The sequence below is a fragment of the Salinicoccus sp. Marseille-QA3875 genome (assembly GCF_054950095.1).
On record NZ_CM143103.1, the window covers coordinates 173014 to 228808 of the forward strand.

Sequence of the window (55795 nt, forward strand, 5' to 3'; positions counted from 1 at the left end):
TAGTTCTGTGGACGTTAAATTTACAAATCGTACACAGATGGCCGGAGACATGCTTCAGGTTGAGTTACTGGACCATGTTGTTATCACTGACGATGACCACAGCAGTATTCGTTCTATGAACCTGAATTGTTCGAGCATAAAACAAATAAAGAATTCGAAGCATTTGTCGCAGATGAAAGAGGTGGTTACGATGAGTGATCCAATAGAAGAGATTAGAAATATTCTGGTATCTAAAAACTATGAAGTCGATGGTATCAGAGGAGTTGAGCGCGGAATGGTCACGTTTACTGAATGTGACCGTTCTTTTTATTTATTCGATCACTTTTCACATATAAAATTATTGGTTTTTAATCATGTTGACCTGGAATACACAAAGAAGTATATCCCGTTTGAGGTTGCCTTGAATTATATAAACGAGGTTATTAGTTAGATGACATTATTTTACTTATCTGATTATAATGATTGCGAAGTTGTGGTATCTTTATAAAGAATGAATAAAAATATGAAGTATGGAGGTTATATGAAAATGAAGAAGTTAAAACTTTTATTCTTACCCTTTGTTGTCGTTTTATTAATATTATCAGCATGTGGTAATGACGAACCGGAAGTGGAAAGTGGAAATGTAACCGAAGAAGAGTCTTCTGAAAACGAAGATGTTGTTCAAGAAGGAAAAGTAACCGAGGAGTCATCCGGAGATGAATTGTTCAAGGACAATGATTCTGGTCATGCACAAGTTGACGGTTGTGAAATAGGTAACGACGGCATCGAGGACACATTAAACTGCTCTGTCGATTTACCTGAAGAATACCAGGCACATGACAATGATATACGAGACGCAGATGAAAAATCTGCAGAAGTAGCTGGAGAGTTGTTCGATGAACTTAAAATGCTTCCAAACACAAAAGGACCTTCTAAAATGTACGTTGAGGAAGTATCAAACAACACTTTCGAAACATATATCACATTTGAGGTTGGAGAGAGTGGTATAGGTTTACAACATTATGATACATATAAAACAATTCTCGAAAACGCATTGAATAACTACGAGAAAACGATTCGATATGTCGTCAGAGCATACGATGAGAACTTTACTGATAACGCAAACGTTAAAACAGTGAGCTATTTATCAAAAGTCCCAGACGAAGTTGGGTCTGAAGAAATTGGTGTATACACTGCAAACGAAGCACACACTTGGGTTGTACTCCAGTTCAACCTGGAAGAGTGCGCACAGAACAACTGTACAGCAGAATCAACAGAGGAAATATATAAGTACACAAATTTCATGGATACTTCTGATTTTATGTATGAAGAACTTAACATCGAAGAATATGATGTCGACGAGTCATTATTCAAAGGTAACTTTTAAAACTTATATGTATAAGGGGAGCTTTAGCTTCTCTTTTTTTAACTGAATCCACCCCACTCATCTCCGACTGCGCCGATATATGAGTTTCATTCACGGACTGGCAAGATCCACCAGGCGTTGTTCTGGAAGTATTGAATCCAGATATGACCATCTTGTCTCAAGATATAGTCATACTTGATGCCGTGTTCGGGATAGACCCATCCACCTTCGGGTGATGACTGGAATGGTCCACCATTCGAGCCACTCGCTCTCGACATAATCCGGCCGCTTCCGACTGTAAACGTGCCTTCAGCAGATGCCCATTGTGTTCCGAACTCATTGGTCTGGATATCATTTGTAATTCTTGGTGTTCTTCCGAAACTCCCTGTAATCTTCAGAACTTGCCCAATAGAGATGGTATCATCTTTGACAACGGTATGTGTATTACCTGTCGCTGCTGACGGCGGTGTTATTGTTGGCTTGGATGGCGCTTTATTATCAACAGCTGACTCGGTACGACTCTGAGGATATATAGTCATTTGTTAGATAAGAAGAAAAACGAAGAAGATGAAAAAGTTGAAGCTTATCTGCACAGAAATGGCACAAAATAAAAAGAACCCTCCTAAACGTTGATTTAGAAGGTTTCTTAAAAATATGTAACGGACAGCTAGGGAACTTATATAATGTCTGTAAGCACTGATATAACAACGTTTTAAATAATATTTGTGCCATTTTTGTGCCACATAATTTTTATTATGTGGTATAATAAAGGTAGGCTTCCAGAATCAAACTAGGTGTGTTGGTTCACCTCTGCACACCGTGTTTATTCACTTTCATCTTCTTCAAAACTTTTAATTCTTCAACAGTCAGGTCGGGTACAAAACGTATACCCGGCTTTTTTTATGCCATTTTACTGCACACCTCATATAAAGCACAAAAACGCCCATAGTGACGATTTAAGCACTCAATGATTAATACCATTAGTTCATGCTTAATCGCCTTGCTACAGGCAACCTCACAAGCCATTTTCAAGTAACGGCTTTTCCAATCAGTGTAATTGTTCTATTTCGTTCATTATCGTTGGTGATGCTCTCAATATCGTAAATTTCGCCTTTAAACTTAATTTTGTGGTCATGTTTGACACCTTCCCGGTATCGGATGATGAACCTTGACGACAATTCATGACCGGACAGGCCAAGATTCTGTACCTCGCTGCCTTGCATCGTCTTTATATCCGCCCAGGGTTTGAATATGGTGACTTCTTCATCACCACCGTGGGCTTCCGGGCCGCTTGCTGGTATCAGTTTTATAATTTCGATTCGATTGTTGAAATGATATGCCATAGTATTACCTCCTTTTACATCGCTCTTAGAAATTCTTCAAAGTGATCATATAAGCCCACATAAGCATCTAACATGGAAGCTGTACCATCTATACGCTTTTTAGCAGATTGATTTTTAACGGGGACAATATTACCGTTCCTGTCCTCTTGTATGCCGGTATTCGTCAAACACCATTTTAATATCGGGTGATTGTTGTAATTAATCTTTTTGGCTTGTAGATCTGCGCCCATATTCCCCATTGGTAATGATAATGTTTTTGCGCCCTGGATGCACCTTTCCATCTTGAAGCCGTGCTGCTCCATCTCGTCCACCCAATAGCGTGCTGAATAATTATCATAATAGATCCACAATGGAGTAATATCATAATCGTTCATCATCTCGACAAACCAGGCGGTAATGTCGCTGTAGTTGATGGTGTTGCCGTTACATAACCTTAACAGTCCTTGTTCATGCCATTTATCATAGGGTATCTTGTCATGCTCTACACGTTCTTCAAAGCTATCCCGTGGCAGCCAGTACATCTGGTGGCAGTATCGCTTGTGGGTCTCCTTATCGACGAATAACAGCGTGGCACATGATAAGTCTGTCGTGATACTTAAATCCGCCCCACCAATGGCATAATGTCCCCTGAAGTCCTCTATATCAAAGGTTTCTTCATTGTTGATGTCATCGAACGTCAGCCAGGCACTGTGGACGGTATCACGGATGTTGAAATCTTTGGTAAGAAGTCCGGTCAATTCATTCGAGTTATTTTTAGCACGGGCAACCTTCCTTTCAAGGTCATTCACCTTTTTAGAGATGCCCAATGCTGGGTTGGCTTTCTGCCACTTCGTCGGGTCTGTCCATTCCTTCTTTTCATCGAGTTCATAAAGTATCGGCAGAAAATTATCATCAGTGAAGTTACCGTCCACCACATTGGCCGCATACTCATACATATCATCAAAGATTGTACCCCGTTGCGCCCCAGCGGTTGTAATCATAATCAATAACGGCTGCTGCCTGGCAGATTGACTTTGCTTCATCACTTCATATATATTTCTGTCCTGAATAGAATGTACCTCATCGACCACAACTAATTGGCTATTTAGGCCGTCAAGACTGTTCGAGTTCTTAGCCAGGGACATCATCTTACTGAAGTTATGCGAAAAATATAAATCACTCTTACGCTTGCGGATATGTTTAGATAAATAAGGACTTTGCATGATCATTTCGTGCGCTGCATCAAATAAAATATTGGCCTGTTCCTTCTTACTGGCAATGCTGTACACTTCAGAACCTGATTCACCATCAGCAATCAGCATATATAACGATATGGCCGCCAGTAGAGCCGTTTTACCTGATTTACGGGCCACATAAAACATGCTTTCCGTGTACCGCCTGAAGCCTGTGTCCTTGTCCACAAAGCCAAACAGTGCCGATATATACGCTTTCTGAAACAGTGCCAGCTTTAATGGCTTGCCCGCCCACTCACCCTTAGAGTGTTTGCAAAACTTTTCTATAAATTCGATTGGTCGGACAGCCTTTTCTTCATCGAAAATATAACGATCATGACCGTCCATATCTGCAATTAATTTCTCATATTGTTTGTACACTCTTTTAGATACAATGATATTGCCTTCTTTAATCTCATTGAAGTATTCCAATACATAATTCATTTATTCACCCTGGACAAAGTTTAATAATTCGTCGGCAGCATCCTGGCCACTTTCGGGCATAATCTCCATGAGTTGCTTATAAAGAAGGCTGTACTTTTGCACGGTCGTATTATATGCCTTTAGTGCCGGGTGTTCTCTTAGAAATTCTTGCTTGCCTTGTTTGAAGTCACTGACCGGGCCTTCATCCGCCACCCGTTGTTTCAAGACAGATAAGGTCTGCTGCATGAATAACAGTTCATTGTACAGGCTCTTAGCGATTGGCTGCCTATCTTCCGGTACATCCTTCAATAACTTTTTAAGTTCTCGCATATCTGCGTTAGTTTTGATATTAACCAGCTTAGTCATAGTAAATCACTCTTTCTTTTAGTTTATTGGTTACCTTTTGTAACTCTCCCCTATCTGAAAATGTCATGTGGAGGGTAAGTTATCCCCTGTCGCCGGTATCCCGGCTCACTTTCTGAAATTTAAAGTCGGGGGGGATAAAAATATTTTGAAACTAACTTTTGACTAACTCACCTTTCGAGTTGAAGCTTAGTCCTGATTCAGTCGCTTTTGTTTTATGGTGTTCAATATTGTGACAGTCCTGACATAGACTTTCTAACTGTTCCCAATTCAGTGTGATATTCGGGTCATCTATATTGTCCGGTGTCAGGTGTGTTTTATGGTGGCATATCTTAGCAGCATCCCCGCAACGTTCGCATATATAGTTCTGGCTCAGCATGTAACTGATGCGGCAACTTACCCATGCTTTGCTCCTATAGAACGACATTGCCCATTCTTTAGCCATTCTTCGCACGTCCTATGGCCGTCAAGGACACCAGCAGCGTATCAATGGTACGCTTCAGTCTTATGCTGTCCTCTGTCTGTGGATCAAACCACAATTGCAATACAAACTTCGCTGTCGTCTTTGCCAGTGGATGCGTGACTTCCCCTTCATCCCAAGCAACGCCAGTAGATACTTCAAGGTAACCTGGTATCGCTTCAATCAACGGCTCAATAATATCATCGTTGTAGTCGCCATCTATTCTTAGATAGTCCCGTGCTTCCTGTAAGTCTATGATCATTGTGTGACCTCCTTATAAAAAGAGGATGCCAGCAGATACTGACACCCTCGATTGTGGTTTTTAAATTATACTTCAGGTGCTGCATCCAGCTTGATGAACGCTTCTTCTACTAATGGTTTAGTATCAGCAATAGCCATTGCTCTGTAATCGACAAGGCCACTTCTGAATGATGACTCACGTGACACTTCAAGCATCAAGCCTTCCGGTAAGTTGTAGCCCATGTAATTGAAGTTACCCAGGATAACAGTACCGTCTGCGATGTTGTCATCAATGACTACTTCCTTGCCGAGGATGCGCCCCACTGATTCATTCTTAGGGTCTTGTATAAAGATTGGTCTGTTGTTGTTATCGACCAGTGCATACACGTTGTTATAAAGTGTAGCGTTTGACATTGCAAACTTCGCACCAGCTGCATATCCTCTTTTCAGTTTTGCAAGTGCTGAAGTGAAGTCTGTATACTCACCAGACAGCGGCAGCGTGTTCGATTCATTCCAAGTGATGCCACTATCCAGGCCAGTGCCTTGTTCATCTCCTGTACCATTGACCAGGCCATCAGCGATTGTTTCCATGACCGAGTTAGTGAGTTCTTCAATGATATAAGATTCAAACGCCTGGATGCTCATTTTCTTAGCGGCTGCGGACATTGAGAATACTTTCAAAATCTCATAGCCATCAAACTGTACATAAGTCACATCTTTCTTTTCACTCTCGACTTGTGCGCCTTCAGTGTGCCAAGCGGCCTTAGATGTCGGTGTACCAATCGGTACTTTAATCTTAGTCGGTAGGTTGAAGCTTCGAGCATGTGAAATCAGGCCGCCCATCGTGCGTGCTTTGCTGATGACTTCATTAAGTGTCGTTGTCGGTAGGACAGCAGCACTGTTCGTTGTTGTATTGAAGTTATCGGCTCTGCGCTCTACTTCCTGTTTCTGCATCGCTGTATCAAATGTACGTTGCTCAACGTCTGTAAGTTTTTGCCCCAGCATCGACTTGAAGAATGCACTGCGGTATTCAGCAGATTCAAATACATCTTTTTCGGATGGTACTTTCTTATCCTGGTTGAATGATGCGCCAGTGATCGGGTTGAAGCTGCGCTGTTCGTTGCTCTCTTTTTCAGTCACATTCTCTTTCGCTTGATTCAATCCCTCAATCTCTACATTGATAGAAGTAATATCTGCTTCCGGGTCTGTGTCAATGACACCTTTCAGCTGTGCGGCTCTCGATTCGATTTGCTCTAATGGCTGTGTGCGGTAGTGATTAAATGCATCCTGTACTGTGTTAAATTTCATATTATAATTACCCCTTTTAATATTATTATTTGAGTGCAGCGGTCAATTGTGCCGTTGCAGAAACCAATTCTGATAATGCTTTGACTTGTTCCAAGTTGCCATCATACTCAATATCTTTCGCCAGTTCTTTGATTAGGTGCTCCAGTTGCTCCCTTGCTTCATACATCACTGAACACCTCTGCTTAAAATCTGATTGAGTTTAATGCGTGCGTGCTTGCGCTGCTGCTCCAATTGTTCGGCTTCTTGCATCTGGCTGCGTGCTTCGACTGAAGCCATTTCATAAGCCGGGAAGTTCACAATGGAACATTCGAATAGCTTGTTGATGCGTGATATTTTTCTTGTACGTTTCTCTACATCATAGTGACTACCATCACTGTCAGTAGTAAAACTGAATGACATGCCTGTCATATCGCCCCGTTTTACTGCCGTATAAACGGAGCGTGCTTCTTCCGTATCAGGAAGAACGGCTCTCATGTTCAAACCTCGTTCATCTGTCCATAAGTCCATTGTCTTAGGTGCTTTGGCTAAAGGTATCCTATTATAGTCATGGCTCACTAGCAGCCGAGTATCCGTTAAATCGACACCATCCAGGGCATTGCGCTGAATGACTTCAGTATATGCGCCCTTCGGGTCATTGATATTCGTCGGTGTATTGAACACAATCGGCGTACCGGTGATGACCATTTCTTCTTTTTCATTCTGTTGCGCTCTGATCTCTGCGTGTCTGATTTCCTTCACTATATTTCTCCTCCTCTGTATAGGTTTTATTTCTCCCCATCTGATACTGGTCGGCAATTTCACTATTGACCACATTCAACGTCTGTAAGCGTTTGTCACCATCCGCAACGGGCGGCATGTTCAATATTTCCAGTGCCTGGTTTGCTGTCAGGATGCCAAGCGGCATGAGTTCTTTAATGATATTCGTCTTACTTTCGTTGCTGGCAAACTGTAGGCGGCCAGCTTCAAATATAATCGTATTGCCGAATGCCTGTTCACGTTCTGTAAATATTTTATCTGTCAGTTCCAGTGAAAACTGTATTGCTAATGGCTCAATGATGGATTCATAAAAAGCAGCCCATTCATCTTCTGTATAAGTACTGTTCACTATGTTTTCAGATATGCCGAGGTACTCATAAATTTTCTTCTTAACTGCATTGATTTGACCATCATCAATACTGATGTTACTCACGGCTAGTGGCTCATAGTCCATTTTGCTATCGACGGCTGCAATGCCCCCGTGATTGCTCATTGATAGGTAATCTGCCATGAAAGCATCTTTTTCTTGCTTCATCTTTTCGGGTGATAAGACTTGATTATATTTCAATATCCCCCGGATGGTTGCGCTGCTCTTGATGGATTCACTCAATCCCTGGTTCTGATTGTGCGCCAATTCCAGGGCGGTCATGATGGATGAATTGCTATCACCGAGTAGATCATTACTATTAAAATGCCTGCGTGCAATGAACACTTCCGACATATGCAGTGTGACTTGCTGCCCATTACCAAACAGGAATTGCAGATACATCTCATTATTACCATCAATCACATATTCCACATTGTTTGGTGACAAAGGATAAATGCCTCTTAGATTGCCGCTATCGTCCTTCTGAAGGTATGCAAATGCGTTGTTGTGGAGATAGTAATGCGTAACCAATTTATAAATTAAATCATAGCTGGTCATATATGGATTCGGCCGAGTGTTTAACACACGATTCAGTGCCTGATCCCCTTGCAGTCGTTTACTGTCTGTCTTTGAGTAAATGATATGTTTCCCTCTTAATTTAGCAGCGTTCCTTGCGATTGCATCCACTGCCGCACGGAATACATCACTCTCATAAGCCGAGCCGCTGAAAGCCGTAAATGATGCCGTGCCGCTTGAAAGTAATTCCACCCGTTCGGTTTGTCGTTCCCTTAATTTATCTATGCCTAAAATCTTATCAATCCATTTAGCCACTGCTTCACCTCCGATTATTAATGATAACTTTTACTTATAGTAACTTACTTTTATTATAACATTTACTTACATATAAAGATAGCTTTGTCAAGGGTTTACATACTTTTTAAATGAAAATCAATCTCTGACAGCATCACACCAATATAGTCAGTTTCTTTAGACTGCTTTTGTATGTCTGATCTAATGCCGTGCAACACTTCGATTAAACGTTCCGCTTGTTCTTCGGTCATGTTGGCCCTCCTTTCCTACTTTACCTACTTTCCTACCATCATTCCTACCTCTCTCCTACCGCTGTAATGACTGGGGCTGTAGGGGTTCAGGTCAAAAGGTAGGAAGTAGGACAAATTTTCATGAAAACTTTAGTACCCCACCGACATACATGGATGCTTAGCTATACCATCCATCTATCTAACCTACAAAAAGTTTTAAGCTTTTTTATTCCTACTTCCTACTTTTACACCTGCAACCGTTGGTGTGACTGGCTTTAAGGCGGTAGCAACATGGTAGGTTTTAGGGTAGGAAGTAGGTTTCACTTACGAATATAACCGGATGTTGTCTTCCCTCTCACTTTTATAGAACTCTTATACTGCCATCCTGGCAGATTATCCATGTGCAGGCGTATCATTTTTTGCCGACTGGCGGAAGTCGCATGTTGTGGCTCAATTTTCATCACATAAGCAAGTTCTTTAACAGTCACTCTGTCAATAACAGAATCACCATCATCAACTTTGTGTGAGTCACCCTCCCGATAATGGTCATAATAAATTCTTCTATCTAGATCACTCTTGCTGTTCCAGTTTTTAGGCACGGGCATTTCAAGATACTCGTCCACTTGATGAAGCAGGATATTTTCTTCCACTGCTTCACTTCTGTATTTGTCTGCTGTTTTCTGCTCCCCTTCGGTGAAATATATTTGCTCCCCCTTAGTGTAAAGTTCATACGCTTCAGCCCATATCTGCTGGATGATTTCATCTGATATTTCATGAATATTCTTCTTCGGAGTAGACTCTAGATAAATTGGGAAGAATCGCCTGTTGCCTGTCGCATCTTTTAAATACTGTTTGTGGTTGGTTGTTCCAATAAAAACGGCTGTACGGTCATAATTTTGCGTGATTTTATCGTATGGTAGGCGTATGCTATCCGTTTCGGCACTGATAAAATTTTTCACTTCTTCAATCTGCGTTTTATTCATGCTGCTTAGTTCCGCCAGTTCAATAATCCATTTACCAATTAGTAACTGATAATCATCTTTACTTTTACCTAAACTTTTTAAAGAATCGGTGAAATACTCGCCGCCTATTTTTCTACCTATGGTACTTTTTCCAATACCTTGATCACCGCTTAGAATAGGTACAATTTCAAACTTAACACCAGGGTTATATATCCTTGCGACTGCACCAGCAAGCCACCGCCTGGTAACCTTTCGGATATACTCATTATCATCTGCACCCAGGTAGTCGATGAATAACGTTTCTGCCCTCTCGACACCATCCCACTGCTTGCTTTCAATCATATTCTTAACCGGATGGAAGGAGTTCTCACTTGCTAGCCTCTGAAGTGCCTGAAGGATGTTGCCGTCCGAGAAATCCATATAGTAGCGTTTTGAAATGTCATATTTCAATTCTGATAAAAAGGCATCTGTAATTGGTACGTCATCTATTGCAATAACTTGGGTAAACTCATTAAATTGAATACCCTTGACCTTTTCAGATTTCCGCAGCATCGTAACCAGATTTGCAAAAAGGTGTTTAATGCCCCCATCTTCATTAGTTATGAATTGCTCTTTTTTTCTGTCCCGAAGATTAATCAGCTTATCTTCTTCAAACTGCTGTTTTAGACGTTTTTCAAACATTTCATCACTCATAGGCTGTACCTCCTTTTGTTTCTGACATCTCTTTCATAGATGCTTGAAAAGGTACGCCTAAACCGTGGTGCATCCATTGGCTCAATGTGGCCTTCATTCCATTTTTCCATCAGCCTGTATGCAACAATCGGCTCAACGTTTTTAGCCAGCAAGTGCCCGAGGATTTTTGTCATCGCAATGTTACGGCCATCATGCTGCTTCATTGGTTGTAAATAATCTTCCCATTCTTCGGATGAAATTTTCTTATATATTTCAGCGTTGCCAACTGACAACTTTAGTTTCTTACTGTCATGGCTCAATTGCTTTAACATATCGTCTGTAAGGTTCATAATCGGCCCGTCACGGTACTGGAATACATACGGGCTATCATCGTACTTCACGACTGGTAAAGCGAATGGTTGGCTTAATGTGTAGCTGCTGCCGTCCAAACCCTGTAGTTGAAACTGCCTTGCCACCTTGCGCATTAAATTTTCATACTGTACGGGTGTCAGGTTACGATTGACAGGAATCAGTAACCTGTACCGCCCGGCTGCTTCTGTATGCTTGTAGGTGCTGTATATTGCAAAAGCGCCTTGATATAACGGCTCTATTTCATCGAATAAGTCCACTCCAGGTGGTAAATCATCCACATCATAGACAAGTATGTTTTTATGTTTCACATTGTCATTGCTGCGCTGCCCGGTTACCTTCCCTGAAGTGATCAGGCCGTTCTTCAATTTATTTTCTTCATTGTCACCCACAACTTTGGGTGTTTGCAGTGCAGAATAAAACTCTGACAGCATCGGCTCAATGTGCCCCTTGCCGCTGTTACCATGTTTGTCATTATAATGTGTCAACGATATTTTAATATCGTGTTCCAATTCTATTTTTTTCATTCCTTCACCCCTATTTCTGCTGAACCTTCTATATAATTTGTGATCATGGAGTGTAATTTAAAACTTGCAATTAAGGGTGAATAGACGTATACTTGAAGTAAGTTTAATATTCGTCTATTCACACCCCGACCGTCTGCCAACGGTCTTTTTTTATTGCTCTAATTCATCTGCAATTTCTGAAAGTCTGACAGCCACTTCTTCCATATCTTTCATCGCATCCTGGTTGACCATATGAATGTTATCCAAACTGCGGTAAACCATCGCATAATAGAACCTTGCATCATCAATATCTTTTAATGCGGGTATGAAGTCCAAGTGATGATTTTGAAGCTGTATCACCTTCTGCATTTGAGATATTTTATCAGATAACTTATTGACTTCTTCCGCATTGATTTTTTTATTCATTTCAATACCCCCATATCATCCAGTAACAATGTGGTAATCACTTGCTGCATCGTATCTAATGCGCTGATAACTTCTTGTGCCGTTTCATTGTCAACTTCCATTTCTTCGGGATATTTCTCATAATCGTGAATCACATCTTCAAAAGTACCGTTGATAAGTTCGATTGTTTTATTTTTATTCATTTCTATTCCTCACCTTTCAAATAATCTAATATTTTATACAATTCATCCGTTTGATAGTCCTCTAATTCCAGTATGTTGTCCCTGTACCAATGTACGGCTCTAATGGCCTTATCTACCTCTACACTGTCGTATGTCCCATACGGCGCACATATCACCTCACAAGCTTCTCTGAATGTCATTGAGTGTCCTCCATCCTTTTAGTGAATAACTCTGCTCTTTCTTCGAGTATCTGCTTCAGTTCTTCGATGCACTTATCGAGATTCTTCATCTAAACCACCTCCCTGGTAATGTCAAAATATCCGATCAGCAAGCCAATCATCATAGTGACAAAACCGATTGAGATTAATGTAAATGTTTCCGTCAATCCGATTAAGCCGATGCCAACTGTGACCATAAATAATGTGATCCAGTGCATATTAATCACCTCAACTTTCTAATAAATCGTAGTTTTTATATGCCGACCGTTTACATAGATCATCAGCCAGCTTTTCAATGTCGGTACGCTTGTAAAGCTTCTTCTTGCCGACTGAAAATGTTGGGATGCCTTCATCCTTAATTAGCAACATAAATGTCGGCCTGGACACTGATAAATAATCACATGCTTTCAACGTGTCCAACATGTAAGATGATTGTTCCGACTCTCCGACCAGCCTTTTAACTTCACTCTGTACAAACTTCTCAAATAGATCATTGTCCAATTGCAGATTAAACATTCTGTTTCACCTCGCCAAAATGTATATTATTGTCGTCATTAAAAGGTAAAAAAATAGGAATAACCTCATTGATAGCAAACAATGTTTTACCACTTGGTAGAGATTTTCCGTTTTCAATGTCTGATAAATAACTTCTTGAAATACCAATTTTGTCTGCTGCTTCTTGTTGTGTCAGTTTTAGACGTTTGCGCTTCATTCTTAATATTCTTCTGTAATCAATTTCTATAGACATATTTAGCACCTCCCTAAATGTATACTATTGTCGTCTATATTTAGTATAAAGGCTTCTTTTAAAAATGTCAACATGCGTCGTCAATTTTATGATAAAATAATTTTAAAGGAAGGTGATTACCGTGTCGATTGGCTCAAATATTAAAAAACTTAGAAAAGAAAGAAAGAAAACCCAGCAGGAATTAGCCAATGAGATTGGTATTTCTCGCACTTATTTAACAGATTTAGAAAATAATAAAAGAAATACAAGTATGAACACACTTCAAAAAATAGCTGATAAATTAAATGTATCTACTTATTATTTACAAACTGGCCAGCCCTCTTCACAAGATCTAATCAAGAACGACCCTGTTAATAGATTTATTATCAAAAATGAAGAGGACTTAAAACGGGACTTAAAATATTTAACTGAAACAAAATTAAGCACAACCGAAGTCAGTATTTTAAATAGCGTTATCCTCTTTATTGGTGTTACAAATCCTGAAGTAAAATTAAAGTTAGCTGCAATTCTTAAAATAATAAACCGTGATTATAAAAAGCTCGATAATGATGAATTGACCGCTGACGAACGAAAGGAAACACTGAACAGTATAGAAACTACCACAGGTTACTTTAATGAATTCATTAAAGAAATCTACGGCTTTAAAGAAGGTGATTAAATGCGTACCTACAAGCGTACATGGAAAAGGAAAAGTAAACGTGGAGATAATATGATAACCGTCACCAAGTGGTGTTACGACATTACCATCGGCGGAGAACGTAAAAGAAAATGTGGTTTTGATGATCAGACAGATGCAGAAGATGCCGCCAAAGAGTTAGAGGCATCTGTCAGAAAAGGCCTGGACATTAGCAAAGATTCGACATTCAAAGATTTTTACCGGGAATGGGTCACTGTATATAAAAAGGATAAGATTACTAAACGGGCTTTTCAGACTTACATTAATGCTTTAAATCAATTTATGGAATTCTTCGGGGAAGATAAGAAGCTGGCCACTCTCGATAAAATGGAATACCAGAAGTTCATCAATTGGTATGCGTCCACACATACAAAGGAAAGTACCCGGAAGGTGCATAATTGTTTGAAGGCGGCTTTAAGTGATGCGGTTTATGAAGGTTACATCATCAAAAGCCCAGCGTACAGAATAGAATATAAAGCTGCTGTGGAAACAAAAAGCGACAATTTAAAATATATCAATCGTAATGATTTCATTAAATTAAAAGAATACTTGAAATCAAAAACAAGCAAGTCTGCCCTACTCTTATACATCCTCATGGTCACGGGTGCTAGATTTTCAGAAATTAACGACATGCAATATATCCAACTTAAGCATAATGGCATAGATATACCGGAAGGTAAGACAGACAGTGCTAAACGTTTTATCCATTTACCAGCCAGCGATATTAAACATATCCGCCATGTATTAGACCAGCACAACCGTAAGGTGGTAGGGAATGTTTTTAGCATATCCAATAATGCGGCAATCAAAGCATTGGATAACGCTTTAAAAAAGTGCAATATAGAAAAGCGTATTACACCGCACGGCTTGCGACATAGCCACTGCAGCGTGCTTTTAAGTGAGGGTGTCGGTATAGACTATATCAGTAAAAGATTAGGTCACAGAAGCGTTAAAATCACTTTAGAAGTATATTCACATCTATTAGAAGAACAGTATGAAAAAGACAATAATCAAACAATAAACTTTTTGGATTCTATCTGATTTTTATGTGCCGTTTGTGCCATTCTTGTGCCACAGAGTTACTTTAAACTACTTTAAACAAAATAAAAAACCCTTTGATATCAAGGGTTTCAGGTAATAACATATAATGAAATTCAATAAGAACGGACAGCTAGGGATTTGAACCCTAGATACGGGGTTACCGTATACACGCGTTCCAGGCGTGCGCCTTAAGCCACTCGGCCAGCTGTCCACAATAAAAATAGAAGTGCATCGTCTACACTTCTAATATGACCCGTACGGGACTCGAACCCGTGTTACCGCCGTGAAAGGGCGGTGTCTTAACCGCTTGACCAACGGGCCAAAAAAAGCTCCACAGGTAGGATTCGAACCTACGACCGATCGGTTAACAGCCGATAGCTCTACCACTGAGCTACTGTGGAATAATAAGTAAAAGCGGGTGATCGGGATCGAACCGACAACATCAGCTTGGAAGGCTGAGGTTATGCCATTTAACTACACCCGCATCCGCTAATGAAAGTAAGGGCGGCTGATGGGGTTCGAACCCACGCATGCCGGAACCACAATCCGGTGTGTTGACCACTTCACCACAACCGCCATAATAAAGGTGCTTAATGGTCCAGGACGGAATCGAACCGCCGACACAAGGATTTTCAATCCTTTGCTCTACCGACTGAGCTACTGGACCTGCATATGTAATTAAAATAAAAATGGCGGTCCTGACGGGAATTGAACCCGCGATCTCCTGCGTGACAGGCAGGCATGTTAACCGCTACACCACAGGACCACTGGAAATAAAAAAATTGCGGGAGTTGGATTTGAACCAACGACCTCCGGGTTATGAGCCCGACGAGCTACCGAACTGCTCCATCCCGCGGTAATATTATTAGAGCGCTTTTAACGCCTGAATATTATATTATACTTTTTTCATGATGTTTTCAAGTATTATTTACTATATTTTAATGTCAAATTTACACTTTCTTAATTAATAGCACCAATCATTACCCTATTACCTTATTGGGTATTGCATATATATAAGAAATTTAAGGAGGCTTTCAATGGAAAAGGAACCTGATGTAAAACTGTCTTTTTGGAGAGATTCCGTAGAACTTCCGCAATTTACGAAGCTGGATGAAGATATCGATACTGAGATTGTTGTCGTCGGTACCGGAATTGTCGGCATTATGAATGCCTACCAGCTGGTACTTAAAGGGTATGATGTCACACTGATAGAAGGGGACGAAATTTTAAGCGGCACGACTAAAAATACCACTGCAAGAATTACAGCTCAGCAAGGCCTGCTTTACGGCCAATTGTCCAACAGATGGGTGAGGAGAAAGCCCGCCACTACTACGATTCACAAATGGAGGCAATTAATGAGATAGAACGTCTCGTTGCCAAGCATGAAATCGACTGTGATTTTAAACGTCTGAACAGCGTCATATATACTGTATATGAAGATTCCATAAAAGATTTGGAGAAAGAGGCAGATGTTTATAAGTCGCTCGGCATCGATGGATACCTTTCAAAGGGTGGACTTAAACTGCCTTTTGAAACAGTGGCTGAACTGGTCATGAAAAATCAGGCTGAATTTCATCCTCTGAAATTTTTAAAAGGCATATTGGATATTGCCACTGACAGCGGTGTGAAAGTTTATGAGCATACACGTGCAAAATCAGTTGAAGATGACACGCTGGTCACTACAGACGGCAACAAAATCAATTTTAAAAATATGGTCATTGCCACTCATTTCCCGTTTCTCGATTTAGAAGGTTTTTATTTCAACAGCTTTAAAATCAGTTATGGATATGGATTGGTCGTCACTTCCACCACCCCGCCGCCGGATGATGTATCTCTCAGCGGCCATGACGGCGCCGGCCTGTCCATCAGAAATATCGTCAACCCGGATAGATCAGCGGCAACTGTATTGTTTGGCGGCCTGGGTCATATGTCGTATGAAGATAAAGACATGAACAGACAGATTGAGACGCTGAAACTCTATGCAGATCAGAAGACTATAAATGACGAAGTCCTTTATGCCTACCGTGCACAAGACTTGATGACCGCAGATTCCCTGCCTTTCATCGGCAAGTTCGACAAGCAGCATGATAACCGCTTTGTCGCCACCGGATTCAATAAGTTCGGCATGACAAACGGTGTGCTTTCTTCAATGGTCATCAGGGACTTGATTACTGGGAATGATAATGATTATAAAGACCTGCTTGATCCCCACCGTAAAAAATCGACATTCCAGCAGTTGAAACAACAGATCACCAACCCGCTTCATGTGATTGAATCTGAAACTAAACACATGACCGAGTCACACACTGACATAGATAACCTTGAAATCGACAGCGGACAAGGTACTGTCGCGAGTGACGGTATGGGCAAAAAAGGTGTCTATCGTGATGACGACGACTACTATGTCGTTTCCAACAGATGCACCCATATGGGGTGCAGCCTGGGATGGAACGGAGAAGATAAGACATGGGACTGCCCATGCCACGGTTCAAGATTCAACTACGACGGCAAAGTGATCGAGGGACCGGCAGTGGATGATCTGGATGTGGAAATCAAACGGTTTGACTGATTAAATTCTCTTTACAAGTAATTTTAACCATGTTTAATCCCATAATATTCTGGTATAATATACATGTTATTTTACAGACTTACCCAAGTCATTGAGAGGATTGTATTTTATGAAAGATAATTTTTGGCAGAATCTGTCCCGCCCGTTCTTCGTCCTGGCACCAATGGAAGATGTGACGGATGTCGTTTTCCGTCATGTCGTGGCCGATGCTGCAGCACCGGATGTTTATTTTACAGAGTTTACGAACTCCGAAAGCTACTGCCACCCGGATGGCAAAGACAGTGTCCGCGGGCGTTTGACCTTTACAGAAGATGAACAGCCGATTGTGGCGCATATATGGGGAGACAACCCCGATCATTTCCGCGAGATGAGTATCGGCATGGCGGAAGCCGGGTTTAAAGGGCTCGACATCAACATGGGCTGTCCTGTGCCCAATGTGGTGAGGAACGGCAAAGGCTGCGGTCTGATCGGCCGTCCAGAAGCTGCAGCGGAACTCATCCAGGCCGCAAAAGCCGGCGGTCTGCCGGTCAGCGTTAAAACAAGGCTCGGGCTGTATAAAGTGGATGAGTGGCGCGACTGGCTGAAGCATATTTTGGAATGTGATATTGCGAATCTCTCCATCCATTTAAGAACCAAGAAAGAAATGAGCAAAGTCGATGCGCACTGGGAACTGATTCCTGAAATAAAAAAACTCCGTGATGAAGTCGCGCCGGATACGCTGCTTACGATCAATGGTGATATCCCGGACCGCGCAACCGGACTGGAGCTGGTCAGAAAATACGGCGTTGACGGTGTCATGATCGGACGCGGCATCTTTAAAAATCCGTATGCGTTCGAAACTGATCCGAAAGAGCACACGCCGGAAGAACTGTTGGATCTGCTGAAACTCCATCTTGACCTTCATGATCAATACAATGAAATGGAAGAGCGTAAATACGCACCGCTGCACCGCTTCTTTAAAATATATGTCAAAGGATTCAGAGGTGCAGGTGAACTGAGGAACCAGCTGATGAATACGAAATCGACGGATGAAGCAAGGGAATTGATCAACACATACGCACCTGAAATTGCAGCTGTCAAATAAAACTCAGGAGTGATGGCTATGAAGTATGTTGCATTACTGAGAGGCATCAACATCGGCGGCAGAAACAAGATTGATATGAAGATGTTGAAACAGACATTTGAAAATGCCGGAATGATTGATGTCGTGACCTATATCAATTCGGGCAACATCATTTTTACAAATGACGATATGATCAAAGCGGACTTGGCAAGCGGGCTTGAAGCAGCCATATTTGAGGACTTTGGATTGGAAATTAAGGTGCTGATCCGGAGTAAAACTGAAATGGAAGACATCATGGAACACCTTCCCACCCACTGGGCGAATGACAAAGTCATGAAGAGCGACGTTTTATTCCTGTGGGAAGACATTGATGATGAAGCCATACTCGAAAGTTTGAAAATACGCCCTGAAATCGACACCATCATCTACCTGCCCGGCGTCATACTCTCTTCTGTTGAGAGGGAAAACGTGGGCAAAAGTGCAGTTACAAAAGTTGTCGGTAAAGATATGTATAAGCATATGACCATAAGGAACGTGAACACTTTCCGTAAGATACACAGTCTGATGCAGAACGAAAAATAATCCCCGGATTCCGGGGATTATTTATTTTGCTCATAATATTCATTCATCGCACGTTTCATGAAATCGGCAAGTCCGCTGCCATATTTATCGATATTCTTTGTGAAACGTTCGTCTTCAACATACATATCACCGAGATACTTGAACATTTCAGGGTTATACTCCCCCACTTCATTTAAAAATGAATACCACTTGCCTATTTCTATCTGTGCTTCTTCCGAACCTGCATCCAGATGTCTGACTGCAGCAAGATCACTCATGATTTCATTGAATCTCCGCTCTGCTTCTTCCGCACCCATTTGCTTCAGGTTCTCATTTGAACGGTTTACGGCCGTTTTGCCCCACCGTTCTCTCGCTTCCTGTTCATACGGATTACTGCTGAAATCCAGCCCTTTGAATTTGTCTTTATCTGTCATTTCAATCTCTCCATTCATTTCCTTAAGTGTCAGATTAATTGTATTTATCATTGTTGAAAGCTGACTTCTTTCTTCAAGCAGCATTTTCTTTTGCATCAGAAGCCCCTCTTCCTGATTATAGTCAGGATCATTAATGATTTTCTTTATATTCGAAAGTTTAAACCCAAGCTTCTTGAAAAATAAAATCTGCTGTAATTTCGATAAATCTTCAGTCGTGTATATCCGGTACTCATTATCCTTTGTTCTTTCCGGGCTGATCAGACCGATTTCATCATAATGATGGAGGGTCCTCACACTGATCCCGATCAGATCAGCCACTTCTTTAGTTTTCATGTTCATGCCTCCTCACTTAATAAGTTAAACTATTACGCTGCGTCATGGTCAATATATCATGTGAAATAATTCAAAATTATATTATAATGATTAAGATTAAAATTTTAGAGGATGTCTATTATATTATGAAACGTAATAAAAACTTTGATTTCAATCAATTGAATAACAGCAGGAACCGCAGATTGATCAGAAAACTCGGATGGCCGGGCCTGCTACTTGTAGCCATTCTGGTCGCTATCACTTATTTCTTCTCGGATGATGGCAGTGAGAACAGCAATACGGATTACAGCATCGGAGAGTTTCATGAAGTGACCGTCGATCAGTTCATTGATGGTGATACCACACGGTTCAATTTCAATGGCAGCAGTGAGAGTTTCAGATATTTGATCATCGACACACCTGAAGTGAACACTGATTCAGGCATTCCCGAACCCTATGCTGTAGAGGCTGCAGAAAGAGTCGAAGAGTTATTGACACAGGCAGATACTATAGAAGTTGAATTTGACGTCGGACCCATGACAGATGACTACGACAGATATTTGGCATATGTTTATGCTGACGGCGAGATGATCAATGAAATCTTATTGCGTGAAGGCCTCGCAGCGGTCCGTTATGCCAATCCTCCGAACACCAGTCATTTAGAACTTCTAGAAAAGGCGGAAGAACAGGCTCAGAGTGAAAATGCAGGAATATGGTCTGAATAGAAAAACCTTGAATGACATTCAATGTCATTCAAGGTTTTTTCATTTTACTATTTACAAAACACAGTCCCAAGTGTATAGTTGATTACACGACTAATCAACCGAACAGGACAGGCGGTGTTTAATTTGTGAAAACTGTACTTGATGAATCCAGACCAATATTCCAACAGATATATGAAATGATTGAAGATGACATAATCCAGGGAGATCTGAAAGAAGGCGATCAGATCCCCTCCACTACAGAGCTTTCAAAATTTTATCAAATTAATCGGGCAACTGCTCAAAAAGGACTGGCAATGCTCATTGATGATGGCCATGCATATAAACAGAGAGGTGTCGGAATTTTCGTCGCTGAAGGTGCGACACAAAAACTGATAGATAAACGTAAAGAAGAGTTCCAGTTGCAGTTCATCAAGCCGATGCTTGAAGAATCGAAGAGACTTCGCATGTCGAAAGAAGAGGTCATTAAATTTATAGAGGAGGACAAAAATGATTAATATAAAAAATTTATCATTTGCCTATGACAAAAAATATATATTAAAAGATGTGAACTTGACTGAAACGGAACCGGTGATTATCGGACTCTGGGGACGTAATGGTTCAGGCAAGACGACTTTGATGAAATTATTATCAGGCATGGAACAGCCTGATGACGGTGTTGTAGAAGTGGATGGTGTTGTGCCTTATAACAACAGCGAAGCGATGCATCACGTCACATTCATGCAGGAAGACCACCCCTACTCTGATCTCTGGGACATCAATGATGCACTGAATTTCGCCAGTGATTTCAACCGTAATTGGGATCAGGCATTGGCCGATGAGTTAATCGATATTTTTCAACTGCCAAGAAAACAGAAAATCCGTAAATTCTCCAAAGGGATGAAGACGATGATTACGATCGTCATCGGTCTGGCCAGTAAATCACCCATTACCATTTTTGATGAGCCTTCAAATGGTCTGGATGCGCATATGAGAAAACAGTTCTATGATGTGCTCCTTGATTCCTATGAAGAACACCCGCGCCTAATTTTACTTTCATCCCATCACATCGAAGAAATCCAGCCGTTGTGTGAAGAAATCGCAATCATTGATAACAATACGTTAATGCATTATGAAGAAACCGATGTATTTAAAAATAATGGCGTACATCTTAGCGGATCTTCAGATTCAGTCCACTCAGTTATCGGCAACATGAAAGTACTGGAAGAGCGGAAACTCGGTAAACAACTCAATGTAATGATTGATGCTCCATTCACTGCTGATTTGAAATCCCGCGCAGAACAAGCCGGAGTCACGGTTGAGAAGGCATCGTTCCAGGATTACCTTGTAAACCTGACAAAAAAGGAGGCCGAAGTTAATGAACAGGCTTAAAGGACCTTTGAAAATCGTCTCAAAAGAAATGGGAGTGACGTTTTATATTAATATCGGTATTACAATCGCACTATTCGCACTTTACTTGTTCCTCAGTTTCAGAGCAGACGGCAATGAATACCTGGGGGTCTTATTCGGACCGTTCTATATAGTATTCCTGGTCTATCCGTTCATCTTTTTCAAAAGCTATAATTTTATACTTGCACTAGGCGGGACAAGAAAGCAGTTCATTATATCATCATTGGTGGCAACTCTGATCTTTATGGTCATTGGAACAATAGTACTGAATGTACTTCATTTGATAGCCGGGATGACCTTCCAAAACGGATATCTGTTCCACATGGCAGACATATTGAACGATGGAAATCCGGCAATGTGTTTCTGGATCGACTTTCTATGGTTATTTATCTTATTCGGACTTGGCATGTTCGCACAGGTAGTCAACTTTAACCTCGGTACAATCCGGACATTGAGCCTTGGAGCAGTGCTGCTGCTTGCAGGTGTTGCAGCATTTTATTTTATAGATCTGACACCACTGTTTGAATTCATCATCATGGATCATCTATTATTCGTCCACCTGCTCGCACTTCTTTCATTAATCATGCTGATACTGTCAGTTTTAATGATGAGAAACGCACCTCTGGAACGTGGAGACAGAACAATTTTTACCAGAACAGCAACAAATTAAATGACAGTTACTGCGTACACGGAACATTTCGTGTACGTTTTTTATTTAAAGACCTTGAATCTGCTTTGAAATAAAAATACTCTCCCCGGAGCAGTTTACTTATAAAGTATCTGATTCAGGGAGAGCATATGAATGTTCTTTTAAGGCTTTTTGTGGTATTTAGTGATAAGATTGTTACTTAACGGCTTCTTCTTTTGATTTTGGATGTTCTATCCAATCTGCAGACCAATTTTCTATATCCCTTAATACCGGTTCGAGCGATTCACCTTTATTTGTCAGTGAATACTCAATGATCACCGGTGTTTCAGGATACACATCTCTTTTGATCAGACCCTCCTGTTCCATATTTTTCAATCTATCTGACAGCACTTTGCCACTCACACCAATTGCAGATTGTATTTCACCAAATCGTTTTGGAGAATCCAGCATTTGATATATGACAAGCGCAGTCCAGCGCTGACTTAAAATATTAACAGCTTTTTCGAACCGGGGGCACATCTCACCTTGCTTTTGACTCATAGCTATCACTTCCTTTTCAAGTATTATATCATAAGTGCCTATCTTTTAAAAGATAAACTTATTACTTGATTAAATCTGTTTATTAATGTACACTTGGTTACAAATTGTAATCATAAAAGGAGAATCATTATGCAATTTCATAAAGCGCCGGTAAATAACGTTTCAGAAGTAACCATTAATGTTAGTAACATAGAGAAATCATTAGATTTCTATCAGGAAATCATGGGTTTTAAAGTTATTTCCCAAATCGGTAATGAAGCTGAGCTTTCTGCCGATGGTAAAACGACTCTGCTCAGATTGGTCAAACCTTCCAATCCTATGAACCAGCATAGAACCAGCGGACTATACCATTTCGCTATTCTATTGCCTGAGCGTTCTGATCTTGCAGCATTCATCAAACACCTTTCTACAAAGGATATAAGACTTGGTGCATCCGACCATGCTGTGAGCGAAGCTTTGTATCTGGATGATCCGGACGGTAATGGCATTGAAGTATACCGTGACCGTGACCCGGAAGAATGGAGCTGGAATAACGGTGAGGTTCATATGGTGACTGAGCCATTGAATGTAGAGGATATTATGACAACTTACACAGGTGAGCCATTTAACGGTCTTCCTGAAGATACTGTCATGGGACATATTCACCTGCATGTGGCAAATATAGAAGATGCTGTGCACTTCTATACAGAAGGACTTGGGCTCGATATGATATTACGATTCGGTCCTCAGGCAGCATTTTTAGGTTTCGATAAATACCACCATCATATTGCCGTCAACGTTTGGAACGGTGTCGGTGCGCCGAGACCAGATAAGAACAACACCGGCTTAAACTACTACGTGATGAAATATCATACAGCAGAAGCTGTTGAAAAAACAGTAGAAAATTTAAGGGAATCAGGTTATGAAGTTGAAGAAACTCCGGAGGGTTATTTTTCTGAAGACCCTTCAGGTAACAGAGTTTTAATCACAGAATAATATTTTTTAAATAAAGCCGAATTTTAATTGACAACGATTCTCATTTAGATTATAATTCTAATTGAAAATGATTATCAGTTACAATTTATTGGCCCCCCAAAAAATTAGTACACATGAGTACTTTATATTATAGAATCATTTTCAACTACAATAAATTATATTCGAAATATTAAGGCTCAATTGAGTCTTTAATATTCAAAAAGAGGAAGCAGATCTTGTAATCAAGATCTGCTTCCTCTTTTTGTTTTCTCCAAATAAATGGATTAATATCCTGCCCAGTTGATATTAGCCAGGTAATACAAAATGATTGAACCTGCAATCACCCATATAAAGAAAAGAGGCAGCATGAATTTAATCCATGAACCGAAATTCGCTTTGGCAAGGGCAATGGCACCTACTGTCGCTCCAAGTGTCGGTGTGATCAAGTTACCCAGTCCGCCGCCAAATCCTATCGCAGTGATTAAAACCTGCTGCGTAAGTCCCAATACATCCGCAACCGGTTCTAAAATCGGCACCATCACACCCATCAGTCCAGATCCTGAAGGTACAAGGAAGTTGAATATCAGGTTGATGATGAATATGACTATGGCAGAAATACCGAGCGGCAGATCATTCAATTGGTCAGTCATCATAAACACTATCGTATTCAAAATCTGTCCTTCCGCCAGGATAACACTGATAGTTGTGGCCAAAATAATGACAATTGCCACAATCACCATATCCTGGACACCTTTTGTAAATGAGGTGATCATTTCTTCCACTGATTTTCTCTTAACGAGGAAACTCAGTAAAAATGCTATAAAGAATACAGTGATGAATGTACTGTTTCCATATACTTCAGACCAGCCGAGAACAGTATTACCAATCGCCAGGACAATTGGAGAGATGATCATTATCATCAGCACTGTAACATCTTGCCAGGTGACACTATCTACCTGGTCCTCACCCTCTGTTTCAGCATCCAGATCTTTCAGCCACTGATCGTGGTTCATCAGGCTTTTTTCAGGATTATTATCAACTCTTTTTGTATACCATGCGACATATAAGCCGGTGATGATCAAGAAGATAATGAATATCACAGTTCTCATCCCGTAGCCCGAAAACAACGGCGTATCACTCGCAAAGATCTGCCCCAGCATTGCCATCCCTGACGGTCCGACTGAAAAGCCCATGAACAGAGGCAGAAATGTCATGGCAAGTGCTGATATCGGATCCAGCCTCAGCTGCCTGGCCATAATTACACCCAGCGTGACAAAGACAATCATCATATCCCCACCGATGAAGAATCCTATAAACCCCATCAAAGTGAATAAACCGAGTGACAGCGCCATCGCTCCGATATTTTTATATTTGTAAACGAGATAGTTAATGATATTCGGTATTGAATCCAGTTGGAATATCGCACCAAAGAAGCCGCCCATGAAAAGCAGCAGTACAATGACCGTACTTGCCTGTACACCGCCGTCCAATATCAGATTCAGAGCATCCACCGGGTTGACAGGCGTCTGCTCCATCGTTCCATATGTGCCGGGGATGGGATTACCGTCTTCGTTCATGTCAAACTGTCCTGCAGGTACTATGTAAGTGAATAAGCAGGCCGCCAGCATAAGAAATAACATGATGACAATAACATTCGGCATTTTGAATTTCTTTTTCAAAGGTTCTTCCGCTTCTTTTTGACTCATTAATGATACCTCCTTCTAATCCATACCTATTAAGTAGGATAAAAGTTATGGTATCATAAAACTGTCCCAATTAAAATAAAAAGAGACCCGCATAAACATTTCATTTTCCGCTGCCGTCTACCTTGTTAAAATATAGTAAATGACATACAACCAGCTGAATAAACCATGGATGATCGCCCACAATATCGACTGGTGCACGCTCCATGATATGGTGATTGCCAAAACTGTACCGAAACCGACCCCTGTTTTCACGGCTGATTTTCCACTTTCCATGAAAATTCACTCCTTTATATTGAAATTGTGTAAATTTATAAATTTAAATCATCGTTTTATATTGAAATAACTTTATCTACTTGGTACAATGATAAATGTTCGATTGAAAAACACTAATGATATTCCACAGTAGCTCAGTGGTAGAGCTATCGGCTGTTAACCGATCGGTCGTAGGTTCGAATCCTACCTGTGGAGCCATATGGAGATGTACTCAAGTGGCTGAAGAGGTACCCCTGCTAAGGGTATAGATCGCATTGCGCGGTGCGAGGGTTCAAATCCCTCCATCTCCGTTCTGAATAACTTTAAAACCCTTTAATTGACTGTAAAAGTTGATTGACGGGTTTTTTTACGTCTTCTTTATCATGCCCTAAATATCCCTCTTCTTCATGGGTGATTTTCTGCTCTTATAATGTACCTTATTGATGAAAATAATGGTATCAGAACGACCGCTATCCAGAACTTGATTTCAGTAAAATCAAGGAAACTGATTTCCGGTGCTCCGACTGCGATGCGCAAAATGATCAGTATGATGATAATGGCAGCCAGCATGCACAAAGACAGTGTACGGGGATCTATCGGAATAATTTCTTTATAGACCTTGTTGTCATCTTCGAATAGCGAGATGATGAATATGATGATCCATGCGATGATTATCGGTCCGTACTGTAAACCGAAAGTCACGTTATCAGATTCATGGAAGAATGATAATACGACTGCATTCAGCAAAGGCATATATAGTAAACAGAACATTAAAATCGATTTGGCGGACATAGTATCCATCAACCTTTCCACTCTTCATCAGTAAAATACATCTCTTTCATCACTGCGACAGACCAATCAAAATTATTAGCATCAATATAGTGGCTATAAAAGGCAATATTAAAAAGAACCAGCATCCCAAGCCCAAAGTGCTTGAATCATCAACGGTCCGTTTCATAGGCTGTCTTTTTCTTTTCTGTGGTTCTGGTTCACTCTTCTTAGACCGCCTGGTTATTCTGTCTATAATATACTTCGGATCTTCATCATTATTTTTCTTATTTGACATCATACGCATCCCCTTTACGTATATTTGCCCTACTTTGTTTAAATCTTTTTAATATCTCTTATACTTAATTTTATCATTTAATGACTTCTGCATATAGTTTTTAAGATGATAAAACCCACAACAACTGGAGTCATTGTGGGTTTGTGTCATTATTCTACTTCATATCTTTCCCTGAATAAAAATCTTCATCCTTCATATCTTCAAAAATGACTCGTATACTGTCCTTTGATGCGAAATCAGTTGAGTCCATCGTTTTAATGATTTCTTTCGCCAGCGCTTCTTTCTGTTCTCCCGTACGTCCTTCTTTTAATTGTATTTTTACGAATGGCACTGCTATCAATCCTCCTATTCCATTACTCCCATTATACTGAAACTATGTATTCTAAGCCAAATCATTCATCTTCCCGCCGCTTATATACTGTAAATAAGCTTTGTAAGAGACGTCACTGACTTTATCGCTTGTTCTTGTGACATCTGTCATATAATTACTGGACGGCGCAGTGTTCTTGTACTTGGCCATTTCACTGTACTCGAATTTCTCTTTTTCAAGATTGAATTTATAATGCAGCTTCAAAGCATTTAAATATTGGTTGTTAAAAGACGTAAATGAGATGTCCACTTCAATCTCTTCATTATTATTAAAGCGCACTCTCGTGTTGCCATTATAATTTCTGTAGGAATGTATATGTTTTATATTGAACCAGTTGTTTTCTGCCACTCTGTCTGAATGTGTGCAGAAGAAGATGATCGACCCGAATAAATCGATGATCACCGGTAACTTGGCTGACAGATTGGTCAATTTCTTCGTTAACTCTTTTCTTGCCGGATAACTCTGTGAAAACTGCCTGCAGTTTCTTTCCAAAATTTTATTAGGCGATGTCAGACAATGAAAGCCGTTGCCGTACACCTCCCCCACTCTGCATTCAGTCAACCCCTTGTTTTCTACAGACAACATGTACATCGTATCATCGTTAATATTGAAATGCTGACGTTTCATAAATCTGCCCCTTTGTATTTGATAAATATAATATAACACATGTTAACTTTAATGTTAACTATTATTATCATTACGAAAATATATGTAATTTATAATGACTGGAGTATTTTTACAATATTAAATTATCAAAATATTCACACGCTATTTGACATTGTTTAACATACAATTTATAATTCTATACAAGATAATTTAAGGGGGCGGACTATTATGAGTAAACAAGTTTATCCTGTTAACCAGTTAAGAGTATTCATCAATACGATTAACGACCTTTCTGCTGATATCCTGCTTCAAGAAGCTCTTGATGACTTCAACGCTAAACTTTACGAAGAAAAGATTGAAGAATCACTGGTTGAAAAAGATGAAGAAAAGTTTAACACTTACACTGCTTTGTTAAGAGAGATTACCGAAGATGAGAATTAAAAATAATCTTATATACAAAAAGAGCTGACTTTACTTAGTAAATATATACATAGTAAAGTCAGCTCATTTTATTTATACTGCGAGATTTAAAAACTCTTCTCTTGTGATTCTGCCCAGATAATGGCTGATATCCACATCTTTCAGTGCATTATCGATCGCTTCATAGCTGTGCTCCGTACCAACGAGTCTTTCTTCAATGTCCACAACTTCTCCGACTCCGAAGAAATCACCGAATATTTTTGCATGTTCGATTCTGCCTTTACTCACTTCGAATCTGAGGTCCAGCAGGCCGGCGGGAAATTTATGTGAAACGCTGAAGTTATACTTCGGATTTCTGCCGTAGTTCCATTCCCATGTCTGATACTTTTCTTCAGATAGCTTATCAATCTCTTTCCAGTCAGCATCAGTCAGCTTGTATTCTTCTATCTCTTCCAATGACCCGAAGATTTTGATCAATATACGCCGTTTGAATTCCTCAATATCAATTTTCTCATCCAAAAAGTCGTTGATGTTGCCGACTCTTGCACTGACTGATTTGATACCTTTGGATTCTATTTTTTTAGGATTCACTTTTAATGCATTCTGTACTTCACCGATATCACTGTCCAGCATCACCGTTCCATGGGAGAACATTCTTCCTCTTTGTGTGAACATCGCATTGCCGGATACTTTTTTGCCGTCCACTTCAATGTCGTTTCTGCCTGACAGTGCTGCATTGACACCCATCTCCTGAAGTGCATCCACTATTGGCTGTGTGAAGCGTTTGAAGTTATGGAAACTGTCCCCGTCGTCTTCAGTGATGAAGCTGAAATTCAAGTTGCCTTCATCATGATAGACAGCACCGCCCCCTGATACACGACGGACCACTTTAATACCGTGTTCGCGGATATATGGTTCATTGATCTCTTCAATCGTATTCTGATTTTTACCTATGATGATGGACGGCTGATTTACGTAAAATAAAAAATATGAATCATCTGTCGGAATTTCTCTTAACACGTATTCCTCCATCGCTAAATTCACCATGGGATCTGTAATATTATTGTTGGATATGAACTTCAAAGTGTGACCTCCTAGAAATATGATTTGATACCATTATATATTAATCAACTGTAATTACTATCGATTCTGAAGAATTTTATCTGCAGTTTCTTTAGCACCTTTAACACAGTCTGGCAGTCCGACTGCATAGTGGGATGCTCCGATCAGATGTATACCTGGATAAGTTTCTTCCATATAATTTTGAATGCCGTCAATCATCTCTTTATGGCCAACGTTATAGTTAGGCATGGAGTTTTTAAGCTTGGTAACAATCTGAAGCTCAGGTTCACCTTTGATTTCCATTATTTTGTTCAAATCTTTCAAAGCAAGTCTTACGATATCATCTTCTGATTTCTCTTCGACGACAAAGTCGCCCGGTCTGCCGACATATGCTCTAAGAAGCACTTTGCCTTCCGGCGTGGAATGTTTCCACTTCTTATTCGTCCATGTACAGGCTGTAATCGCCGTATCCATATTGCGGCTGACGACAAAGCCTGTGCCGTCAATATCATTTATAACCTGACTTTTATCGAAGCCCATGACGACGGTAGCCACACTGGTTGCCGGCATATGTTTGAAGTACTCCAGTTCTTTATCATCAAACCAGCGCTTATATTGAAAATGCGGTGTTGTAATGATGATTTCATCATATGTCTTCCCGACACCGTTCACAGTCACTTTGTAACCATCTTCTGATTTTTCAATATTTTGGACATCACTGTTTAAATTCAAGTTTACATTTTGCAACTCGACTTTTTCCTGCAGCTTCTCTATGAATGAAATCAATCCGTTTTTAAATTGGAAGAACTGCCCTACTTTTTTCGTTTTGCTTTTAGGCGGTTTTGATTTCATCATTCCTTTAATCAGACTGCCGAACTTTTCTTCCTGGTGTTTGAAATTTGGATATGTCGACATCAGACTCAGACTGTCGATTGGTGTACTGTAAACACCGGACAATAGAGGTTCAATCAAGTTTTCCAATACTTCATCACCAAGTCTGTTCCTAAAGAAATATCCCGCAGAAATATCAGTATAAAGCGGCATCTTTTTCTTCGTCAGATCAAGCAGCGCACGTAATTTACCCATTGGTGAAATCAGGCTCGTCGTTAAAAACGGTTTGATTTCTGTCGGTACACCAAGCATGGTGCCAGGCGGCACCGCATGCAGCTTATGATTTGCATAAATATATGCCTGACCTGTCTCATTTCTGACCAGATCCTGCTCCATTCCGATATCTTTCGCCAGATCCGTCAGAGCTTCCTTGCGGCTTAAATAAGATTCAGGGCCAAGTTCAATCACATATCCGTCTTTACGGTATGTGTTGATCTTTCCACCGGCGTGACCTGACTTTTCATATAAGTCAACTTCGATATCCTGATTATTTTCAGTTAAATAATAACTCGCAGAAAGGCCCGTAATCCCGGCGCCGATTATTGCTACTTTTGTCATTTTAACCCTTCTTTACTAAAGTAACTCAAGCTGATTGATCATCGCCTGGATAAATCTATTATCAGTGTTCGGCATAGTCGGTCTGTGGTAGGACGCACCCACCTCATCGCAGACGACTTTGCACTCATAGTCGTTATCATAGAGAACTTCAAGATGTTCACATACAAACCCGAGCGGCAGATAGATAAAGTGTTTGAAACCATGTTCGTCATACAGGTCACGTGTCAGATCCTGAACGTCCGGTCCGAGCCACGGGTCCGGCGTATTGCCTTCAGACTGCCACCCCACAAATACATTTTGAAGATTTGCCTGCTCTTTTATCAACTGAGCCGTCTCCTCAAGCTGACCAGGATATGGATCATTCTGCTCTTTTATTTTCTCGGGCAAACTGTGGGCACTGACGATGATTGCCGTATCTTTGTGCTCAGCCTCATCGATTTCACCCAGTGAAGATTTGACTGCCTCTGTCCAGAAATCTAAAAATGGCTGTTCTTTATAAAAAGATTCCACTGATTTTATAGAAATGCCGTACTTCTCGCACTCTTCTTTCGCACGCTGGTTATAGGTACCGACGGAGAAGTTTGAGTAATGCGGTGTCAGTACAACTGTCTCCACTTCTTTAATGCCGTCTTCAGCCATCTGTTTTACTGCATCTTCTATAAATGGATCGATATGTTTTAAACCGAGGTAAAGTTGATATTCATCTTCGGATGCAGAATTATATTGTTGTAATAATGCTTCTGCCTGCCTTTTTGTGGTGTCAGCAAGCGGTGAAATGCCGCCGATGGCTTCGTAGCGGTCCTTCAGGTCCTGAAGCGCCTCTTCTGCCGGCGGTCTGCCATGTCTGATATGAGTGTAATACGGCTCTATATCTTCCTCTTTATATGGCGTTCCATAAGCCATCACTAATAATCCTTTTTTCTGTGCCATTTAAAATCACAATCCTTTACTGTAGTTATGAACAAATTCTGTCAGTTTTTTAAGTGTATCCGGATTTACTTCAGGGAACACGCCGTGCCCCAGGTTGAATATATGACCGGTGCGGTTTCCTTGAGTGACGATCTCTTTCGCTTTTGCTTCGATGATATCCCACTCAGTCAGAAGTAAGGCCGGTTCCAGGTTGCCCTGCAGTGCTTTAGTCACACCGCTTTGCCTTGCTTCGTCGATTGACATTCTCCAGTCCAGCCCGATGACGTCCACATCTAAAGTATTCCACTCGGGAACAAGATGTGATGCACCGATACCAAAGATGATTACTGGTACACCTTTAGATTTTACATGATTTACAATTCTGTTGATATAAGGAGAGATGCTCTCATGGTAGACGCCTTTGCTTAAAGCTCCGCCCCAGGAGTCGAATATCTGAATGATCCCCGCTCCGGAATCAACTTGTGCATTCAAATAAGTGATACTCATATCAGTCAGTTTATCCATTAACTTATGCCATGTTTCAGGTTCGTTGTACATCATCTGTTTCGTTCTATGGTAATTTTTTGAAGGTCCGCCTTCTATCATGTAGCTGGCGACCGTGAATGGCGCTCCGCAAAAGCCGATCAACGGCACATTGAGTTTTTCTTTTGTTAAAATTTCAATCGTTTTATATATATAGTCCAGATCTTTATACGGGTCCAGTTCACCGAGTTTTTCGACATCTTTGATATCTCTGATCGGATTATGGATGACCGGTCCCACTCCGGCTTTTATTTCAACATCAATACCTATTGGTGCAAGCGGTGTAATGATGTCTTTGAATAGAACAGCTGCATCGACATTGTAATTTTCTACAGGTGTCGCTGTTAGATATGCAGTCAGCTCAGGCTGTTTTGTAATTTCTATCAAAGAATATTTTTCTTTGACTTCACGGTATTCTGGTTGACTTCGGCCCACCTGCCTCATAAACCATACCGGCGTATGCGCCGTCTTTTCACCTTTTGCCGCTCGAATTATAGTATCATTAAACAATTCAGAACCCTCCGTCTCATAATTTCCCATACCATTTTATCATACCTTACTTTTATGACCATAACGAAAGAAATAATGACAAAAATTCGATATATTTATAGCTGTAAGTTTATCCATATGAACAAACAGGTATAGAGTATCAAGACACTATGAGAGGTGAACATAATGATTTTATACATTACGACTGGAACAGTCAGATATTTATCGACTTTACAGGACAGACATCCGGATTTGATGTTGAGCGCGATCGGTCAGGATGCAATATTATACCGGGAAGGCGAAGAAGAAAATCCGGTTTTCGATTCCGCTTCCGAGTACGATATCTCATATCAATATGGAGAACTGAATCAGGAAAACGCAGTTTCGGTTTATTACGTTCCAGTTTCGGGAAGTGGCGAAGCATCCATTCTCGGCCATTTTTCGGATTTGAATCAGAAGCTTCAAAATGTAAAAGGCTTGACCGCTTATCGCATTGGGCGTGCACTTCATAAAGATTCATATATCATCTTTACACAATGGGCAGACAGTTCGACTATTTCAGATTTTAAAGATACTGATACCTACAAAAACTTTCTCGCACCTGATGCTCTGAAGAAATTCAGGGATATAGGGTCTGTATTCCACAGCTCCATATCATCGAAAACTTATTTACCGAAAGAAGAAAATGAGGAAAAAATTGAAGAATTGCCTGAAGAAGAAAGAGAAGACTACTGAGTGGACTAATCACTCAGCAGTCTTTCTTTTTTGTATACATTTTTACTGAAATAACTGTTCAGAAGATAACCCCATAGTGGGAAAATGACAGAAATAAAAAAGTATGCAGGATGTAATGATATGAATATTGCAGCAAGTGCCAATGAGATAATCAATATGACTTTATGAGAGAACTTGATGTAACTTTCATGTATATACTCTCTTTTCACCGGCCAGATTTTCGGCCAGAGCAGGTATGCCTGTGCCGTATATAACTGGGACATCTGCAGCACTATGATGTAAAGTGCAAATAGAATGATGATTACAGACAAAATCAGCTGGTCCACCCATATCATCGCAACTGAAAATATTAACAGCAGTCGGAGTATGATCATCGGCAGATCGTTGTCTCTTAAGAACGTCCTTTTAAATAAATACTCATACATATGACCTTTATTAAATTTGTCGGGCTTTGGCTGTTTCAGCAATGGATCGAGGTATTTCCTTCTTTTATATTGTTTGGATATGTGATGGACATTTGTAAACATTGAAACATATTGATAATACTTCTGCTTTAATATCGCTTCGTAGTTGACGATTGCCGTCCAATCGAGATTGTTATACTGCTTTTTATTAATCCAGTAATATAGACCGTAAATCAGAACAAGTCCTGCGGCAGCAAGAAATGGGCTTTGTAATAAAAGCATCAGAGACATGAAGTGTACAATGATCAGCATGCCGATGACTGTATTTTGAGAGACCGGCGAGTTGATTGCGTTTCTTCTGATCATAAATGCCATGATATAGAGGATGATTGCCATTACAGCGAACGTGCCCATTTCCAAAATTGAATGCCCGACATTCAGAAGCAGTAAACCAATGACAAGTCCTACAATAGGAAAGCCGATATTCAGCCAGAATGAATACTGGCTGGTATATGAAAAATATTTTTTCATATTCTTTTCATACGGTGGTAAAAACAGTACATCCGCTTCTTTCATTAACGAGCGGTATTTCGGTAAAAGTAATACACTCATGATCAATGCAGCAATCAGGTCAAGATAAATCGACGGTTCCATTGTTGAAAGAATCCCTAATAATGAGTACAGGAACGCACCTGCTGCGATTGTTAAAAAGATTAGAAAATGACTGTTGAAAATATATTTCCCATAATAACTTCTTATTTTAATATCATCTTCAATTCTGTTCTTATACAGAGGTGCTTTCATGTGAACCTGCGCCTCCAGTCAGCGATAAGTACAAATCATCCAGGGATGCATCAGGCATATCCATCTTTTGACGCAGTTCCTCTATCGTCCCGGACACGGCTACTCTGCCGTTATCCAAAATGACATAGCGGTTACAATAACGCTCAGCTGTGGATAAAATATGTGTACTCATTAAAATCGAACGGTTTTTATTTCTTTCTTCAACCATCAATTCGATCAATGACTCTATGCCGAGCGGATCCAGTCCGAGGAATGGCTCGTCTATAATGTAAAGATCCGGCTCTGCGATGAATGCACAGATCAACATTACCTTCTGCTTCATTCCTTTGGAAAAATGCGTGGGGAACATGCTGACTTTATCGTCCAGCCTGAAGATTTTGAGCAGTTTTTCTGCACGCTCCCATGCGGCCGATTCTTCCAGGCCGTATGCCATGGCTGTCATGTTGATATGCTCTTTCAATGTCAGTTCTTCATACAAAATCGGAGATTCAGGTATATATGCCAGATCTCTTCTGTACTTTTCAGCATCTTCATCTATTTGGGTATCATTTACTTCAATACTCCCCTTATGAGGGTTCAGCAGGCCTAATATATGTTTGATCGTCGTACTCTTGCCCGATCCGTTCAAACCGATCAAACCCACGATCTCGCCTCTTTTGATATCAAATTTGATATCATGTATCACTGCGGTCTTTGAATAGCCGCCCGTTAAATTATCTATATTCAGAACCATATTCGACTTCCTTTAATTTAAATAAAATTATTTGTATACTAATACTACGTTACAATATATCATAATAAAACTATGGAGGTACAATGAATGACTAAAACAATTTTCGAGAAGATTATTGATCGTGAAATACCTGCAAATATCGTTTATGAAGATAATGAAGTACTTGCTTTTATGGATGCCTTTCCCCTTTCAAAAGGACACACTCTCGTAATTCCTAAAAGACCTATCGAAAACATTTATGAATTGGATGACGAAACAGGTGCCAAAGTGATGTCAGCTGTCACGAAAATATCCAAAGCACTGCGTGATGCATTTAATCCGAAGGGATTGAACGTTGTACAAAATAATGGTTCTTATGCATCCCAGTCTGTCTTTCATTTACATTTCCACATCATTCCAAGATATGATGACGAGTATGATGGTTTCAATTATAAGTGGAATCCTGTATCGGAACCGGGATCAGATGATGAACGTTTAGAAATAGAAAATAATATTAAATCTAAACTCGATGAGTAATCTCCATTCTTAATGGGTAATGATTTATATATACTTGCTAAAGGACGTGTCGTAAATGAAGTTTAAAAATATTGCGGTCGGTTTTGCAGTTGGTGTAACCGGCGGCATGCTGGTCTCATTACTGAATGCGCCAAAATCAGGATCCGAACTGCAGCAGTCGCTGAAGAGCGAATCCGGCAACTTTAAATCACAGATGAACCAGCTGAAAGTCGAAGCTGGTGAAGTCAAATCATCATTTTTAAAAACCAAACATGAATCACAGGAAGTATTCTCAAGCCTGGGTGATGAAATCAAAACTATGATCAATAACTTCCAGGCGGATATCAATCCAAACATCGAAAATATACAGGGCCATATTGAAAATGTTTCCAATCGTGGCGAAGAAATCAGCAAAGATGTAGATAACATGATAAACAGAAAGAAAAAATAATATTGGAATATTTAAGCAGCGGGACACTTTACTATTTGTGTTCCGCTATTTTTTTATGATATATTAGCTCTTGTATGATGACTAAAGGAGAAGTGTTTATGAAGAAAAAATTGATGCCTGTAGTAATCGGGCTTGGTCTTCTCGGACTCGCCGGCTGCGGTAATGGTGAAGAAGGAAGTTCAGAGGATGGAAATGGCTCTGGAGAAACAGAGTTCGGTGAAGTTTTAGCAACAAGTGACGCAGGAGACGTGACTGTTGATGATGTATTAAATAATCTCGGTACGACACAAGTCGCAAACCAGACATTCCAATTAACTTTGGATCAGGTTCTGCAGGATAAATACAGTGACGAAGTCGACCCGGCTGAAATTGAGGAAGAAGTAGACGCTGAAATTGAACAGTATGGCGGCGAAGAGCAGTTTGAGATGATGATGTCCCAGCAACAACCGGGAATGACTGCAGATAAATACAAACAACAACGTATTGCAAGTACATATCACAATCTTTTCTTCACAGAAAAATTTGATATCTCAGATGAAGAAGCATTGGAAGGCACTGTTGAAGGCTCACATATACTAATCGCAGTAGATGAAGAAGATGAAGATGGTCTATCAGAAGAGGAAGCTTTGGAAAAAGCTGAAGGACTTATTTCAGATATTGAAGACGGTGCTGAATTTACTGACGTAGCTGCCGAAGAATCAGATGACGGCAGTGCTTCAAATGGAGGTTCATTAGGCCTTGTGACTGAAGGACAGATGGTCGAAGAATTTGAAACAGCATTGTTTGATCTCGAACAGGGTGAAATGACAAGCGTACCTGTAAAATCAGAGTTCGGTTACCACATCATCCAAAGAGGCGATGAAGAAGATATAGACGAAGAATTAGAACAAGTCAAAAGCCAGCTGGTAAACCAGAAAGTTCAGGAAAACCCGGACGAGGTATTGACGTTCTATCAGGATTTACTCGAAGAATATAACGTCTCATTTGAAAACGAGGAAATCGAAACTTACATCCAGGATACATTCCTGGCATCTGAAGAAGAATCAGATGAAGGTTCTGAAGAACAACCAGCTGAAGATGAAGAATCATCAGAAGAAAATTCTGACGAGGAAACAACTGAAGAAGACGCTGGTTCAGAATCAGACGAAGAATCAACTGAAGAATAATTTAATAAATACATGAGAGGACTTGTATATTTGTACAAGTCTTTTTATTTTGATACAGATAGTATACATCTGTAAGTGTTATTCATAAGCTTCATTTGAAATCTATACATCCTTACGAAATCTCAATCCATATTCGTAAACTTCATTTGAAATCTATACATCCTTACGAAATCTCAAGCCGTCTTCGTAAACTTCACTCGAAATCTACGTACCCTTACGAAATCTCAAGTCGTATTCGTAAGCTTTCCTAGAAATCTATACATCCTTACGAATAAAATCAATCTTTAAAATATTTTTCAATCTTCTGTCATTTGCTGTTATAATTATAAATATAGGCTGACCTATGCTCTTTTCTGTCTTTGGTCATTAATTTCAAAGTCATTATTGTAAGCGTTTCCATATATAAAGATAAGGGGGTTTTTATAATGAAAGTAGGAAACCGTTTAACTGTGTACATTGTCATTGGTCTAATCGCGGGTATTATCGTTGGTTCAATTTTCAGTCCCATGGCGGACCAAACGTGGGTGCAATGGATTGACCAGTTCATTTTTAATGTCGTCGGTCAAATTTTTCTCAACTTGATTTTCATGGTTGTTGTGCCGGTAGTATTCATTTCCATAGTACTTGGTGTCGTGGGTGTCGGGGATCCGAAAACTCTGGGGAGTCTGGGTATTAAAACGATTGCATTTTACTTAACAACCACAGCCATAGCAATCACGATAGCGATTATTATCGCATTAGTCCTGCAGCCTGGTGAGGGCCAGGCAGAACTGCTCGATTCATCGGAAGTTGAAGAATATCGTGAAACAGAACTCGGCGGCGACACGGGAGAAGCCATTGATCAGACGTTTGACCAGACGATTATCAATCTGATTCCGTCCAACGTCATAGAAGCAATGGGCACTGCCAACATGCTGCAGATCATCGCCTTTGCCATCTTCATCGGTATTGCCCTGATTGCGGTGCAGGATAAAGCAAAAAATGTCATAAGATTATTCGAAGAAGCAAATGATGTCATCATGTGGATCGTTCTTGCCATCATGAAATATTTTGCACCGATTGGCGCATTCGGGCTTGTAGCCACAGCATTTACACAGGCCGGTTTTGGCGCGATTCAACAGCTCGGCATGTACTTTGTCTGTGTGCTCCTCGGCCTTTTCATTCACCTTTTGTTCATTTACGGATCGGTCATCAAGTTTATTGCAAAGAAACCTTTCATCTGGTTCATCAAAGGCTTCGCACCAGCCATGGGCGTTGCGTTCAGTACGTCTTCATCAAGTGCGACACTTCCCGTCTCCATGGAGACAGCGCAAAATAACCTGAATGTAAGAAAAAGTGTCTCAAGTTTCGTGCAGCCGCTTGGCGCGACGGTCAACATGGATGGTACAGCAATCATGCAAGGTGTGGCAACAGTCTTTATCGCCCAGCTGACAGGCGTTGATCTGACGATCATGCAGATGGTGACTGTCGTCATTATCGCAACGATTGCGAGTATCGGTACAGCTGGTGTCCCGGGTGTGGGTCTCGTCATGCTTGCGATGGTACTTACCGCCGTGGGCCTGGATCCGGCAGCAATCGGTATCATTCTGGGTATCGACCGCCTGCTGGATATGACACGTACTGCCGTTAATATTACGGGTGATGCTGCCATTGCAGTAGTACTCAATGAACAGCAGATACGAAAAGAGGAGAAAGAGAAAACAGCCGGACAGTCATAATATCATTTACAAAATAAAACGCCTGGTCCTGTAATTTAGGGCCGGGCGTTTTATTTCAATCTTTAAAAGCTTTCTGGCTTAAACAGGTTTCTGTTTTCCAGAGGGAATATTCTGTCTGTGAACATTCCTTTGTCGGTATTATCCAGATGCTTATCCATCATCATCATTCTTGCATCGATGTTATCAATAAAATGCAGAATTTCAGCTTCTTTCAGCATCGGCACTTTCGGAGAACCATATTCAAGTTTTCCATGATGTGAAAGCACCAGGTGTTTAAGAAGCATGACTTCTTCACCTTCAATGTCCAATTCTGCTGCAATCATTGAAATCTCCTCTACCGCTATGACGATATGGCCGATCAGATTACCTTCAGTTGTATAAGTTGTTCCGATCGGACCGGAAAGCTCTTTAACTTTTCCGATGTCATGCAGAATGATGCCACTGTACAACAGACTTCTGTTTAGTGACGGGTAGATGTCACACAGTGCTTCGGCTGTTCTCAGCATATAGTGCACGTGGTAAGCGAGACCAGAAACAAAGTCATGGTGGTTGGTCATCGCAGCCGGATAAGTCAGGAACTCTGTTTTGTATTTGGAGAGCAGCTTTCGTACAATGCGCTGCATTGCCCCATTTTCAATTTTAAGAGTGTAATCCATAATGCTTTCAAACAACGTGTCTTCATCAATCGGCGCTTTTTCAACAAAATCTTTTGCATTCAGACCATCCTGCTCTGTCGCCAGGCGGTACATTGCAATTTTCATCTGTTTTTTATTGCGGTAATCGATGACATCACCTTTGACTTTTATCAGTGCTTCTGGCAGGAGCACCTGCATATCTTGTTTAGAAACAGTCCAGAGTTTTGCCTCAATCTCTCCTGAACGGTCCTGAAGGTATAACGTCATATAAGGTTTCCCCTGTTGTGTTACACCTTGCTGGCTCCTCTTGATCAAATAAAATGTTTCAACACTGTCCCCTGCTTTAAGGTTTGCAATATTCGACACTAGTTTCACCTCTATTTAACTTTCTCTTTTAATCTGATCGTCTGGTTGGATGGTATAGAAGTGTCCAGGTTACAAGTGAAATAGAGTACCTGGTCTTTCACTTCACTTCTTAAATAATCCATGATTATCTTCTTGCGTTCTTTATCAAAGTGAACAAATGCATCGTCGATGATGAGCGGCAGTTTGTAGTAGCCCTGCAGTGCTTTGATCAGGCTCAGTCTCAAGCTGATGTAAAGCATTTCCTTAGTCGATTGTGACAGCTCCAATGGGTGGAAGACCTGGCCGTTTGAATGTTTGACGGTAATGCCGTCATCATCATAGATTACATTGATATATCTTCCTTTAGTCACAAATTGGAATATGCTTCTCGCCTCTTCAATGACGATAGGCAGCCGTTCATCTTTAATCGCTTTGATATGTGTTTCAATCAGCAGACGGATATAGTTGAGTGACAGGTAATCTTCTGACAGGCCTTGGATCAGGCTCTTTTTCATCTCATACTGATGATTGAGTTCACTAAGCTTGCCGTCACTTTCCAATATATTGATTTCCTGGTTGATTTCAGCAAGAATTTTCTGTTCATCCTGCACCATTTCATTGAAATGTTCAACCTGCTTATTGATGCCTTCCTCTTCTTCTTTCAAATCAGCGAGCATCAATGAGGCCAGATCATTTCTGAGATCATAATCAAACAACTCTTCATCCAGTTTATCACTCAGATTTTTAAACCGATTTAAATTATTCTGATATTCTTCAAATTTACGTGCATGGTAATAGTACTCTTCTTCATCATCAGCATCGACATAAGCGAAAAGCTCATCGATTTCCTTACTGGAAGAACTTACCCGTTCTTCCATGACACTGATTTCATTTTCCAACAGTTTGATCTGTTCATCAAGCTGTTTCCTATTTGAGATGTTTTCATTGTACTCTGTAAGTTTCTGATTCACCTCATAAAATATTGATGCGTCATAATAAGTGATGCCCAGTTTCCTGACATCGTCCTTCACTTCACGTTTAAAGTCCTGCAGACTTCTAATGATATTATCTTTTTCAACATTGTGTCTCATAATCTGATTACGTTTTTGTTTAATATCGCGAATAGTATGGATCGCATCGACGATATACTTATTTTCAATGTCAGGATTGATTTTTAATTTCTGTTTCACATCGAATAAATCAGTGTTTAAACGATCATGATTCGTTTCCTTAATCGCTAAAGTTTCCTTCAGCTCCTCAATCTTAACATTGAAAGAAATGCGTTTCGATTTTTGTGTGCGTAAATCCATCTTTAAATCTCTTGCATCATTCAAATCGAAATTAACATCGTTTTCACTTTTGATCGTTTCTATCTCATCTTTCAATTCTTCGACTTCATGTTCGTAGTCGCTCTTAAGATTTTCCTCTTCTTCTCTGTTCGTCAGCAGGATGAATATTGATGCAACAAGAGCGATTCCCACAAAGACAGCACCCAGTGTAAATTCAGCGTTGACCAGATAGAGCACACCGATGATGACCGTGATGATGCTTATGCCCAATATTAAAAAGGTCTGATTGCGTTTCGTACGATTACGCTGTCTTTTTTCACGCTCATACTCCTTTTCAATCAGCTGGTACATCTTCCCTTTTTCTTTGAGTTCGATTTCTTTATCCAAAACTTCTTTTTTCACTCTGATCCTCGAGTCACTGATCTGGGCATCTTCAAGATCTGCAATCTCCTGATCGAGCTGTCTGATATCAGACTTTATATGATCAATTTCCCGAACAAGATATTGTTCTTCCAGGGTGACCTCATCAAGTTTGGCAAGGAGAGACTGTACAGATTCACGGATGATGTTGGAATCATCCACTTCCATATGCTCCTGCTGCCAGCCGATATCCTTTTGAAGCAATTCAATTTCATCTTCAAGATTTTCAATGGCATTCTTCAAGCGGTCGATTTCCAGATTCTTCTGCTTAATTTCCGGTTCCCTTGTTTTGAGAGCTTCCAAATATTCAATGTTTCTCTCATCAGGGAGTTCAACCTGATTGATTTCATGCTTCAGAACCTTCAACTTCTCAAGCCTGAGACCTATATCTTTTTTCGCCTGGTCATAACTGTTCTTTAAACTCTCATACCTCTCTATCCCTTGTTCAGGAAATACTAAAGGCTCGACGTTCAATACGCCTTCAAGAGTTTTCCAGTCTTTTATATCTTTATGATACATGATTTCTTTAATTTTCTGTTTGCGGACGGTATCCAGCTGATTCAATGCATCTCTTTTCGCATTGATGCTCTCTTCGTATTTCAGCTGCTCGGTTGTCAGATAGTTGTAGTTCGCCTCTTCTGCTTCCAGCTTGCGGATCTTTTCATTGATCTCCTGAAGCTGTACCAGCTCCTGGTTGATTTCAGGATTGATGCCGTTCTTTTTATACAGGTTTTTCAGTTCCTGATCGATAGCCGACAGCATCTCATCGTATTCATGCGAACCAAGCGCCCCTGCTCTGAGCAGATACTCCTGGAGCTTGTCTTCGGTCATGTTTTTATGAATGTCCTGCAGACCGAGAACATCGAAAGAAAATATCGAACGGTACGTCCGCTTGTCGATATAGTTCAATTTTCTGACCAGCCAGTCGGAACTTCTGGATGTGCCGTCATTCAGATAGATTTTCACATCACCCTGGACTCTGTTGCCTTTGACCCTTTCTATTTCGACAGGCCCCTCACCGTCTTCGAAATCGACGACAAGCTTCCCGCCGTACATATTATGCATTCTCGGTTCACGTCTCGGCTCCTGCTCCTTCCGCGTAGGAAAACCGAAAAGAACGGAATGGATGAATGACTGCATTGTTGACTTGCCCGCTTCGTTCTCGCCGAATATCTGAACGAAAGGTGTCGAAGTTTTTAACTCGGTTTCAGCAATCTTCCCGTAGCCATATATATTCAATGATAAAATTTTCATCTTTTCACTACTTCCTCATTAACATTTTCAAGCGTTCTTCCCCGAGACTTAAGTAATCTTCTTTTTTTAGTTCCTGCATCGGCGGCAGGTGACGGTTGATTTTAGGATCCATATACATCGTATTCAACGCTTCTTTGAAGATTTCTTCATTATCAGAGTAACTTGCCTTAATATCGTTTAAAATCGCTGTCTGATTTTGATTCAAGTAGTTGATGGACAGATTATCAATCCAAATGAAATTCTTTACATCCTGTTCATCTTCGTGCAGCAGTTCCAGCAGCTCTTTATAATCCACTTCGGAGAGCTCATCATCTCCCTCATGATTGATGGTCAGCTGAATGATTTTCTTGCCCGCTTCACGCAGACGTTCTTTGAATTCTACAATCTGCTGGTAAATGTCCTGTTTGTTCAGTGTCTTCATCTCAAGTTCATATTCGGCAAATGTGATTTCATGAGACTTTACGAATGATGTACTTAAATAAACATCATCTCCTTCAACAAGCAGAAAACCCTTATCTCCATATTCATTTTTGTGTCTGCCCTGAATGTTTCCCGGGTAGTGGATCGGCGGCAGATCGGAAAGTTGTTCTCTGACATGAATGTGTCCGAGTGCCCAGTAGTGATACAGCTTACTGTTCAGCGTTTCCAGATTGAACTCGGTATACCGGGCCTGATTATATTGTGTTTTAGAATACGTTCCATGCAATATGCCGATGTGTATGCCCTCATTCAGATGATTGACCGGGTAGTCATCCAGCTTATTTTCATATGAATCATCCATGAAATAACTGAATCCATGTAAAAAGATGCGTTCTCCTTTTTGGCTTACGCTTTCAAATGTCTCCACATTCTCTTTGAACACACTCACGTTGTCCGGCCATTTGGATTTGACATTCTCACTTAGGGGATCATGGTTTCCATGAATCATATAGACAAAGATGCCATTATCTTTCAAGCGCTCAAAACCTTTCTTTAAAAAGGTCTCGGCTTTCAAAGTACGGTTTTCCCTGTCAAAAACATCCCCCGCTATGATGATGAAATCCACTTGTTCCTCGATGGCCTTATCAAACATTCTTGTTACACTTTTATATGTACTTGATGTCAGTTCTTCAAAAATATTATGTGGCATTTTCGTTCGGGATTTGAACGGACTGTCCAAATGTAAATCCGCACTATGTATAAATTTGACCACAAATCTCACCCACTTTATATATTCAATATATACAATCATTATAACAAATATAAAAACAAAAGAGGTCTAATAATAGACCTCTTCAAAGATTAATTTTCGTTATTGATTCCGTATAACTCTTCAATTGGTTTCATGATGACACGATTTAAATCTTGAATTAGCTGACTCATGTTCTGCTCAGCTTCCATCAGTGCTTTAATATTTTCATCATCTTCAATTTCAGCTGCAGAACTTTGTGCTTTCTGAACATCTTCTTCCAGGATTTCTTCACCCTGCATCTGCTTTTGCTGAAGCTCCATCTGGACCTGTCTGAACTCTTCAAAAAGTGCCTTTGATTCAGGATTGCTGTTCACTTTAGCATAAAGGTCTTTCATGCTGTTGAATTCATCTGATTCTCTTAATGCACTTTCGAGTGCATTGGCTTGATCGTATACATTTACTGACATCATAAAACTCCTTATTTTGTGATGTTTCTACTGTACCATACAATAATAATTTATAACAACACTACAACTATACCTTGGAACAGACCGATTATCGCACCTAATATGAATCCGAGGAGAGTGATCATTCTGAACTCCTTGTTCGCAACATCCATCACAAGATTTTCAATATGATCCAGCTGGAAACTGTCAATCTGTTTCTTGATCACTTCTGCAAGCTGCAGCTTATCCATGATCCTGCCCATATTGTAGGCAAGATAATCGATCGTGTTGTCTTTCAGTCTGTACTTGCCGCGCTCCTTGAATGAAGTGAAGAGTGCTTCGTTAAATTCCACGATGGGTTTATTCAGCAGTCCACGTATATTGATCCGTTCCTGCATCACGCTGCCGATGCTGAAGACGAGATCATCTTTATCACTTTCAGATAGAAATTCGTTTATAGATTTGCCTTTTAATTTATCATACTCCTCGACGATGAAACGCTCCACTATACTGAACATTTTGGGATGGTTCAGCAATTTCACCAGTTCTTTTTGAATATTGAGTGCAATATTCTCTTTTGTCATGAAGTATTTTATCGATTTTGCCATTCTGCCTCTTTTTTCAATGAATTCATCTGTCATGGTATAGAGGTCATCGAAACCTTTATCAGACATGATATAATCTTCAACTTTCTGAATGATCTGCGGCTGTATCTGCAGCACTTTCCTATCTATTGTATGCATCGCATCCGCTGGTATTAAATTTTCAACTTTAGATACATACAGCTTTTCGCCTTCTTCAGCAATCTTTTTACTTACTTCATTATTGAAGCCGTCTATGACTTTTTCAGAAAGTCCCTCATGCAGACGTTCAAGAAAATATCCGATACTCAGTTTCTCGCTCTCGACGGTGTCTATCTGCTTATCAATAAAGCTCATGATGAAGCGGTCTGTCTCGGGACTTTTCACTTTATCAATGAACACATCCGGTGTGAGAAGATGACCCGTGATGATCCTGCCGAGCTTGGTCGAAGCTTCGCTGCGCCGGGAAGGAATCACACCAGGTGTAAAAGGCAGTTTAATGCCGAATAGATATTGCGCTTCATAAGGTCTGAACAGCATTTTAATGGCGAGCATGTTTGTAAAACCCGCAATCAAAGAGCCGGTGACAATCATAAATATAATTAAACCTGCAGAATTCATTAACTCCCTCCTCGTATAAAGCTCCCAGTAAATAATACCATATATGTATTGATTTTATAGATAAAAAAGAGCAAAGCATCCATCGCTTTGCTCTTCTATATAAAATTTATACAGGCTGTAATTCCACTTGTTTGCTAAAGAACGTTCTGATTTCGCGCTCGATATAAGATGCATGGACCGGCTGATTCTGGTCATTCATCACTCTGTATATTTTGTTGCCTTTGTTAAACTGAAGTGCATATCCACTTCTCGTTTCAAGCGTTTCCCAGTATACCTTTTCGCTGTCATAAAGTGGATATACACAATGACCTCTTGAGATTACCTGAGCCAGTTCCAGCGGATCGCCGGAAAAAGTATTAGTCAATACTTCACTGTTTCTGAATAGTGCACATAAAGAAATACAAGTGGTCCAGTTTGGCAGGATACGCTCCTTTTCAATTTGAACTAAAGTTTTCTTTGACAATCCTATAGTATGGCTCATCGAATCCTGAGTGTACCCGGCTTCGGTACGTACCATCTTGAATTTAGACTGTAGAGTCTCTATAAAAGCCTGCTTATCCATTAAATAACACCCTTTCAATAATACAACTATCAATAACTATTTATAGTAACGTTAAATTATACACTTAAAACATGATAATATAAAATTACCAAAAACAAAAGAGTATACAAGATAAGTTCAATAAGTGTTCACTTATCAAATTCCCATATACTCCTCTATTATATAGCTTTTTGCATCAAAAGTGTAAAATTCAGCTTACACTCCTGCCTTCTCTTTCTCTTCTTTTCTATTTTGCTGTTCATTCAATACTGAGGCAATCGCGGCATCGCCTGTAATATTGACGGCAGTGCGTGTCATATCAAGCAGACGGTCGATACCTATGATGATACCGATTGCTGCGGGATCCAGCCCGACTGCAGTCAACACCATTGCCAGCATGACAAGTCCGACACCCGGCACACCTGCGGTACCGATGCTCGCAACCGTAGCGATAATGACGACTGTCGCCATCTGCATGATTGTCAGATCAACTCCTGACAGCTGGGCGATAAACACTGTCGCCACCCCCTGCATTATGGCGGTGCCATCCATGTTGATCGTCGCACCGAGCGGCTGGACAAAACTGGAAATACTCTTTCTCACTTTTAAATTCTTCTGTGCAGTTTCCATGGAAATCGGCAGTACAGCACTGGATGAAGATGTACTGAAGGCAACACCCATTGCCGGAGCAAATCCTTTCACAAACCAGATGAAAGGCTTCTTCGCAAGAAACTTGATGACTGACCCGTAGACGAATACCAAATGGAGCAGAAGAGCCAACAGTACACAGACAAAGTACATGCCGAGCTGTTGGATTGCACCGAAACCGGCCTGTGTAAATGCTGTGGCAACGAGTCCGAATGCACCGATTGCTGCAAAGTATTTCATGATTGCAAGAACGATCCACATGACCACTTCATTTGCTTCTTCAAACAGCTTGACCAGTCCAGGGATTTTGTCTTTTACCGCTATCATTGCGATTCCGATAAAAATTGCAAAAGCGATGATCTGCAGCATATTCGCAGTGCCCATGGCTTCGATGACGTTTGTCGGTATTAGATTGATGATGGTCTGATCAAAAGTCTGATCAACCGCTTCTCCCGTCTCACCGCCCTCCAGCTCTGTTTCACGGTAGTCCTCCACTTCTGAGGTATTCAGAAGCTCTGACTGTCCGGTGCCCGGTTCCAGCACCAACGCCACCACAATTGCCAGTGAAATGGCAATTGCCGTTGTCACTAAGTAAAATGCCAAGGTTTTTATACCCAGGCTTCCTAATGTTTTTGGGTCACCGACACCGACGACACCAAGTACTATGGAAATGAATACTACTGGTACAACCATCATGAATATCATACTTAAAAATAATTGACCCACAACGTTGAATATATATTGGTCAATCCACTGCACCCATGCCTGATCTGACATAGGGCTGAATATAGAACCAATGACTATACCGGCAATCAAACCGATTATAATATATAAAGTTAAACGGTTGCCTACTTTCATATTATTCCTCCTATCAATGAAATGAAAACACTTCCAGATTATACATTGATGTTTATAATTAAACAACACTTATTTTATAAGTCTCATTTTCACAAATAGTTCAGAAAATTCGTGGGATTTTAAGGTGTTCAGTAAAATACCTCGCCATAATAAGTTTATGATGAGGTATTTTCTCACAGCATTTAACAAAGTCAGATTTACAGCTTGACCAGATTATATTTGATCGCATATATGACAGCCTGGGTCCGGTCAGATACTTCCAGCTTATTTAAAATATGGCTCACGTGTGTTTTGACGGTTTTCTCACTGACATACAACGCTTCACCGATTTCTTTATTGGATTTGCCTTTGACAATTTCTTTCAATACATCTATTTCTCTTGCGGATAAGGCGTTTCTTTCATGCGGGAGGTTTCCTGTATTGTCCATGATTTTCAAAATGTTCGGGTGGATGACCTTCTCACCCTGGATGACATCTTTTATTGATGACACCAGTTCTTCCGCTTCCATTTCTTTGATGATATAGCCGTCTGCCCGCGCCTGGAACACCGGCCGGATATATTCTTCACTCGTGTAGCTCGACAGCACGAGCACTTTAACTTTCGGGTACTCGGTTTTTATTATACGTGTCAGTTCGATGCCGTCCATGTGAGGCATGACCAGGTCGAGCAATATCAAGTCCACTTCTTTATGATTTTTTTCCAGATACTCCAGGGTTTCCCTGCCGCTGCCGAAGTCATCCAGCACATTTATATTGTCTGTTGTGGATAATAAGAACTTCATTCCTTCTCTTACGATGTGATGATCATCAGTTATTATGACATTATACATTCTCTCACTCCTCTATCGGTACTACGATTTTCACTCTTGTCCCTTTGCCGATTTCTGTATCTATATTCAATTCGCCACCAAGTCTTCTGATCCGTTCCCGCATATTGCTGAAGCCATAGCTCGTCTTTGTATCATCTTCCAGACCGAAACCTGTTCCTTGATCAGCAACGGTAGTCTCGAGCTTTTTATTCCGCACGGTCATGTTCACCTGAGCTTCACTCACACCTGAATGCTTCATTACATTGTTCAGGCTTTCCTGAATGATACGGTAAAGTTCTATCTCAACCGCGTCACTGACATTATAGAAGCCATCCAGCTCTATATCGACATCGACGCCTATGAGACTGCTGTATGATTCTATAGCATGAACAATGCCATTTTCCAGACCGATCGGCTTCAGCTGCCATATCAGTGCTTTCATTTCTTTCATCGCGTGTTTTGACGTGTTTTCAATCGACACGAGTGCTTCATCAATCTTTTTCCCGTCTGAGAGTGCTTTTGCAGCATGGGAAGTGATACCGATGGAGAACAACATCTGATTGACCGAATCATGCAGATCACGGGCAAGCCTCTGCCGTTCTTTAATGACGACACTTTCCTTCTCCTTTGCTGTCAACTCTATACGCTTCAATGTCGAACCGATTTGAAATGCTACAGATTCCAAGAGAGCCAGTTCGTCCTTGTCAAATTCAACGCGGCCCGGGCTCGCAACATTCAAAAGGCCGAAAGATTCCTGTCCGGAAATCAGGGGCATCGTTGCGTGATGAGTAATGCCATTATTTTCTCCTGGGAATTCAATCTGTGCCTTTTCCAGTCTCGAGCAGACGAATATATTCGTCGCCGTCTGCAGCTGCTGTTTATGGTAGGCACGCACACACCAGCAGCTCCCGTCTTTCAAATAATGACAGCCCCTCTTTTTCATTGAAGGCGGCAGCTGATAATCCGCAGCCAGTTCATGCTCCCCTTCTTTATTGATGAAGAATACCCAGCCGGTTTCAAATTCCGTATGGGTGACCAGTTCACGCAGCGCACCGTTCAACATCGTCTGAAGATCAGTCTCTTCATTTAAAAACTCAGCGATATCTTTTAATAATTGAAGTTTACTTTTCATAGAAACACCCTAATTTATATCTGATATGAATAATTTATAATCTTACCGGTGACAACTGTCAGACTACACTTATAATATTATAATCCAATTTCAGGCTGTCATATAACTCAAAAAGCTTATAATTTGTACTTTAAACCAATTCATTTTGAAGTAAGGACCGCCTGGTCTAATTAATCAGCCGTCCCTGACATATCTGCGTCGAATACTTTATTCAGTCTCCCTTTAGAAAAGTTATACATCGACCGGGCAGATGGAAACGTCGACTTCGCTTCATTCAAACTGACATCTTCTTTTGCCAGATATGTATCATCATCAAAAACGATGATCAGCTGATTCATCCTTGTATCTCCATTGTGCACCTGGAATATTTCAACTTTGAATACTTCATCATAAATACTGCCTTTACCGGTCTCATCTTTTTCTATGAATAACGATTTTGATGACAGTGATACGACCAGATTGCCGCTCAGTGCTTCAAATCGTCCTGCCGGTTTGACCGCTCTGCCTTCTTTGACCATTTGTGCCAATTCTAATATATTCAACTGCTCAGTCTTTTTGCTAAACATTTTAACAACTCCCAAATAATTCTGGACGGTGGATATCTTCATGAATTCGGCCGCCTTGGATACAAAAAGTCATGTGATTTTCATGTTATATTGAAGTTGATGACAACAAGCATTAAAGGAATAAAATCACATAAGACAACTTCATGATACCACTAATCCATCAATGAAAAAATATGACCAAAGATGTATCCGGGCGGATCAATGATTCAAAGGAGGGAGATTATACAGAAAGTGACTCACACAAAGTTCACAAAAAATCCTGTCCAGACCATCCGGATTAAAGGATTCTATGATAAAGTTGAGAATATCGATAGTTATGGTCTCAGGGAAAGAAAGTCAGAGGATGGTTCGTTCTATGAAAAATAACAAATTATTTATGCAATTAATCTTTTTAATATCATTGATTGCAACACTCGGTTCATTGTATTTCAGTGAAATAAGAATGTACATACCTTGTGAGATGTGCTGGTATCAGCGCATAATCATGTATCCACTGGTCATCATTTCATTGATCGGCCTTGTCAAAGAAGACATAAATTCAAGAATCTATGTCAGAGTGTTCAGCGCCGTGGGTATATTGGCTGCAGCTTATCATTACAGCATGCAAAAGATTACTTTTGTCGCTGACAGTCTGCCGGCTTGTACAGGTGTGGACTGTACTGTACAATATATTAACTGGTTAGGTTTTATTACCATTCCACTGCTGTCACTGTTCGCATTTATACTTATTTTCACGCTTTCATTATTCATTAAAAAGTAAAAGGAGTATTTGTATTATGGGAAATAAAATATTTTATGGCGTCATCGCAGTAATTGTTATTGCTTTTGCAGCAATATTTTTAGTTATGAACAACAGTTCATCAGATCCGGAACAGTTGAGTGATTCGGGTTACTACCCTTACACCGATAAAGAACCTGAGGAATTATCCGGCCCGACCATCGATGCACTGGATAACGAGGATTACCAGTTTAACCAGACACCTGAAGAAGTAGCGTCATCTGTCGATGAGAATGACAGCCAGTACGTCTACTACTGGTCACCGACATGTTCACACTGTCAGGAAGCCACACCACTTCTCGTCGAAGCATTCGGCAAGTCTGATGAAGACCTGATCCAATTGAATCTTCTCGAATATGAAGAGCCTTGGGCTGAATATCAAATAGAAGCAACACCGACTTTAATCTACTTCGAAGATGGGGAAGAAGTTGAAAGAATGACAGGGAACCCTGGAGATGTTGCATCTTATGAGTCATTTATCGCTGCAACTTCCGGAGAATGATATATGAAATTTACAGTACATGAAAATTTTAATGATATGTCACTTGAAGACATCTTAAAGACGCTTCACCTTCCGAAAAAGGAACTGCATCTTTTAAGAATGTCGAAAGATATAAAAATCAATGATGATAACCAGCCTTTGAACACAGTAGTTCATACAGGCGATACTGTCGTACTTCCGGCCGAAGAAGAAAAAAGCCAGTACAAACCAAGTTACAGAACGTGTGAAGTATTATATGAAGACCGTTATCTTGCACTGCTGTTCAAACCGCGTGGCGTTAAAACACATCCAAACCAGATGCACGAAACCAACACATTACTTAACCATGCACTTTACACTTTGGATGTCGATTATCTGGAACCTGTACACCGGCTCGACCAGGAAACAAAAGGCGTGATACTTGTTGCCAAACATCCATATGTCAAAAAGATGCTCGACCACATGCTGAGCGAACGTGAAATCCAGAGAGTCTACATCGCAAGAGTCGATACTAAAAAACGTGTCGAACCACAGAGAATTTCAGCACCAATCGCTAAAAATCCAAAAGAGAGAAATAAATATCATGTGACTTCAAAAGGTAAAGAAGCGATCACGAACATCATCAAATCAAAAGTGACAAACGAATACTGCGAAATTGAACTGGAGCTTGAAACAGGCAGAACCCATCAGATCAGAGTCCACCTCCTGCACATCGGCATGCCGATCATCGGGGATACTCTTTACGGCGGTGCCACACTGCGCGACCTTCAGCTGTTCAGTTACAAAATGTCTTTCATCCACCCGATACTTCAAAAAGAAGTGACAGTCGCACTGGATAAAGACACATTATAAAAAAAGGATCCCCCTGAAACCTCAGATAATGAGATTTACAGGGGGGGTTTTTGTTTATAGATGAAATTATTTCATTAAATCGATTTGAATGCACCTAAACCACAATAGTAATCGGAACCAGACGCTCAACTAGTTGCTCTTTTTGAACCTGTTCCTAATTTTGGTCAGCAGGAAGTTCTCCTTTTCTTCTATCTGCTCTCTGTTCACCTTCAGCGCACGTTTCATCAGTTCTTCCTGGGCACTGATCAGCTCATGGCCGTTTTTCACATAAGCATAGGAACCGTCCGGCTTCTGGTAACGTGCTTTTTTATTATCAATCAAATAAAGTTCATTGATCGACTTCAATTCTTCAATGATTTTCGGATCATTCACCGGGAACAGGATTTCCACACGCTTGATCATGTTCCTAGTCATCATATCCGCAGAGGATAAGAACATTTTATCTTCGCCGTTGTGATGGAAGTAATATATTCTCGTATGTTCTAAAAATCTTCCTACGACACTGATAACCCGGATGTTTTCACTGACCCCCGGTATGCCCGCTTTCACACAGCAGATCCCCCGGATGACAAGGTCGATTTTAATACCTTCCTGTGAAGCAATCAATAATTTATCGATGATTTTCTTATCCGTCAGGGAGTTCATCTTGGCAAATATATAACCGTTGCCGTGCACTTTATGATATTCGATCTCTTTATCTATATGATCATCGAAAAGGTCTCGGATTTCAAACGGCGCGACATGCAGTGAATTATATACGGGTTTCAAGGAGTAGCCGCTTAAATAGTTGAAGAAGTTTATCGCATCGTCACCTATTTCAGGGTCTGTCGTAATGATTCCCATATCTGTATACTGCTTTGCCGTTGAATCGTTGTAGTTGCCTGTGCCTAAATGGACGAAACGGACCAGCTTGTTCTTCACACGCTTGATGACCAGAGTGATCTTGCTGTGCGTCTTCAAGTAGTTCATGCCGTATATGACGTGACATCCTGCATCTTCCAGCTCTTTAGCCCAGTGGACGTTGTTCTCTTCATCGAAACGCGCTTTCAATTCTACTAGGACCGACACCTGCTTGCCGTTTTCAGCCGCTTCTTTCAAAGCTGCGATGATCGGAGAGTCACTGGAAACGCGGTAAAGTGTCTGCTTGATCGCAAGGACATCCGGATCTTCAGCCGCTTGTTTGACAAAATCCACAACTGGTTTGAATGATTCAAACGGGTGATGGAAGAAGACATCCTCTTTCAAGGAACGCTCATATACATCATCCGTCCCGAGAAACTTCGGTGCCTGGGGTTCAAACGGCTTATAAATCAGTTTCGGATATTTCCGCTTCATATTAGATACAAACTCAAACAGGAATGTCAAATCCAGCGGCCCGTCAAATTTATAAACATCTTCTTCACCTAGGCTCAGTTCTTCTCTCAAAAATGAACCATTGATTGTGGGGTTCGTACTGATATCAATTTCCAGACGCACTGCAGCACCTCTGGTACGCTCTTTTAAAAACCTTTCAATCTCGATCAGAAGGTCTTGTGCGCCCTCTTCATGGATAGTCAAATCCGCATTCCTTGTAATTCTGAAGGCGAATGTACGGTCAATATTATACCCTTTGAACAATTTACTGACATTTTTAACTATAATATCCTCGGACAAAACGATGTAAGTGTTGGGTCCATCATGGAAAGTATAGAAACGTTTTATAATCGTCGGCAGCTGAACGATGGCAGTCTGCTCGCCGAGTTCATTGGATAAGTCCACAAATATATTGATTTTCTTATTCATCAGTTTGGGGAAAGGACGGTAAGCATCAATCCCGAGCGGTGTGAGTGATGGAAAGATTTCAGTATCAAAAATCCTCTCGGTTTCATACATGAACTTTTCCGGCAGATCTTCCGGCCTTCTGAAATAAACACCATAATTTTCGAGCTCATCTTTTAAATCATGATAAATTTCATATTGGGCATCACAGTTTTTCCTGTTCAGGTCACTGATGCTTTCCAGCTGTTCCCCGGGTGTCATTTTAGTCTTGTTTTCAGGCTCATGGTAATTCATCTTGACCTGATCCTTCAGACCGCCGACTCTGACCATGAAAAACTCATCCAGGTTGGAACTGGTGATTGCGAGGAATTTGAAACGCTCGAGTAACGGATTATGTCCATCTATCGCTTCTTCTAACACTCTGTAATTAAATCTCAGCCAACTGAGTTCCCGGTTATCATAGTATTCTTTATTATCGAGTTTATATTCCATGGTATCCCTCCAATCACCTATTATAGTTGAAAAATATTAAGCTTCTGTAAAGATTATCGATAAATCTTTGTTTAATATTTTCTCAATGTGTTTCTTCTGGCGTATCGACTGGTATTTCTCAGCAATTGAATCGCCTTTGTATTCAATCGTCAGAACAAACTCGTCCTCATGTTCTTCCAGATACATATCCTGAACGATATTCGTGTGGGATATATTCAATGCATTCGCGAATTTCAATATACTGCCGAGTGACAGCAGCAGTCCGATATCATCATCGTCGAACCAGTCGACTTCATCCGCGTAAAACTTCAGAAGTGTTTTATTCTTGAAACTGGCTATTAATGCGAGTCTGACACGATCCCTGTGCACGATGCCATTAATGTTGCTGTTTGCAATCAGATAGAACGTATGCTGACTCGTCGCATCACGGTCGATGAATTCACCGAGGTAAAATATTTTTGCCGCATTTTTCATCAAGTATTTATCGTGTTTTGAGATATTGATGATATCGTGCCGATTAAGCTCATGATACAATCTTTCTGTAATTTCAATCCGTTTATCATAAATGTTCTTCTGAAGTTTGAAATCATTCGCCAGTTCATTCAAAGCATCTTCATAAATTTTGTATTTGTTGAATGCATGTGGCTTCTCTTTTGAAATGAGATGCATGGCAAGCCCTTCCCGGAGACCTTGGCGGCTGAACTTGAATTCTTTGGCATCAACGATTTCATACAATTTCTGAAAAACCAGCAGGCTTGGCAGGATGATATCACTGCGGTCTTTGCTGAGACCGTCAATATCATCCAGGTCTCCTTCATCTGTTTTAGTCAGTATTGTCATAACATCATCCAGATCATTGTCATGCATGGAATATCCATGGACTCCGGCAATTGGATAATTGACCATGGACTG

The 55795-nt window shown here is 40.6% G+C and carries 66 protein-coding genes and 10 tRNA genes (2 of these 76 running past the window's edge); 25 read left to right on the forward strand and 51 right to left on the reverse strand.

Going from position 1 to position 55795, the window contains the following annotated elements; translation table 11 throughout:
- From ACY8DT_RS00850 to ACY8DT_RS00860, 3 genes are all read left to right on the forward strand, one after another.
- Positions 1-3, forward strand: partial view of a hypothetical protein gene (locus ACY8DT_RS00850; RefSeq protein WP_462421087.1) — the final stretch only. The gene continues 120 nt to the left of window position 1, outside the view; 3 of the gene's 123 nt are visible here — the last part of the coding sequence; its start codon lies beyond the left edge, outside the window; its stop codon occupies positions 1-3.
- A gap of 46 nt (positions 4-49) precedes the next feature.
- The gene (locus ACY8DT_RS14075; RefSeq protein WP_510177640.1) at positions 50-430 is read left to right on the forward strand and encodes a hypothetical protein; all 381 of its coding nucleotides are present in this window, start codon (positions 50-52) and stop codon (positions 428-430) included.
- A 96-nt stretch (positions 431-526) separates the two neighbouring features.
- Positions 527-1366 (forward strand): hypothetical protein, encoded by an 840-nt coding sequence (locus tag ACY8DT_RS00860; RefSeq protein ID WP_462421088.1) that lies wholly within the window; start codon positions 527-529, stop codon positions 1364-1366.
- Between the two features lie 86 nt (positions 1367-1452).
- Here the strand turns inward: ACY8DT_RS00860 and ACY8DT_RS00865 are convergent, their stop codons facing one another.
- The 18 genes from ACY8DT_RS00865 to ACY8DT_RS00950 form a co-directional block, all read right to left on the reverse strand.
- Positions 1453-1884 carry an SH3 domain-containing protein gene (locus ACY8DT_RS00865; RefSeq protein WP_462421089.1) on the reverse strand — a complete coding sequence of 144 codons (432 nt, stop codon included), beginning with the start codon at positions 1882-1884 and terminating at the stop codon, positions 1453-1455.
- A gap of 489 nt (positions 1885-2373) precedes the next feature.
- Positions 2374-2688, reverse strand: coding sequence for a phage head closure protein (locus ACY8DT_RS00870; RefSeq protein WP_462421090.1), 315 nt, complete (start codon positions 2686-2688; stop codon positions 2374-2376).
- Positions 2689-2702: 14 nt separating this feature from the next.
- Positions 2703-4343 carry a terminase large subunit gene (locus ACY8DT_RS00875; protein ID WP_462421091.1) on the reverse strand — a complete coding sequence of 547 codons (1641 nt, stop codon included), beginning with the start codon at positions 4341-4343 and terminating at the stop codon, positions 2703-2705.
- A complete protein-coding gene (locus ACY8DT_RS00880; RefSeq protein WP_462421092.1) occupies positions 4344-4688 on the reverse strand; it encodes a hypothetical protein in 345 nt (114 codons plus the stop codon).
- 434 nt (positions 4689-5122) lie between these two features.
- Entirely contained in the window at positions 5123-5407 is a 285-nt protein-coding gene (locus ACY8DT_RS00885; RefSeq protein WP_462421093.1) for a head-tail connector protein, read from the reverse strand.
- 65 nt (positions 5408-5472) lie between these two features.
- Positions 5473-6693, reverse strand: a complete 1221-nt coding sequence (locus ACY8DT_RS00890) for a phage major capsid protein (RefSeq protein WP_462421094.1) — start codon at positions 6691-6693, stop codon at positions 5473-5475.
- Between the two features lie 25 nt (positions 6694-6718).
- Positions 6719-6862 carry a hypothetical protein gene (locus tag ACY8DT_RS00895; RefSeq protein WP_462421095.1) on the reverse strand — a complete coding sequence of 48 codons (144 nt, stop codon included), beginning with the start codon at positions 6860-6862 and terminating at the stop codon, positions 6719-6721.
- Positions 6859-7431, reverse strand: coding sequence for an HK97 family phage prohead protease (locus tag ACY8DT_RS00900; RefSeq protein ID WP_462421096.1), 573 nt, complete (start codon positions 7429-7431; stop codon positions 6859-6861). Before ACY8DT_RS00900 ends, ACY8DT_RS00895 begins: the two co-directional genes overlap by 4 nt.
- A complete protein-coding gene (locus tag ACY8DT_RS00905) occupies positions 7388-8647 on the reverse strand; it encodes a phage portal protein (RefSeq protein WP_462421097.1) in 1260 nt (419 codons plus the stop codon). The genes ACY8DT_RS00900 and ACY8DT_RS00905 overlap by 44 nt, the downstream gene beginning before the upstream one ends.
- Before the next feature lie 95 nt (positions 8648-8742).
- The gene (locus ACY8DT_RS00910; RefSeq protein ID WP_462421098.1) at positions 8743-8877 is read right to left on the reverse strand and encodes a hypothetical protein; all 135 of its coding nucleotides are present in this window, start codon (positions 8875-8877) and stop codon (positions 8743-8745) included.
- 299 nt (positions 8878-9176) lie between these two features.
- Positions 9177-10511, reverse strand: a complete 1335-nt coding sequence (locus tag ACY8DT_RS00915; protein ID WP_462421099.1) for a virulence-associated E family protein — start codon at positions 10509-10511, stop codon at positions 9177-9179.
- Positions 10508-11386 carry a primase C-terminal domain-containing protein gene (locus ACY8DT_RS00920; RefSeq protein WP_462421100.1) on the reverse strand — a complete coding sequence of 293 codons (879 nt, stop codon included), beginning with the start codon at positions 11384-11386 and terminating at the stop codon, positions 10508-10510. The genes ACY8DT_RS00915 and ACY8DT_RS00920 overlap by 4 nt, the downstream gene beginning before the upstream one ends.
- Positions 11387-11536: 150 nt before the next feature.
- The gene (locus tag ACY8DT_RS00925; RefSeq protein WP_462421101.1) at positions 11537-11791 is read right to left on the reverse strand and encodes a hypothetical protein; all 255 of its coding nucleotides are present in this window, start codon (positions 11789-11791) and stop codon (positions 11537-11539) included.
- Positions 11788-11973 (reverse strand): hypothetical protein, encoded by a 186-nt coding sequence (locus ACY8DT_RS00930; RefSeq protein WP_462421102.1) that lies wholly within the window; start codon positions 11971-11973, stop codon positions 11788-11790. Before ACY8DT_RS00930 ends, ACY8DT_RS00925 begins: the two co-directional genes overlap by 4 nt.
- Positions 11974-11975: 2 nt before the next feature.
- On the reverse strand, positions 11976-12152 hold the full coding sequence (locus ACY8DT_RS00935; protein ID WP_462421103.1) for a hypothetical protein: 177 nt from the start codon (positions 12150-12152) through the stop codon (positions 11976-11978).
- An 89-nt stretch (positions 12153-12241) separates the two neighbouring features.
- Positions 12242-12388 (reverse strand): hypothetical protein, encoded by a 147-nt coding sequence (locus ACY8DT_RS00940; RefSeq protein WP_462421104.1) that lies wholly within the window; start codon positions 12386-12388, stop codon positions 12242-12244.
- Between the two features lie 10 nt (positions 12389-12398).
- On the reverse strand, positions 12399-12686 hold the full coding sequence (locus ACY8DT_RS00945; RefSeq protein WP_462421105.1) for a helix-turn-helix domain-containing protein: 288 nt from the start codon (positions 12684-12686) through the stop codon (positions 12399-12401).
- Positions 12679-12918, reverse strand: coding sequence for a helix-turn-helix domain-containing protein (locus tag ACY8DT_RS00950; protein ID WP_462421106.1), 240 nt, complete (start codon positions 12916-12918; stop codon positions 12679-12681). The genes ACY8DT_RS00945 and ACY8DT_RS00950 overlap by 8 nt, the downstream gene beginning before the upstream one ends.
- Positions 12919-13039: 121 nt before the next feature.
- Here ACY8DT_RS00950 and ACY8DT_RS00955 point away from each other — a divergent pair, with 121 nt between their 5' ends.
- Positions 13040-13576, forward strand: a complete 537-nt coding sequence (locus ACY8DT_RS00955) for a helix-turn-helix domain-containing protein (protein ID WP_462421107.1) — start codon at positions 13040-13042, stop codon at positions 13574-13576.
- Complete coding sequence (locus ACY8DT_RS00960; protein ID WP_462421108.1) at positions 13577-14635, forward strand: tyrosine-type recombinase/integrase; 1059 nt, start codon at positions 13577-13579, stop codon at positions 14633-14635. It begins immediately after the preceding gene.
- Between the two features lie 123 nt (positions 14636-14758).
- On the opposite strand, the gene ACY8DT_RS00965 is transcribed toward ACY8DT_RS00960, so the two are convergent.
- The 8 genes from ACY8DT_RS00965 to ACY8DT_RS01000 all read right to left on the reverse strand — a co-directional run bounded on the left by ACY8DT_RS00965 (position 14759) and on the right by ACY8DT_RS01000 (position 15491).
- Positions 14759-14846, reverse strand: a tRNA-Ser gene (locus ACY8DT_RS00965).
- Between the two features lie 38 nt (positions 14847-14884).
- Positions 14885-14956 (reverse strand) — tRNA-Glu (locus ACY8DT_RS00970).
- 8 nt (positions 14957-14964) lie between these two features.
- Positions 14965-15036: transfer RNA gene (locus ACY8DT_RS00975), tRNA-Asn, on the reverse strand.
- A gap of 12 nt (positions 15037-15048) precedes the next feature.
- Positions 15049-15119 (reverse strand) — tRNA-Gly (locus tag ACY8DT_RS00980).
- Between the two features lie 19 nt (positions 15120-15138).
- Positions 15139-15211: transfer RNA gene (locus ACY8DT_RS00985), tRNA-His, on the reverse strand.
- A gap of 18 nt (positions 15212-15229) precedes the next feature.
- A tRNA-Phe gene (locus ACY8DT_RS00990) sits at positions 15230-15302 on the reverse strand.
- Positions 15303-15325: 23 nt separating this feature from the next.
- A tRNA-Asp gene (locus tag ACY8DT_RS00995) sits at positions 15326-15401 on the reverse strand.
- 16 nt (positions 15402-15417) lie between these two features.
- Positions 15418-15491 (reverse strand) — tRNA-Met (locus ACY8DT_RS01000).
- A 181-nt stretch (positions 15492-15672) separates the two neighbouring features.
- Between ACY8DT_RS01000 and ACY8DT_RS01005 the strand changes: the two genes are divergently transcribed.
- The 4 genes from ACY8DT_RS01005 (at position 15673) to ACY8DT_RS01020 (ending at position 18849) form a co-directional block, all read left to right on the forward strand.
- Positions 15673-15999 carry an FAD-dependent oxidoreductase gene (locus tag ACY8DT_RS01005; protein WP_462421109.1) on the forward strand — a complete coding sequence of 109 codons (327 nt, stop codon included), beginning with the start codon at positions 15673-15675 and terminating at the stop codon, positions 15997-15999.
- Positions 15978-17204, forward strand: coding sequence for an FAD-dependent oxidoreductase (locus ACY8DT_RS01010; protein ID WP_462421110.1), 1227 nt, complete (start codon positions 15978-15980; stop codon positions 17202-17204). Before ACY8DT_RS01005 ends, ACY8DT_RS01010 begins: the two co-directional genes overlap by 22 nt.
- A 109-nt stretch (positions 17205-17313) precedes the next feature.
- Positions 17314-18288, forward strand: a complete 975-nt coding sequence (locus ACY8DT_RS01015) for a tRNA dihydrouridine synthase (protein ID WP_462421111.1) — start codon at positions 17314-17316, stop codon at positions 18286-18288.
- A gap of 18 nt (positions 18289-18306) precedes the next feature.
- Complete coding sequence (locus ACY8DT_RS01020; protein ID WP_462421112.1) at positions 18307-18849, forward strand: DUF1697 domain-containing protein; 543 nt, start codon at positions 18307-18309, stop codon at positions 18847-18849.
- 17 nt (positions 18850-18866) lie between these two features.
- Here the strand turns inward: ACY8DT_RS01020 and ACY8DT_RS01025 are convergent, their stop codons facing one another.
- Entirely contained in the window at positions 18867-19601 is a 735-nt protein-coding gene (locus ACY8DT_RS01025) for a MerR family transcriptional regulator (protein ID WP_462421113.1), read from the reverse strand.
- Between the two features lie 119 nt (positions 19602-19720).
- Between ACY8DT_RS01025 and ACY8DT_RS01030 the strand changes: the two genes are divergently transcribed.
- The 4 genes from ACY8DT_RS01030 to ACY8DT_RS01045 all read left to right on the forward strand — a co-directional run bounded on the left by ACY8DT_RS01030 (position 19721) and on the right by ACY8DT_RS01045 (position 22355).
- Entirely contained in the window at positions 19721-20299 is a 579-nt protein-coding gene (locus ACY8DT_RS01030) for a thermonuclease family protein (protein WP_052254382.1), read from the forward strand.
- A 125-nt stretch (positions 20300-20424) separates the two neighbouring features.
- Positions 20425-20793, forward strand: a complete 369-nt coding sequence (locus ACY8DT_RS01035; RefSeq protein WP_462421114.1) for a GntR family transcriptional regulator — start codon at positions 20425-20427, stop codon at positions 20791-20793.
- Complete coding sequence (locus ACY8DT_RS01040; protein WP_462421115.1) at positions 20786-21667, forward strand: ATP-binding cassette domain-containing protein; 882 nt, start codon at positions 20786-20788, stop codon at positions 21665-21667. Before ACY8DT_RS01035 ends, ACY8DT_RS01040 begins: the two co-directional genes overlap by 8 nt.
- Positions 21654-22355: a hypothetical protein gene (locus ACY8DT_RS01045; RefSeq protein ID WP_462421116.1), complete on the forward strand. Its 702-nt coding sequence runs from the start codon at positions 21654-21656 to the stop codon at positions 22353-22355. The genes ACY8DT_RS01040 and ACY8DT_RS01045 overlap by 14 nt, the downstream gene beginning before the upstream one ends.
- 174 nt (positions 22356-22529) lie before the next feature.
- Here the strand turns inward: ACY8DT_RS01045 and ACY8DT_RS01050 are convergent, their stop codons facing one another.
- Positions 22530-22874 carry a winged helix-turn-helix transcriptional regulator gene (locus ACY8DT_RS01050; protein WP_462421117.1) on the reverse strand — a complete coding sequence of 115 codons (345 nt, stop codon included), beginning with the start codon at positions 22872-22874 and terminating at the stop codon, positions 22530-22532.
- Between the two features lie 129 nt (positions 22875-23003).
- Here ACY8DT_RS01050 and ACY8DT_RS01055 point away from each other — a divergent pair, with 129 nt between their 5' ends.
- Positions 23004-23849: a VOC family protein gene (locus ACY8DT_RS01055; RefSeq protein ID WP_462421118.1), complete on the forward strand. Its 846-nt coding sequence runs from the start codon at positions 23004-23006 to the stop codon at positions 23847-23849.
- Between the two features lie 263 nt (positions 23850-24112).
- On the opposite strand, the gene ACY8DT_RS01060 is transcribed toward ACY8DT_RS01055, so the two are convergent.
- Entirely contained in the window at positions 24113-25534 is a 1422-nt protein-coding gene (locus tag ACY8DT_RS01060; protein ID WP_462421119.1) for a Na+/H+ antiporter NhaC family protein, read from the reverse strand.
- 117 nt (positions 25535-25651) lie between these two features.
- A complete protein-coding gene (locus ACY8DT_RS01065) occupies positions 25652-25807 on the reverse strand; it encodes a hypothetical protein (RefSeq protein ID WP_462421120.1) in 156 nt (51 codons plus the stop codon).
- A gap of 123 nt (positions 25808-25930) precedes the next feature.
- On the opposite strand from ACY8DT_RS01065, the gene ACY8DT_RS01070 reads away from it, so the two are divergent.
- Both ACY8DT_RS01070 and ACY8DT_RS01075 read left to right on the forward strand, forming a co-directional pair.
- A tRNA-Asn gene (locus ACY8DT_RS01070) sits at positions 25931-26005 on the forward strand.
- A gap of 3 nt (positions 26006-26008) precedes the next feature.
- Positions 26009-26097: transfer RNA gene (locus ACY8DT_RS01075), tRNA-Ser, on the forward strand.
- A 94-nt stretch (positions 26098-26191) separates the two neighbouring features.
- Here the strand turns inward: ACY8DT_RS01075 and ACY8DT_RS01080 are convergent.
- From ACY8DT_RS01080 to ACY8DT_RS01090, 3 genes are all read right to left on the reverse strand, one after another.
- A complete protein-coding gene (locus ACY8DT_RS01080; RefSeq protein WP_462421121.1) occupies positions 26192-26590 on the reverse strand; it encodes a hypothetical protein in 399 nt (132 codons plus the stop codon).
- Between the two features lie 416 nt (positions 26591-27006).
- Entirely contained in the window at positions 27007-27183 is a 177-nt protein-coding gene (locus ACY8DT_RS01085; RefSeq protein ID WP_462421122.1) for a tautomerase family protein, read from the reverse strand.
- A 51-nt stretch (positions 27184-27234) separates the two neighbouring features.
- Positions 27235-27849, reverse strand: a complete 615-nt coding sequence (locus ACY8DT_RS01090; protein WP_462421123.1) for a competence protein ComK — start codon at positions 27847-27849, stop codon at positions 27235-27237.
- Positions 27850-28056: 207 nt separating this feature from the next.
- Here ACY8DT_RS01090 and ACY8DT_RS01095 point away from each other — a divergent pair, with 207 nt between their 5' ends.
- Entirely contained in the window at positions 28057-28269 is a 213-nt protein-coding gene (locus ACY8DT_RS01095) for a hypothetical protein (RefSeq protein WP_462421124.1), read from the forward strand.
- A 72-nt stretch (positions 28270-28341) separates the two neighbouring features.
- On the opposite strand, the gene lplA is transcribed toward ACY8DT_RS01095, so the two are convergent.
- The 4 genes from lplA to hemE are packed head-to-tail and all read right to left on the reverse strand — an operon-like array spanning position 28342 to position 32751.
- Complete coding sequence (gene lplA, locus ACY8DT_RS01100; protein WP_462421125.1) at positions 28342-29331, reverse strand: lipoate--protein ligase; 990 nt, start codon at positions 29329-29331, stop codon at positions 28342-28344.
- A gap of 57 nt (positions 29332-29388) precedes the next feature.
- Positions 29389-30759 (reverse strand): protoporphyrinogen oxidase, encoded by a 1371-nt coding sequence (hemY, locus tag ACY8DT_RS01105; RefSeq protein ID WP_462421126.1) that lies wholly within the window; start codon positions 30757-30759, stop codon positions 29389-29391.
- A 15-nt stretch (positions 30760-30774) separates the two neighbouring features.
- Positions 30775-31689, reverse strand: coding sequence for a ferrochelatase (gene hemH / locus ACY8DT_RS01110; RefSeq protein WP_462421127.1), 915 nt, complete (start codon positions 31687-31689; stop codon positions 30775-30777).
- Between the two features lie 6 nt (positions 31690-31695).
- Positions 31696-32751: a uroporphyrinogen decarboxylase gene (hemE, locus tag ACY8DT_RS01115; RefSeq protein WP_462421128.1), complete on the reverse strand. Its 1056-nt coding sequence runs from the start codon at positions 32749-32751 to the stop codon at positions 31696-31698.
- A gap of 135 nt (positions 32752-32886) precedes the next feature.
- On the opposite strand from hemE, the gene ACY8DT_RS01120 reads away from it, so the two are divergent.
- Entirely contained in the window at positions 32887-33435 is a 549-nt protein-coding gene (locus ACY8DT_RS01120) for a hypothetical protein (protein WP_462421129.1), read from the forward strand.
- Between the two features lie 5 nt (positions 33436-33440).
- Here the strand turns inward: ACY8DT_RS01120 and ACY8DT_RS01125 are convergent, their stop codons facing one another.
- Together ACY8DT_RS01125 and ACY8DT_RS01130 are read right to left on the reverse strand one after the other, a co-directional pair.
- Positions 33441-34643, reverse strand: coding sequence for an ABC transporter permease (locus ACY8DT_RS01125; RefSeq protein ID WP_462421130.1), 1203 nt, complete (start codon positions 34641-34643; stop codon positions 33441-33443).
- Positions 34624-35376: an ABC transporter ATP-binding protein gene (locus ACY8DT_RS01130; RefSeq protein ID WP_462421131.1), complete on the reverse strand. Its 753-nt coding sequence runs from the start codon at positions 35374-35376 to the stop codon at positions 34624-34626. Before ACY8DT_RS01130 ends, ACY8DT_RS01125 begins: the two co-directional genes overlap by 20 nt.
- Before the next feature lie 87 nt (positions 35377-35463).
- On the opposite strand from ACY8DT_RS01130, the gene ACY8DT_RS01135 reads away from it, so the two are divergent.
- From ACY8DT_RS01135 to ACY8DT_RS01150, 4 genes are all read left to right on the forward strand, one after another.
- On the forward strand, positions 35464-35892 hold the full coding sequence (locus ACY8DT_RS01135) for an HIT family protein (protein WP_462421132.1): 429 nt from the start codon (positions 35464-35466) through the stop codon (positions 35890-35892).
- A gap of 55 nt (positions 35893-35947) precedes the next feature.
- On the forward strand, positions 35948-36322 hold the full coding sequence (locus ACY8DT_RS01140) for a YtxH domain-containing protein (RefSeq protein WP_462421133.1): 375 nt from the start codon (positions 35948-35950) through the stop codon (positions 36320-36322).
- A 98-nt stretch (positions 36323-36420) separates the two neighbouring features.
- On the forward strand, positions 36421-37488 hold the full coding sequence (locus tag ACY8DT_RS01145; protein ID WP_462421134.1) for a peptidylprolyl isomerase: 1068 nt from the start codon (positions 36421-36423) through the stop codon (positions 37486-37488).
- Positions 37489-37913: 425 nt separating this feature from the next.
- The gene (locus tag ACY8DT_RS01150) at positions 37914-39206 is read left to right on the forward strand and encodes a dicarboxylate/amino acid:cation symporter (protein ID WP_462421135.1); all 1293 of its coding nucleotides are present in this window, start codon (positions 37914-37916) and stop codon (positions 39204-39206) included.
- A 62-nt stretch (positions 39207-39268) separates the two neighbouring features.
- Here the strand turns inward: ACY8DT_RS01150 and yhaM are convergent, their stop codons facing one another.
- The 10 genes from yhaM to ACY8DT_RS01200 form a co-directional block, all read right to left on the reverse strand.
- Complete coding sequence (yhaM, locus tag ACY8DT_RS01155) at positions 39269-40207, reverse strand: 3'-5' exoribonuclease YhaM (RefSeq protein WP_462421136.1); 939 nt, start codon at positions 40205-40207, stop codon at positions 39269-39271.
- A gap of 11 nt (positions 40208-40218) precedes the next feature.
- A complete protein-coding gene (locus ACY8DT_RS01160; RefSeq protein WP_462421137.1) occupies positions 40219-43149 on the reverse strand; it encodes an ATP-binding protein in 2931 nt (976 codons plus the stop codon).
- A gap of 7 nt (positions 43150-43156) precedes the next feature.
- Positions 43157-44341 carry a metallophosphoesterase family protein gene (locus tag ACY8DT_RS01165; protein WP_462421138.1) on the reverse strand — a complete coding sequence of 395 codons (1185 nt, stop codon included), beginning with the start codon at positions 44339-44341 and terminating at the stop codon, positions 43157-43159.
- An 89-nt stretch (positions 44342-44430) separates the two neighbouring features.
- Positions 44431-44787, reverse strand: a complete 357-nt coding sequence (locus tag ACY8DT_RS01170) for a YlbF/YmcA family competence regulator (protein WP_462421139.1) — start codon at positions 44785-44787, stop codon at positions 44431-44433.
- Positions 44788-44837: 50 nt separating this feature from the next.
- Complete coding sequence (locus ACY8DT_RS01175) at positions 44838-45968, reverse strand: DUF445 family protein (protein WP_462421140.1); 1131 nt, start codon at positions 45966-45968, stop codon at positions 44838-44840.
- A 106-nt stretch (positions 45969-46074) separates the two neighbouring features.
- Positions 46075-46530: a helix-turn-helix transcriptional regulator gene (locus tag ACY8DT_RS01180; RefSeq protein WP_462421141.1), complete on the reverse strand. Its 456-nt coding sequence runs from the start codon at positions 46528-46530 to the stop codon at positions 46075-46077.
- Positions 46531-46725: 195 nt separating this feature from the next.
- Positions 46726-48015: a dicarboxylate/amino acid:cation symporter gene (locus ACY8DT_RS01185; RefSeq protein ID WP_462421142.1), complete on the reverse strand. Its 1290-nt coding sequence runs from the start codon at positions 48013-48015 to the stop codon at positions 46726-46728.
- Between the two features lie 197 nt (positions 48016-48212).
- Positions 48213-48845, reverse strand: coding sequence for a response regulator (locus ACY8DT_RS01190; RefSeq protein ID WP_462421143.1), 633 nt, complete (start codon positions 48843-48845; stop codon positions 48213-48215).
- Positions 48846-48849: 4 nt separating this feature from the next.
- A complete protein-coding gene (locus ACY8DT_RS01195; RefSeq protein ID WP_462421144.1) occupies positions 48850-49956 on the reverse strand; it encodes a GAF domain-containing sensor histidine kinase in 1107 nt (368 codons plus the stop codon).
- Between the two features lie 170 nt (positions 49957-50126).
- Positions 50127-50522: a hypothetical protein gene (locus tag ACY8DT_RS01200; RefSeq protein ID WP_462421145.1), complete on the reverse strand. Its 396-nt coding sequence runs from the start codon at positions 50520-50522 to the stop codon at positions 50127-50129.
- Positions 50523-50877: 355 nt separating this feature from the next.
- On the opposite strand from ACY8DT_RS01200, the gene ACY8DT_RS01205 reads away from it, so the two are divergent.
- The 3 genes from ACY8DT_RS01205 to ACY8DT_RS01215 are packed head-to-tail and all read left to right on the forward strand — an operon-like array spanning position 50878 to position 52633.
- A complete protein-coding gene (locus tag ACY8DT_RS01205; protein WP_462421146.1) occupies positions 50878-51282 on the forward strand; it encodes a disulfide oxidoreductase in 405 nt (134 codons plus the stop codon).
- Between the two features lie 16 nt (positions 51283-51298).
- Positions 51299-51802: a thioredoxin family protein gene (locus tag ACY8DT_RS01210; protein ID WP_462421147.1), complete on the forward strand. Its 504-nt coding sequence runs from the start codon at positions 51299-51301 to the stop codon at positions 51800-51802.
- 3 nt (positions 51803-51805) lie between these two features.
- Complete coding sequence (locus ACY8DT_RS01215; protein WP_462421148.1) at positions 51806-52633, forward strand: RluA family pseudouridine synthase; 828 nt, start codon at positions 51806-51808, stop codon at positions 52631-52633.
- Positions 52634-52762: 129 nt separating this feature from the next.
- Here the strand turns inward: ACY8DT_RS01215 and ACY8DT_RS01220 are convergent, their stop codons facing one another.
- On the reverse strand, positions 52763-54883 hold the full coding sequence (locus tag ACY8DT_RS01220; RefSeq protein ID WP_462421149.1) for an RNA degradosome polyphosphate kinase: 2121 nt from the start codon (positions 54881-54883) through the stop codon (positions 52763-52765).
- A gap of 36 nt (positions 54884-54919) precedes the next feature.
- Positions 54920-55795, reverse strand: partial view of a Ppx/GppA phosphatase family protein gene (locus ACY8DT_RS01225; RefSeq protein WP_462421150.1) — the 3' portion only. The gene runs 651 nt beyond the window's last position; the window shows 876 of its 1527 coding nt (coding positions 652-1527); the start codon falls outside the window, past its right edge; the stop codon is at positions 54920-54922.

What these genes read in the sequence shown, in the direction of transcription:
- ACY8DT_RS14075 (WP_510177640.1), top strand. Translation starts at nt 50, where the DNA reads ATGCTTCAGGTTGAGTTACTGGACCATGTTGTTATCACTGACGATGAC.
- ACY8DT_RS00860 (WP_462421088.1), top strand. Translation starts at nt 527, where the DNA reads ATGAAGAAGTTAAAACTTTTATTCTTACCCTTTGTTGTCGTTTTATTA.
- ACY8DT_RS00865 (WP_462421089.1), bottom strand. Translation starts at nt 1,884, where the DNA reads ATGACTATATATCCTCAGAGTCGTACCGAGTCAGCTGTTGATAATAAA.
- ACY8DT_RS00870 (WP_462421090.1), bottom strand. Translation starts at nt 2,688, where the DNA reads ATGGCATATCATTTCAACAATCGAATCGAAATTATAAAACTGATACCA.
- ACY8DT_RS00875 (WP_462421091.1), bottom strand. Translation starts at nt 4,343, where the DNA reads ATGAATTATGTATTGGAATACTTCAATGAGATTAAAGAAGGCAATATC.
- ACY8DT_RS00880 (WP_462421092.1), bottom strand. Translation starts at nt 4,688, where the DNA reads ATGACTAAGCTGGTTAATATCAAAACTAACGCAGATATGCGAGAACTT.
- ACY8DT_RS00885 (WP_462421093.1), bottom strand. Translation starts at nt 5,407, where the DNA reads ATGATCATAGACTTACAGGAAGCACGGGACTATCTAAGAATAGATGGC.
- ACY8DT_RS00890 (WP_462421094.1), bottom strand. Translation starts at nt 6,693, where the DNA reads ATGAAATTTAACACAGTACAGGATGCATTTAATCACTACCGCACACAG.
- ACY8DT_RS00910 (WP_462421098.1), bottom strand. Translation starts at nt 8,877, where the DNA reads ATGACCGAAGAACAAGCGGAACGTTTAATCGAAGTGTTGCACGGCATT.
- ACY8DT_RS00915 (WP_462421099.1), bottom strand. Translation starts at nt 10,511, where the DNA reads ATGAGTGATGAAATGTTTGAAAAACGTCTAAAACAGCAGTTTGAAGAA.
- ACY8DT_RS00920 (WP_462421100.1), bottom strand. Translation starts at nt 11,386, where the DNA reads ATGAAAAAAATAGAATTGGAACACGATATTAAAATATCGTTGACACAT.
- ACY8DT_RS00925 (WP_462421101.1), bottom strand. Translation starts at nt 11,791, where the DNA reads ATGAATAAAAAAATCAATGCGGAAGAAGTCAATAAGTTATCTGATAAA.
- ACY8DT_RS00930 (WP_462421102.1), bottom strand. Translation starts at nt 11,973, where the DNA reads ATGAATAAAAATAAAACAATCGAACTTATCAACGGTACTTTTGAAGAT.
- ACY8DT_RS00935 (WP_462421103.1), bottom strand. Translation starts at nt 12,152, where the DNA reads ATGACATTCAGAGAAGCTTGTGAGGTGATATGTGCGCCGTATGGGACA.
- ACY8DT_RS00940 (WP_462421104.1), bottom strand. Translation starts at nt 12,388, where the DNA reads ATGCACTGGATCACATTATTTATGGTCACAGTTGGCATCGGCTTAATC.
- ACY8DT_RS00945 (WP_462421105.1), bottom strand. Translation starts at nt 12,686, where the DNA reads ATGTTTAATCTGCAATTGGACAATGATCTATTTGAGAAGTTTGTACAG.
- ACY8DT_RS00950 (WP_462421106.1), bottom strand. Translation starts at nt 12,918, where the DNA reads ATGTCTATAGAAATTGATTACAGAAGAATATTAAGAATGAAGCGCAAA.
- ACY8DT_RS00960 (WP_462421108.1), top strand. Translation starts at nt 13,577, where the DNA reads ATGCGTACCTACAAGCGTACATGGAAAAGGAAAAGTAAACGTGGAGAT.
- ACY8DT_RS01005 (WP_462421109.1), top strand. Translation starts at nt 15,673, where the DNA reads ATGGAAAAGGAACCTGATGTAAAACTGTCTTTTTGGAGAGATTCCGTA.
- ACY8DT_RS01010 (WP_462421110.1), top strand. Translation starts at nt 15,978, where the DNA reads ATGGAGGCAATTAATGAGATAGAACGTCTCGTTGCCAAGCATGAAATC.
- ACY8DT_RS01015 (WP_462421111.1), top strand. Translation starts at nt 17,314, where the DNA reads ATGAAAGATAATTTTTGGCAGAATCTGTCCCGCCCGTTCTTCGTCCTG.
- ACY8DT_RS01020 (WP_462421112.1), top strand. Translation starts at nt 18,307, where the DNA reads ATGAAGTATGTTGCATTACTGAGAGGCATCAACATCGGCGGCAGAAAC.
- ACY8DT_RS01025 (WP_462421113.1), bottom strand. Translation starts at nt 19,601, where the DNA reads ATGAACATGAAAACTAAAGAAGTGGCTGATCTGATCGGGATCAGTGTG.
- ACY8DT_RS01030 (WP_052254382.1), top strand. Translation starts at nt 19,721, where the DNA reads ATGAAACGTAATAAAAACTTTGATTTCAATCAATTGAATAACAGCAGG.
- ACY8DT_RS01040 (WP_462421115.1), top strand. Translation starts at nt 20,786, where the DNA reads ATGATTAATATAAAAAATTTATCATTTGCCTATGACAAAAAATATATA.
- ACY8DT_RS01045 (WP_462421116.1), top strand. Translation starts at nt 21,654, where the DNA reads ATGAACAGGCTTAAAGGACCTTTGAAAATCGTCTCAAAAGAAATGGGA.
- ACY8DT_RS01050 (WP_462421117.1), bottom strand. Translation starts at nt 22,874, where the DNA reads ATGAGTCAAAAGCAAGGTGAGATGTGCCCCCGGTTCGAAAAAGCTGTT.
- ACY8DT_RS01055 (WP_462421118.1), top strand. Translation starts at nt 23,004, where the DNA reads ATGCAATTTCATAAAGCGCCGGTAAATAACGTTTCAGAAGTAACCATT.
- ACY8DT_RS01060 (WP_462421119.1), bottom strand. Translation starts at nt 25,534, where the DNA reads ATGAGTCAAAAAGAAGCGGAAGAACCTTTGAAAAAGAAATTCAAAATG.
- ACY8DT_RS01065 (WP_462421120.1), bottom strand. Translation starts at nt 25,807, where the DNA reads ATGGAAAGTGGAAAATCAGCCGTGAAAACAGGGGTCGGTTTCGGTACA.
- ACY8DT_RS01090 (WP_462421123.1), bottom strand. Translation starts at nt 27,849, where the DNA reads ATGAAACGTCAGCATTTCAATATTAACGATGATACGATGTACATGTTG.
- ACY8DT_RS01095 (WP_462421124.1), top strand. Translation starts at nt 28,057, where the DNA reads ATGAGTAAACAAGTTTATCCTGTTAACCAGTTAAGAGTATTCATCAAT.
- hemY (WP_462421126.1), bottom strand. Translation starts at nt 30,759, where the DNA reads ATGACAAAAGTAGCAATAATCGGCGCCGGGATTACGGGCCTTTCTGCG.
- hemH (WP_462421127.1), bottom strand. Translation starts at nt 31,689, where the DNA reads ATGGCACAGAAAAAAGGATTATTAGTGATGGCTTATGGAACGCCATAT.
- hemE (WP_462421128.1), bottom strand. Translation starts at nt 32,751, where the DNA reads ATGGGAAATTATGAGACGGAGGGTTCTGAATTGTTTAATGATACTATA.
- ACY8DT_RS01120 (WP_462421129.1), top strand. Translation starts at nt 32,887, where the DNA reads ATGATTTTATACATTACGACTGGAACAGTCAGATATTTATCGACTTTA.
- ACY8DT_RS01125 (WP_462421130.1), bottom strand. Translation starts at nt 34,643, where the DNA reads ATGAAAGCACCTCTGTATAAGAACAGAATTGAAGATGATATTAAAATA.
- ACY8DT_RS01130 (WP_462421131.1), bottom strand. Translation starts at nt 35,376, where the DNA reads ATGGTTCTGAATATAGATAATTTAACGGGCGGCTATTCAAAGACCGCA.
- ACY8DT_RS01135 (WP_462421132.1), top strand. Translation starts at nt 35,464, where the DNA reads ATGACTAAAACAATTTTCGAGAAGATTATTGATCGTGAAATACCTGCA.
- ACY8DT_RS01140 (WP_462421133.1), top strand. Translation starts at nt 35,948, where the DNA reads ATGAAGTTTAAAAATATTGCGGTCGGTTTTGCAGTTGGTGTAACCGGC.
- ACY8DT_RS01145 (WP_462421134.1), top strand. Translation starts at nt 36,421, where the DNA reads ATGAAGAAAAAATTGATGCCTGTAGTAATCGGGCTTGGTCTTCTCGGA.
- ACY8DT_RS01150 (WP_462421135.1), top strand. Translation starts at nt 37,914, where the DNA reads ATGAAAGTAGGAAACCGTTTAACTGTGTACATTGTCATTGGTCTAATC.
- ACY8DT_RS01160 (WP_462421137.1), bottom strand. Translation starts at nt 43,149, where the DNA reads ATGAAAATTTTATCATTGAATATATATGGCTACGGGAAGATTGCTGAA.
- ACY8DT_RS01170 (WP_462421139.1), bottom strand. Translation starts at nt 44,787, where the DNA reads ATGTCAGTAAATGTATACGATCAAGCCAATGCACTCGAAAGTGCATTA.
- ACY8DT_RS01175 (WP_462421140.1), bottom strand. Translation starts at nt 45,968, where the DNA reads ATGAATTCTGCAGGTTTAATTATATTTATGATTGTCACCGGCTCTTTG.
- ACY8DT_RS01180 (WP_462421141.1), bottom strand. Translation starts at nt 46,530, where the DNA reads ATGGATAAGCAGGCTTTTATAGAGACTCTACAGTCTAAATTCAAGATG.
- ACY8DT_RS01185 (WP_462421142.1), bottom strand. Translation starts at nt 48,015, where the DNA reads ATGAAAGTAGGCAACCGTTTAACTTTATATATTATAATCGGTTTGATT.
- ACY8DT_RS01190 (WP_462421143.1), bottom strand. Translation starts at nt 48,845, where the DNA reads ATGTATAATGTCATAATAACTGATGATCATCACATCGTAAGAGAAGGA.
- ACY8DT_RS01195 (WP_462421144.1), bottom strand. Translation starts at nt 49,956, where the DNA reads ATGAAAAGTAAACTTCAATTATTAAAAGATATCGCTGAGTTTTTAAAT.
- ACY8DT_RS01200 (WP_462421145.1), bottom strand. Translation starts at nt 50,522, where the DNA reads ATGTTTAGCAAAAAGACTGAGCAGTTGAATATATTAGAATTGGCACAA.
- ACY8DT_RS01205 (WP_462421146.1), top strand. Translation starts at nt 50,878, where the DNA reads ATGAAAAATAACAAATTATTTATGCAATTAATCTTTTTAATATCATTG.
- ACY8DT_RS01210 (WP_462421147.1), top strand. Translation starts at nt 51,299, where the DNA reads ATGGGAAATAAAATATTTTATGGCGTCATCGCAGTAATTGTTATTGCT.
- ACY8DT_RS01215 (WP_462421148.1), top strand. Translation starts at nt 51,806, where the DNA reads ATGAAATTTACAGTACATGAAAATTTTAATGATATGTCACTTGAAGAC.
- ACY8DT_RS01220 (WP_462421149.1), bottom strand. Translation starts at nt 54,883, where the DNA reads ATGGAATATAAACTCGATAATAAAGAATACTATGATAACCGGGAACTC.